We start from the raw sequence: 57,671 nt of genomic DNA on the forward strand, positions 1-57,671 counted from the left end.
CGGGGGTCGCCGCCGACCGGCGACGCTCTGCGCCGCTGCGGGCCGTCTCCGCACCTGCCCGCCGGATGCCCCGCGCGCCTTTCCTGCTCGTGCTGATCGGTGTGTTCGGCTTGGGCATGGCCGGACTCCTGATGCTCAACACGACCCTGCAGAACCAGGCCTTCGCCTCGCGCGCGCTGGACCGGCAGGCGACCGAGCTGGCCTACACCCAGGCCGACCTGCAGAACCAGATCGACGACGTCTCGGCGCCGCCCGAGCTGGCCCGCCGCGCGTCTGCGCTGGGAATGCGAGCCAACCCGTCCCCCGCGCTGCTGGTGCTGCCCAGCGGCAAGGTGGTCGGCCTCGCCACCCCCGTGACCGGGAACGAGCTGAAGAGCCTGATCGTCTACACCCCGGCCGAGGTCGCGGCCAACAAGGCGGCAGCCAAGGCTGAGGCGGCCGCCAAGCTCGCCCGGGAGAAGGCCGAGGCCAAAGCCGAGGCCGCAGCCGCCAAGGCGAAGGCCAAGGCGGACGCCGTGAAGGCCAAGGCAGACGCCGTGAAGGCGAAAGCCAAGGCGAAGGCGGACGCCGCCGCCGCCAAGAAGACGGCGGCGGCGAAGGCGGCGGCCAAGAAGAAGTCGACGAGTGACGCGGCAACGGGCGGGCGCGGCTGATGTCGGAACGGCGTCCCCACCCGAGCGGCTCCGGCAGCCGGACCGCCGCCCGGACCCCCGCCTCGGGCACCCGGTCGGGCGTCCGGACCGTCCGGGCTGACGCGCGCGGCGAGCGTCCGCTGCGCCGACCCCGGGCCGACGCCCGCCCCTCGTCGTCGGCGACCCGGCCCGCTGCGCGTACCTCCTCGGCCCGGACGGGTGGTCGGCCGCCGCGGCGTCGCCGCGACCAGCTGGCCGCGGTGCGGCTGCCGCTGGCCTCCTCGCCCCGCCGGCTGCACGCCATCCTCGTGGTGATCGCGGTCGGGTTGTCGCTGTGTGGCGGCCGGCTGCTGCAGCTGCAGGGCTTCGACGCCTCCGCGTACGCCGCCACCAGCGCCGACCAGTTCACCCGGACCCTGCCGCTGCTGCCGTCGCGCGGCAAGATCACCGACCGCAACGGCGAGGTGCTGGCCTCCACCCAGCCGGCCGTCGCGGTGACCGCGGACCCGACCCTGACGTACCCGGCTACGACGTCTGGGGGTACGCCCCTTGATCCGGCGGCCCGCTTCGCCTACGTCAGCAACATCGCCCTCATCCTGAGCGGCTACCTCCAGATGCCGACCACCGAGCTGATGCCGCTGCTGACCAAGCCCAACACCCACTTCGTCTACCTGAAGAAGAAGGTCCCGGCGCTCACCTACAGCAGACTCGCGGCTGACCTCGCCGATCGGGACATCTACGGCGTCTTCCGCGAGAGCGACCCGATCCGGACCTATCCGGCGGGCTCGGTCGGCTCGTCGGTGGTCGGCTTCGTCGGCGCGGACGGCAAGGGCCTCGCCGGCCTGGAGCTGCAGATGAACTCTGCCCTCGCCGGCGTCGAGGGCAAGGAGACGTACGAGAGCGCACCGAACGGCAGCAAGATCCCGCTCGGCTCGAGCTCGATGACCCCCGCCCAGAACGGCGTCAACGTCCAGCTCTCGCTGGACTCGGAGCTGCAGTACACCGCCGAGCGCCGGCTGGCCGCGCAGGTGCAGAAGACCGGGGCCGACTCCGCGTTCGCGATCACGATCGACGTGAAGACCGGCCAGGTCCTGGTGCTGGCGAACGCGCCGTCCTTCGACTCGGGAGACCCGCAGCAGTCCGACCCCGAGGACCGCGGCAACCGGGCCGCTCAGGCGCCGTACGAGCCGGGCAGCGTGGAGAAGGTCCTGACCTCGGCGGCCTTGATCGACTCCGGCACGGCGACCCCGAAGAGAGAGGTGGCGATCCCGCCCCGGCTCTTCTCCGGCGGCGCCTACATCTATGACCACTTCAGGCACGGGGAGCTGCACTACAACATGCGCGGCGTGGTGGCGAACTCCTCCAACATCGGCACGGCCCTGCTCACCCGACAGATGGACAAGCAGAAGCTGCACGACTACCTGACCTCTTTCGGCCTGGGGCGGCCGACCGGTATCGAGGTGCCGGGCGAGGCCTCCGGGATCCTGCCCGCCGGCGACATGACGGACTCCCAGCGCGACCAGATCGCCTTCGGCCAGGCCCTGTCGGTCTCCGGGGTCCAGGAGGCGGCCGCGATCGCCGGCATCATCAACGGCGGCGTCTACCACCCGCCGACGCTGATCAAGTCCCAGACCGACGCCAACGGGGTCGAGCTGCCCAATCCGCAGGACAACCCCCGCCGGGTCGTCTCGGCGGCGACCTCGGCTTCGGTACGCGACCTGATGGCCGCCGTCGTCGACAGCGCGAACGGCGTGAGCAACCTGGGTCTGGCCGCTTACAACAGCGGTGGCAAGACCGGGACCGCGCAGCGGGCCGACTCCAAGTGCGGCTGCTACAAGGGTTACGTCACCTCCTACGTGAGCTTCGCCCCGCTGAACGACCCCAAGCTGCTGACGTACGTGGTGGTCACCAACCCCCGCCACGGTGACACGGGCACCAGCACGGCCGCTCCGGTGGTCAAGGACCTGATGAACCTGGCGCTGCCGCGCTACTCGGTCACCCCGGACAAGAAGAAGCGCACGCCGCTGCCGACCACGTGGTGAGCCGGGGAGATGGCCGCTCCGGCGCTGGACCGACCCCGGGTGGGGCGGCGACCGGCCGCCCGCTCCGGTGGGGTCGGTAGCGTCGCTGCTGTGTCTCGTCCCACGTCCGCCGCCGGGTCGTCGACCCTGCGCCCGCGGACGGGCCGCCCGGTCCCGCTGAGCGTCCTCGCCACGGTGGCCGGCGCGTCGGGGGAGCGGTCCGGTCTGGACCCGCAGGTCACCGGCATCACCCTCGACTCGCGGCTGGTCGTGCCGGGCGACCTCTACGTGGCCCTCCCCGGTCAGCGGCACCACGGCGCCGCCTTCACCGCGGCGGCAGCCCACGCGGGGGCGGTCGCGGTGGTGACCGATGCCGAGGGGCTGACGGCGGCCGCGGCGGCCGGCGTGCCGGTGCTGGTCGCCGCGGACCTGCGGTCGGTGCTGGCCCGCGTGGCCGCTGAGATCTACGGCCGACCGGCCGACCGGCTCACCACGTACGGGATCACCGGCACCAACGGCAAGACCACGACCGGCTTCCTGCTCGACGCCGCGCTGCGGGCGACCGGCCGGCGGACCGGCATGGTCGGCACCATCGGCTTCCTGCTCGACGGCGAACCGCTGGACGCGACCCGGACGACGGTCACGACGCCGGAGTCGCCCGAGCTGCAGGCGCTGCTGGCCCACCTGGCCGAGGCCGGGGCCGACTCGGTGGTGCTGGAGGTGTCCTCGCACGCACTGGTCCTCGGCCGGGTCGACGCCATCGTCTTCGACGTCGCCGCCTTCACCCACTTCGGCCGGGACCACCTCGACTTCCACGGCGACGAGGAGTCCTACTTCGCCGCCAAGGCGCAGCTGTTCACCCCCGCTCGCGCCCGTCGGGTGGTGCTGAACGTCGACGACCCCCGCGGTCGCCAGCTGCTGGCGCAGGTGCGGACCACGCCCGAGCTCGAGGTGCGGACGGTGTCCCTGGGCGCCGCCGACGCCGACTACCTGCTGCTGGACGGCCACCTCAGCGCCAACGGTGGCACCGCGGTCACCGCCCGGGCGGCCGGGCGCGAGCTGTCGTTCACGGTGGGGCTGCCGGGAGACTTCAACGTCCGCAACGCCCTGACCGCGCTGGCCATGGTGGAGCTGGCCGGCGGCGACGTCGAGCTCGCCGCCACCGGGCTGGCGGATGCGACCGTGCCGGGGCGGATGGAGCGGGTCCCGCTGCCGGCCGGGGCACCCGCCGTGGTGGTCGACTTCGCGCACACCCCGCAGGCGGTGACGGCGTCGCTGCGGGCGTTGCACGGGCGCCGCTGCGTCGTCGTGCTGGGCTGCGGCGGCGACCGGGACCCGCACAAGCGCGGACCGATGGGTGCGGCCGCCGCCGCCGACGCGGCCGTGGTGGTGGTGACCGACGACAACCCGCGCTCAGAGGAACCAGCCGCGATCCGGGCGGCTGTGCTGAGCGGAGCCCGGAGCGTCGCGGTCACCAGCGGGGCGCAGGTGGTCGACGGCGGCGACCGGCGGCAGGCGATCCGGACGGCGCTGACCCTGGCCGGGCCGGGCGACGTGGTCGCCGTGCTCGGCAAGGGCCACGAGACGACCCAGCAGGTGGGGGACCGGCTGCTGCCCTTCGCCGACGCCGAGGTGGTCCGCGAGGAGTGGGCCGGGCTCACCGCTCTCGGGGGACCGACGTGATCGGGGTCGCGCTCGGCTCGCTGGCGGCGCTGCTCGGGGCGGTGCCGGCGGGCGACCGGTACGCCCTGGTCACCTCCGTGGTCGCGGACTCGCGCCAGGTGCAGCCCGGTGCCCTCTTCGTCGCGTTGGCCGGGGCCCGGGTGGACGGTCACGACCACGTCCTGGGCGCCGTCGACGACGGTGCGGTGGCCGCCCTCACGCAGCGGGACGTCCCGCCGGCTCCCTGCCTGGTGGTCGACGACCCGCTGGCCGCGCTCGGCCGGGTGGCCCGGCACGTCGTCGACCTCGGCGTCGCGGGCGGCCTGCAGGTGGTCGGCATCACCGGCTCCCAGGGCAAGACCTCGACCAAAGACCTGCTTGCGCAGGTGCTGGAGGCCGCCGGACCGACGGTCGCACCGGTGGGCAACCTCAACAACGAGCTCGGGGTGCCGCTGACCGCGTGCCGGATCGACACCGCGACCCGGTTCCTCGTCGCCGAGCTCGGCGCCCGCGGGATCGGCCACATCGCCTACCTCTGCGGGATCGTCGCCCCGCGGGTCGGCGTCGTGCTCAACGTCGGCCAGGCCCACGTCGGCGAGTTCGGCGGTCAGGACGCCATCGCCCGCGCCAAGGGCGAGCTGGTCGAGGCGCTGCCGGCGGACGGGCGTGCGGTGCTGAACGCCGACGACCCGCGGGTGTGGGCCATGCGGTCCCGGACGCCGGCCCCCGTCCTGGCCTTCTCGGTCCGCGGCGCGCCGGAGGGGCCCGGGCTGTGGGCGAGTGACCTTGCGGCGGACCGGCTGGGCCGGCACCGGTTCCGGCTGCACGCCCGGACGGCCGCCGGAGCCGAGGACACCGCGGACGTCCGGCTGCTGCTCACCGGGCGGCACCAGGTGGCCAACGCGGTCGCTGCTGCTGCCGCCGCGACCGCCGTGGGCCTCGATCTCGGCCCGATCGCCGCCGCGCTGGGCCACGCCCGACCCCGCTCCCGCTGGCGGATGGAGCTCACCGAGCGGCCCGACGGGGTCGTGGTCATCAACGACGCGTACAACGCCAACCCCGACTCGATGCGCGCGGCGGTCGCCACGCTGGCCGAGCTCGGCCGGGCCAACGGCAGCCGGACCTGGGCGGTCGTCGGGGACATGCTCGAGCTCGGCGGCACCGCCGAGGCCGAGCACGCCGACCTCGGCCGCTACCTCGTCGACCAGCAGGTGAGCGGGGTCTTCGCGGTCGGGGAGCACGCCGCCGGGCTGGTCGCCGCGGCCCTCGCGGCGGGCGGCGACCCTGCTCTCACCCGGGCCAGTCCGGACAAGCAGGACGCACTGGACGCCGTCCGCGCGGTGCTGGCGCCGGGCGACGTCGTGCTGGTCAAAGCGTCGCGTGGCTTAACCTTGGACACCGTGGCCGAAGCCCTGACGGTCCCCGCCGGGGTCGCCCAGCCGGGTGAGACGCCGCGTGACCAGCCGACCGACCGCAGTGAGGACCCCGCGTGAAGACCATCGTTTTCGCGGGTGCGCTGGCGCTGCTCGGCACTCTGCTCGGCACTCGAGCGGCCATCACCGTGCTCGTCAAGCGGGGCTACGGCCAGCTGATCCGTGACGACGGACCGACCTCCCACCACGTCAAGCGCGGCACCCCCACGATGGGCGGGCTGGTGATCATCGCGTCCGTGGTCGTGGCCTACTTCGCCGCCCACCTGATCACCCTGACCGCGCCATCGGCCTCGGCCCTGCTCGTGCTGTTCCTCTTCGCAGGGCTCGGCGTGGTCGGCTTCCTGGACGACTACATCAAGATCAGCAAGCAGCGTTCGCTCGGCCTGCGCAGCAAGGCCAAGATCGCCGGCCAGTCGATCGTCGCGATCATCTTCGCGCTGCTGGCGCTGCAGTTCCCCGACGAGCGCGGCATCACGCCCGCGTCCAACGCGATCTCTTTCCTGCGCGACATCCGCTGGGCCGACGACGTACCGGTCGTCCTGGTCGTGATCTGGGTGATGCTGCTGATCGCCGCCGCCAGCAACGGGGTCAACCTCACCGACGGGCTCGACGGCCTCGCCGCTGGGGCCTGCGTGATGATCTTCGGCGCGTACGCCTTGATCAACATCTGGCAGTACAACCAGTCCTGCGCCTACACCGCCTCGGCGGGGCCGAAGTGCTATGAGGTCCGCGACCCGTACGACCTGGCCGTGGTGGCCATCGCGCTCGCCGGCGCCTGCTTCGGGTTCCTGTGGTGGAACGCCGAACCCGCGAAGATCTTCATGGGCGACACCGGATCGCTGTCGCTGGGCGGAGCGCTCGCCGGGATGGCGATCTTCACCCGCACCGAGCTGTTGTTGATCATCCTCGGCGGGCTGCTGGTGATCGAGGTGATGTCGGTGATCCTGCAGACCAGCTACTTCAAGCTCACCCGGCGGCTGACCGGCACCCCGCGCCGGCTGTTCAAGATGACCCCGTTCCACCACCACTTCGAGCTGCTGAACTGGGCTCAGGTCACCATCGTGATGCGCTTCTGGATCATCGCCGGCCTCTTCGTCTCCGCCGGCCTCGGCATCTTCTACGCCGAATGGGTGGCCGGGACATGACATCGCTGCGCGAGGCCCACCGTCGCTGCGCGACTGACGCGCGGTCGCTGCGCGACCGGAAAGGCGTGGAGGGCTTCGCCCGCGACTCTTGGTTCCGTCGAACCAAGCCCCTCCTTCGTCGGGGACGGTTCGACGGCGGACTCCGTCCGAGGCCGTTCCCTGAGTACCCAGCAGCAGGGCGCCGACGGCGAGTGCTGGTCGAAGGGTGCCGGTCGTGAGTGTCAGCTGGCTGCCCGCCGCCGACGGGGCGTCGCCGTGGGAGCAGGCGCACGTGGTGGTGGCCGGGGTCGGGGTGTCCGGGTTCGCGGCGGCGGACGGGCTGTTGCAGTTCGGCGCGCGGGTCACCGTGCTGGACGACTCGGCGAGTGCCGCCAACGCCGACAAGGGCGCGTTGCTGGAGGTGCTGGGCGGGACGGTCCGGCTCGGTCCGGGCTCGACGGCAACCCTGCCGGCCGACGCCGACCTGGTGATCACCACCGGCTGGTCGCCGGCGAACCCGCTGCTGGCCGCCGCTGCTGCGCGCGGAATCCCGATCTGGAGCGAGGTCGAGCTCGCCTGGCGGCTCAGCCGGCCGGCGAAGGTGATCCCGTGGCTCGGCATCACCGGCACCAACGGCAAGACCACGACCACCCAGATGCTCGAGTCGATGCTGCAGGCCTCCGGGCTGCGCACGGCCGCGGTCGGCAACATCGGCCGGCCGGTGATGGAGATCGTGCTCGACCCCGAGCCGTACGACGTGCTGGCCGTGGAGCTGTCCAGCCACCAGCTGCACTGGTCGCACTCACTCGCCCTGCACTCGGCCGCCGTGCTCAACCTGCAGCCCGACCACCTGGAGTGGCACGGCTCGTACGAGGCCTACTCGGCGGCGAAGGCCACCATCTACGAACGGGTCTCGGTCAGCTGCGTCTACAACGTGGCCGATCCCGCCACCGAGCGGATGGTCGAGCAGGCCGAGGTGGTCGAGGGCGCGCGCGCCATCGGCTTCACCCTCGGCACCCCCGGGCCGTCGATGCTCGGCGTCGTCGAGGACCTGGTCGTCGACCGTGCCTTCATCGAGCAGCGCCGCGACTCCGCGCTCGAGCTGGCCAAGCTGAGCGACATCACCCCCTTCGCGCCACACAACGTGGCCAACGCCCTCGCCGCCGCCGCGCTGGCCCGCTCGTACGGCGTGCATCCGCTCGCGGTCCGCGACGGGCTGCGCAACGTCACCCTCGGCTCGCACAAGATCCAGACCGTCACCGAACGCGACGGCGTCCGCTGGGTCGACGACTCCAAGGCCACCAACCCGCACGCGGCGGACGCGGCCCTGCGGGCGTTCGGGTCGACCGAGCCAGGTGATCCGGCCGGCCAGGTCGTGTGGATCGCCGGCGGACAGGCCAAGGGCACCACCTTCGACGACCTGGTGGCGACCCACGCCGGCCGGCTCCGGGGGGCCGTGCTGCTCGGGGTGGACCGGGCGGTGATCGGGGAGGCACTCGCTCGACACGCGCCCGAGGTCCCCGTCCGGGTCATCGAGGCAACCGACACTAGAGCCATGGAGCAGGCCGTGGCGGCGGCTGCCTCGCTGGCTCGACCAGGCGATGTGGTGCTGCTCGCCCCGGGGTGCGCCAGCAAGGACATGTACACCGACTACGCCGCCCGCGGCCACGCCTTCGTGCAGGCGATCCGGGGGCTCAGCTCCGGACCGGGCCGGACGGGGTAGCCGAGCGACGAAGGAGCACCACGCTGTGGCGACACTGAACCCCCCGCGAGGCGGGGCCTCCACAGCCGGATCCCCTCCGGCCGACCCCGCGGCGCCACGTGGCTCGGGCAAGCGCGCGCGGCTGGCCGCCGGGCCACGGTCGAGCGTGGCGTCGGAGGTGCTCGGCTGGTTGCGGGCGGTCCTCGACCGGCCGATGACCAGCTATCACCTCGTGCTCGGCTCGGTCGCACTGCTGCTCATCCTCGGGCTGATGATGGTGCTCTCGGCCTCCAGCGTCAACGCCTACGTCAATTTCGGCGACTCGTACTACTACGTGAAGCGACAGGCGCTGTTCCTCGGCGCCGGCCTGGTCGGCGCGGTCGTGGTGATGCGGATGCCGACCAACGCGCTGCGCGCGCTCAGCTGGTTCGCCATCGGTCTGGCCGTGGTGCTACTGACGCTGACCTACACCAAGCTCGGGATCGAGAAGGGCGGCAACCGGAACTGGCTCTATCTCGGGTCGGAGGCCTTCTCGGTCCAGCCGGCCGAGTTCGCCAAGCTGGCGATGATCATCTGGGGCGCGGACGTACTGGCCCGCAAGCAGCGGCTGCTCGACCGGCCGCTGCACCTGCTGGTGCCCTACCTGCCGGTGAGCGGCCTGCTGATCCTGCTCGTGGTGTTCCAGGGGGACGCCGGGACCGCGGTCGTGATGGCCGCCATCGTCGCCGGGGTGCTCTGGATCGTCGGCGCCCCGCTGCGGCTGCTCGGCCTGCTGGGCGGCATCGGCGGGCTCGGCGTGGTCGGCCTCTTCGTCACCAGCGCCAACCGGATGCGCCGGCTGGCGGCCTTCCTCGACCCCACCGCCGACCTGAACGGGGCCAACGACCAGTCGTCCGCCGGTGTGGAGGCGATCGCCTCCGGCGGCTGGTGGGGCGTCAACATCGGCGGCAGCCGGCAGAAGTGGGGCAGCCTCCCCGAGGCGCACACCGACTACATCTTCGCTGTCCTCGGCGAAGAGCTGGGCTTTTTCGGCGCTCTGATGGTGCTGGCGTTGTTCCTGGTCCTCGGCTACGCCGGGATCCGGATCGCCACCCGAGTCGCGGACCCGTTCTCCCGTTACGCCGCGGGCGGGGTCACCATCTGGTTCATGGTCCAGGCGCTGGTCAACCTGGCGGTCGTGCTGCGGCTGCTGCCGGTCGCCGGCGTCCCGCTGCCGCTGGTCTCCTACGGCGGCTCGTCGCTGCTCGCCAACCTCCTCGCGATCGGTGTCCTGCTGGGCTGCGCCCGCCGCGAGCCGGCCGCCCACAAGGTGCTGGGCGCCAAGTCGACGCGCCGCAACCGGGCCCGGGTCAGCACCGTCGTCGGGTCGCGGACAGGCCGGAGCGGCGGGTGAACGGCGCCCCGGCTCCGCCGTCGGTCGTGCTGGCCGGTGGCGGCACCTCCGGCCACACCTCGCCGCTGATCGCCACCGCCGAGGAGCTGCGGCGCCAGCACCCCGAGGCGCGGCTGACCGCCGTCGGCACCGCCCGCGGGCTGGAGGTCACGGTGGTCCCGGCGGCCGGGCTGACGCTGGAGCTGATCCCGCCCGTCCCGCTGCCCCGGACGCCCGGCGTCGACCAGGCCCTCGTGGGCGTCCGGCTGTGGCGCGCGGTCGCCGCGTCGGTGGCGCTGCTGCGTCGGGTCGAGGCCGACGTGGTGCTGGGCTTCGGCGGCTACGTCTCCACCCCGGTCTACCTGGCCGCTCGCCGGCTGGGCCTACCGATCGTGCTGCACGAGCAGAACGCGCTGCCCGGCCTGGCCAACCGGCTCGCCGCTCGGCTCACCCGGCACGTCTACACCTCCTTCCCGGACACGCCGCTGCCGCACGCCAGCTACCTCGGGCTGCCGTTGCGCCGTTCGATCACCACTCTCGACACCGCGGCGGCCCGGCCGGCGGCGCGGGCGACGTTCGGGCTGCCCGGGACCGGTCCGGTGCTGCTGGTCAGCGGCGGCTCGCAGGGCGCGGCCAGCATCAACCGCGCCGTGCTCGGGGCCCGGACGGCACTGCTCGCCGCCGGGGTGTCGGTGCTGCACGTGCTCGGCCCCAAGAACCTGACCGCTGAAGCGGTGCCGGAGTCCGACGAGGCCAGCGGGGCGGCGTACCGACCCGTCGGGTACGTCGATGCGATGGAGGACGCGTACGCCGCCGCGGACCTGATGCTGGGCCGTTGCGGGGCGAGCACGGTGCTGGAGACCGCTGCGGTGACCCTGCCCGCGGTCTTCGTGCCGTACCCGCACGGCAACGGCGAGCAGGGCCGCAACGCCGAGCTCGTCGTCGGGGCCGGCGGCGGTCTGCTGCTGGACGACGCCGACTGCACCCCGGCCTGGGTCACCGACACCGTGCCCGCGCTGCTGGCCGACGACGTCCGGCTGGCCGGGATGACCGCGGCCCTCCGCGGCGTTGCCCGGCTGGACGCCGCGTCTCAGCTCGCGTCCCGGACGTGGGAGGTGTGTCACTGATGGGTTTGGTCGATCCGGTCGAGCTGGTTCCTGTCGCCGAGCTGGGGCCGGTGCACTTCATCGCTATCGGCGGTTCCGGGATGAACGGCATCGCCACCATGCTGACCCAGCTGGGGGTGTCGGTCAGCGGCAGCGACCGGTCCGACTCGGCGTACCTGCGCGCCCTCGAGACCTCCGGCGCCCGGGTGCACGTCGGGCACGCCGCCGACCAGCTGGGTGACGCGCAGACCGTGGTCGCCTCGTCGGCGATCCGGGAGGACAACCCCGAGCTGGCCGAGGCCCGCCGCCGCGGGCTGCGGGTGCTGCACCGCAGCGCCGCTCTGGGTTCGTTGATGCTCGACCGCCGCGGAGTGGCCGTCGCCGGCACCCACGGCAAGACCACCACCACCGCGATGCTGGCCCGGGTGCTGACCGGCTGCGGGCTCGACCCGTCGTTCGTCATCGGCGGCGCCCTCACCGGCACCAAGACCGGGGGCCACCTCGGCGGCGGCGACGTCTTCGTGGTCGAGGCCGACGAGAGCGACGGCTCGTTCCTGCAGTACCCGGCCGAGGTGGCGGTGGTCACCAACGTCGACCCCGACCACCTGAGCAACTGGGGGACCGCGGAGCACTACGCCGACGGGTTCCTCACCTTCGCCACGTCCGCCCGGGTGCGGCTGCTGGTGGTCAGCGCGGACGACCCGGGGGCGGTGACGCTCACTGCTCGCGTGCGGGCCACCCTCGGCGACCGGCCTGACCCGCTGACGGTCCTCACCTTCGGCGAACACCCGGACGCCGACGTCCGGATCAGCGACGCGCGTTTCGCCGGTACGGGCTCGGCGTTCACCCTCACCGCCGACGGCCACGGCGGACCAGTCACGCTGTCGGTCCCGGGTCACTACAACGTGCTCAACGCCGCCGCCACGTACGCCGTCGCCACCTGGCTGGGCGCGCCCGGGGCGGGGGTCCGCGGGCAGCTCGACGGCTACGCCGGCACCAACCGCCGCTTCCAGCTGGTGGGCACCGTCGACGGCATCCGCGTCTTCGACGACTACGCTCACCACCCGACCGAGGTGCGCAACACGCTGCTTGCCGCCCGGACCGGCGTCGGTGACGGCCGGGTCGTCGTCTGCTTCCAGCCCCACCTCTACACCCGTACCCGCGACTTCTCGCGCGAGCTGGCCGCCGCGCTCGAGCTGGCCGACGAGGCCGTCGTGATGGACGTCTGCGGAGACCGCGAAGACCCGATCCCGGGCGTCGACGGCGCCCTGGTCGCGCACGCGGTCGGCGGGGCGACCCACGTCACCTACGAGCCCGACTGGGACCTCGCTGCCCCGACGGTGGCGCGGATCGCCCGGCCGGGCGATCTCGTCATCACCGTCGGCTGCGGCGACGTCACCAAGGTCGCGCCCAAGATCGTGTCCGAGCTGACCCTGACCCGAGGAGCCGCATGATTCCCACCGCCGTCGACACCCGACGCGGGTCGAGCACTCAGCCGACCCGGGCGGGCGCGTCCGTGCCCGGCCCGTTGCGCGCCGAGCTGCAGCGTCGCCGGTCGCGTCGCCGCGCGCTCGTCCGGGCAGCGGTCGTCCTGCTGCTCGTGCTGCTGCTGGCCGTCGCCGGCTGGCTGGTCGCGTTCTCGTCGGTCTTCGCGGCCCGACACGTCACGGTGGCCGGTCAGCACCACCTCACGGCGGCACAGGTACGGACCGCGGCCGCGGTCCCGCTGGGTCGACCGCTGGCTCGGCAGGACCTCGACGCCATCGCCGCCCGTGCGGCGACGCTGCCGCAGGCGGACACGGTCCGGGTGGTGCGCGACTGGCCGAACACCGTGGCCGTCACCGTCGTCGAACGCGCACCCCTGCTCGCCGTGCTGCAGCCGAACGGCTACTCGCTCGTCGACGGCCACGGGATCGCGTACGAGACGAGCGACTCCATCCCCGACGGCGTGGTCCGCGCCGACGCCGACCCGACCAACTCTGCGCTGCTGGCCCAACTCGGCATCGTCGCAGCCGCCCTGCCCGAGGGCCTCCGTGGTCGGGTGACCCGGCTGCAGGCCACGTCGGCCGAGGACATCACCGTCGACCTCCGCGGCGGCCTGACCGTCCGCTGGGGCGACGCCTCGGAGTCCTCGCTCAAGGCCGAGATCGTGAACGCTCTGCGCAAGAAGGCCAAGACCGCCATCGACGTCTCGGCCCCGCACACCCCGGCCGTGCGCTGATCCCAGACGGAGCGCAACCCCTTCGGGGCCCTCGACAGGCTCGGGACGCGTAGCTGAGGTTGTCGAAGGCACAGAAACCACGCGCCCTGAGCTTGTCGAAGGCACAGAAACCACGCGCCCTGAGCTTGTCGAAGGCACCGAAACCACGCGCCCTGAGCTTGTCGAAGGCACAGAAACCACGCGCCCTGAGCTTGTCGAAGGCCTCGAAGAGGTTGCGCCTCCGGCACCACTGCGCGCTCGACCTCTAGTTCAGGGTGAGTATTCGGTGCCATTCGCTGATCGGTGGGCGTGTCACCGGCTCTGAGATGGACACTCGTCCGGTCCTTCTCATAGCCTCGTCGCAACGCCGGTCGTCCCCCTCCAGAGCCCTTCCCCCTCGACTGCAGGTCCAGACTTTCGCGCGCCACCCCAGTCGTCACCCAGCTTGGAAGAAGAGGCGGAACAACCCGTGGTCTCTGCATCACAGAACTACCTGGCCATCATCAAGGTGGTCGGCGTCGGCGGCGGCGGCGTCAACGCCGTCAACCGGATGATCGAAGCCGGCCTGCGGGGGGTCGAGTTCATCGCGGTGAACACCGACGCCCAGGCGTTGCTGATGAGCGACGCCGACGTCAAGCTCGACATCGGCCGGGAGCTCACCCGCGGTCTGGGGGCGGGCGCGGACCCGGACAAGGGCCGGCAGGCGGCCGAGGACCACGCCCAGGACATCGAGGACGCGCTCAAGGGCGCTGACATGGTGTTCGTCACCGCGGGCGAGGGCGGCGGTACCGGCACCGGTGGCGCGCCGGTCGTGGCCCGGATCGCCCGGGCGTTGGGTGCGCTGACCATCGGCGTCGTCACCCGCCCCTTCTCCTTCGAGGGCAAGCGTCGAGCGACCCAGGCCGAGGCAGGCATCGCCGGTCTGCGCGAAGAGGTCGACACGCTGATCGTCATCCCGAACGACAAGCTGCTGCAGATGGTCGACCACCAGATCGCCATCCTCGACGCGTTCAAGCAGGCTGACCAGGTGCTGATGCAGGGTGTCTCCGGCATCACCGACCTGATCACCACCCCCGGCCTGATCAACCTCGACTTCGCCGACGTGAAGGCGGTCATGTCCAACGCCGGGTCGGCGCTGATGGGCATCGGCTCCGCTCGCGGTGAGGACCGAGCTCGGGCCGCGGCCGAGATGGCGGTGTCCTCGCCCCTGCTGGAAGCCAGCATCGACGGCGCCCACGGGGTGCTGCTCTCGATCGCCGGCGGTTCCGACCTCGGCCTGTTCGAGGTCTCCGCGGCGGCGAACCTGATCCAGAGCGCTGCCCACGAGGACGCCAACATCATCTTCGGCACCGTGATCGACGACGCGCTCGGCGACGAGGTGCGGGTCACCGTGATCGCGGCCGGCTTCGAGGGCGGTCAGCCCCCGCGTCGCCAGCCCGGGATCAGCCGGGCGGCTGCGCTGCCGAACGGTGGCGGTCGGCCGAGCACCCCGGCCACCTCGACCCCGACCCAGTCGGCGCCCGCTCCGGCCGGCATCGGCAGCGCCCCTCGACCGGCGACGACGAGCCCTTCGGCCGCGCCGACGACCCCGGCACCCCGGCCGTCCCGGCCCGCCGACGACGACGACCTGGACATCCCGGACTTCATGAAGTGAGCCGGGCCCCAGGTGGCTGACGAGCGCCGCCGCGGTCCGCGTGTCGGTGGTGCACCTGACCGGCAACGGGACCGGCGGCCGGTAGCCTCAGCGGCAGTGCCGTCACGGCGCTGGGCAACTGGTTCGGCTAGGCGAGGATGGGGCAGATGGCGGAGAGACTGAAGCGGGCGGCGGCGTGGCTGGGTCTGGTCACCGACGACCGGTACGGCGACTACGACGATGCCGACGGCTCGGAGCGGACCGAGGGCATCAGCCGCGAGGAGCTGCTCGGTGAGCAGGACCGGCAGCCGGCCAGCGTCACGCCGCTCGAGGCTCGTCGTCCCGTCCCGGTCACCCACGGGTCGACCCCTGTTCCCACCTCGGGTGCGGTCCCCGCACCCGCCCCTCAACCCCGGACGGCTGACGTGACCCGCATCATCACCGTGCACCCCCGGACCTACAACGAGGCACGCACCATCGGTGAGCACTACCGTGACGGCGTCCCGGTGATCATGAACCTGACCGAGATGGAGGACGTGGACGCCAAGCGTCTCGTCGACTTCGCCGCCGGGCTGATCTTCGGCCTGCGCGGGACCATCGAGCGGGTGACGAGCAAGGTCTTCCTGCTGTCGCCGCAGAACGTGACGGTCACCGCGGAGGACAAGGAGCGGATCGCCGCGGGCGGCTTCTTCAACCAGAGCTGACGCTGGCCCTCGCGCAAGCCGCGGATCTCAGTCCGGTGCTCTCGTTGGCCGCAGGGCCTACGCTGGAGGGGTCCGCATCGCCGTCCGACGCGACTGCCGTAGCAGAACAGGTTGATCCAAAGTGTTGATCGTCGGTCTTCTCATCCGGTACGTGCTGAGCGCCTTCTTGCTGCTCCTGTTCGGCCGGATGATCCTGTCCTGGGTCCCGGTGCTGGTCCGCGACTGGCAGCCGAGGGGTCCGATGTTGGTGGTCGCCGAGATCATCTACTCGATCACCGACCCGCCGCTGCGGGCGCTCCGCAAGGTCTTGCGGCCGGTGCGGATCGGCAACGTGATGCTCGACCTTGCCTTCATCGGCCTCTTCATCCTGGTCAGCATCCTGCAGCAGGTGAACGCGTCGATCTTCTTCCGCTGATCGTCTGACACTTCCTTCATCAGCTCCCGCCACGCTTGCGGAGCAGTGTGTGTTCCCCTCGGGGATTAGGTACGGTGACGGGGCTGGGTGAATTTGCTCGGTGTTCCTGTGATGTGTCGAGGTGAAGATGTCGCTGTCGTTGGACGATGTGCGCAACAAGCGGTTCCGGATGGCCCGCAAGTCCGGGTACGAGGTGCTGGAGGTCGACGAGTTCGTCGACGAGGTCGAAGAGACCTTCGGCCAGCTGTTCGAGGAGAACCAGAACCTCAAGAAGCAGGTCGAGGCGCTGAAGGCCGCCCCCGCCCCCCAGGCTGCTGCTGCCGAGCCGGCCGCCCCCGCGAAGGTTGGCCCCGAGAAGGTTGGCCCTGAGAAGTCCGGCCCGAGCTCCACCACGGCTGAGTCCCCGACCGCTCCGGCGCCGGTCCAGCCCGCTGGCGAGCGGCTGGTGGTGACCACCTCCAAGGAGGCGAGCTCCGCCGTCGTGCGCCTGGTCGAGATGTCGACCGAGCAGTCCGAGCGGCTGGTCGCCGAGGCCACCGCCGAGGCCGACCAGCTCCGCAGCGCGGCCGCCGAGAAGGCCGAGCAGCTCACGACCGAGGCCAGGGCCCGGGTGCAGAAAGTCGAGAGCGACGCCCGTACCCATGCGGAGCGGCTGCAGGCCGACGCGCTCAAGCGGGCCGAGTCCCTGGACCGCGAGACCGAGACCCGGCGCCGCGAGATGTTCGGCGAGCTGGAGCGCCAGCGCGACCAGCTGACCTCCACGGTCAACGCGCTCCGCGGTTTCGAGTCGACCTACCGCGCCAACCTGACCCGGCACCTGCAGGGTCAGATCGAGGCGCTCCGCTCTGGTCGTGAGGAGCCGGCCGACCCGCCGGCCGCCCTCGCGTCGGCTCCGGCCGCACCGACCGACGGTGGGTCTGAGTCACCGGCGGTGTCGACTCCCGAGTCCAGCGCAGCCAGCACCGCCGAGGGCGACAAGCCCGCAACCGGTGACGGTACGGCGAGCGACACCCCGCGTCTGGACGCACTCCTGGGCGACCAGCGCTGAGGGACCTGTCCTTCGCCCCGTACGCCTCATCAGCCCCGCAGGGCCTGCTTCGGCGGGCCCTGCGGTGCGTCTGGTCACTCCACAGCCAATTCTTGGCGCGGAGCGTTGAGTAAACGTTCCGCACCGCCTACTGTCTCTGCGTCACTGCAACCCATAAAGGGGTCCTTCATGTCCACGGCACGACAGGCACCGGCGATTCACGCCCTGCCGGTGAAAGACACTTCACCCAGCAAGCACGTCGAGCCGACCAACGCGAGCCAGCTGCCCGTCCGGGCCGGTGAGGACCCGTGGACCGAGGCTGAGCTCGCCGAGGTGATCGAGATCCTCGAGGCCGACATCGTCCGGTTCCGCGACCAGCTGGCGACCTCGACCGCCGAGCTGGTCGGTCTGCTGCGTGACGGTACCGAGGGCGCTGGTCGCGACCCGGCCGACGTGGGTTCGGCCAACTTCGAGCGGGACGCCGAGATGTCGCTGGCCAACAACGCCCGCGAGATGCTCGACCAGTCCAAGCTCGCGCTGCGCCACATCGAGCTCGCGACGTACGGCAGCTGCGACAACTGTGGTCAGCCGATCGGCAAGGGCCGGCTGCAGGCTTTCCCGCGGGCCACCTTGTGCGTGAAGTGCAAGCAGCGCGAGGAACGCCGATAGCGCAGGCAGCGGCGGAGCGGGCGCCGGTCCTCACCAAGGGACGGCGTCATCGGCTGTGGGCGATGTTCGCAGCGGTCGCACTGGTCGGGCTGTCCCTCGACGTCTCGACCAAGGTGATCGTCGTCGACCGGCTGGAGCCTCTGGTGCCGGTCCGGCTGCTGGGCGGTCTGCTGCAGCTGCGGCTCATCCGCAACCCAGGGGCCGCCTTCTCCTCCGGGGAGCGGTTCACCGCCGTCTTCGCGTTGGCGGCCGTGCTGGTGCTGATCTTCGTCCTGGTCAGGCTGGTGCCCCGGCTGGGCCACCCCGCCTGGGCTGTCGCTCTCGGCCTGCTCTGCGCCGGGGTGAGCGGCAACCTGGTCGACCGCATCTTCCGCGCGCCCGGGGTGCTGCGGGGGCACGTGGTCGACTTCCTCGAGCTGCCGCACTGGCCGATCTTCAACGTCGCCGACATGTGCATCACCAGCGCCGCCGTGTTGATCATGGTGCTCGCGGTGATCAAGAACGTCGGTATCAGCGGCGAGCGGTACGTCCGCACCCCGCCTGAGCAACCTGAGCCTGTCGAAGGCCTCGAAGATGTTGCGCCCACCTCGGCCGCCGACGAAGCCCCCCGCGACGAGCGCGACCGTGGCTGAGCACCGCGTCGTCCTGGTGCCCGACGGGCTCGAGGGCGAACGCGCGGACGCGGCCATGGCCCGGATGCTTGGCCTGTCGCGTAGCCGGTCCGCGGAGCTGATCGGCCGAGGCCTGGTGCAGATGGACGGCGCCACCATCGCAAAGTCGGACCGGGTATCAGCCGGTGCCATGCTCGAGGTCGACCTGGACGAGGCGCCGCGCGAGGCCTCTGTCGTCCCCGAGACAGTGTCGGGGCTCCGGATCGTCTACGACGACGACGACATCGTGGTCGTCGACAAGCCGGTCTGGGTCGCCGCCCACCCGAGCCTCGGCTGGACGGGTCCGTCCGTGCTCGGCCACCTGGCCGGCGCAGGCTTCCGGATCTCCACCTCCGGGGTGCCGGAGCGCCAAGGCATCGTGCAGCGGCTCGACGTCGGCACGTCCGGGCTGATGGTGGTGGCCAAGAGCGAGCGCGCGTACACGGTGCTCAAGCGGGCGTTCAAGAGCCGTACGGTCGACAAGACCTACCACGCCCTCGTGCAGGGCCACCCCGACCCGTTCACCGGGACGATCGACGCGCCGATCGGCCGGCACCCCGGGCCGGAGTACAAGATGGCGATCACCGCGGACGGCCGACCGAGCGTCACCCACTACGACACCATCGACGCCCACATCGGGACCACGCTGCTGGAGATCAAGCTCGAGACCGGACGCACCCACCAGATCCGGGTGCACATGGCGGCGATCAAGCACCCGTGCGCCGGTGACCCGACCTACGGCGCTGACCCGGTGATGGCTGCCCGGCTGGGGCTGGAACGGCAGTGGCTGCACGCCGTCCGGCTCGGCTTCACCCACCCCACGACCGGGGATCAGATCGAGCTCACCTCGCCCTACCCCGCCGACCTCGAGCACGCCCTGGAGGTCGTGCGTCGCGGATAGGAGGGTGGTGTCCAAACGCCGGCCTACTGCGCGGCCGCCGTCTCACACCACCCCCCTAGCGGACCAGTGGGTCAGGCGGTCCGTACCCGCCCAGCCGCTCCCGCTAGTGTCGGAGTCGTGCGAAGAGCCAAAATTGTCTGCACGTTGGGGCCAGCGTCCTCTGCGCCCGAGCGTCTCATCGAGCTGGTCGCGGCCGGCATGGACGTCGCCCGGCTGAACATGAGCCACGGCGAGTACGCCGACCACCTCAGCAACCTGCAGAACGTGCGGGCGGCGGCGCAGTCCACCGGTCGTCCGGTCGGTGTGCTGGCCGACCTGCAGGGGCCGAAGATCCGGCTCGGCCGGTTCGCCTCGGGCAAGGAGGTGCTGGTCGACGGTGCCACTTTCGCCATCACCGTCGACGACATCGCCGGTGACGGCCACCGCTGCTCCACGACCTACAAGGGCCTGCCCGGTGACGTCCACCCCGGCGACCTGATCCTGATCGACGACGGCCGGCTGATGCTCAAGGCGTCCGAGGTCACCGCGACCGACGTCATCACCGAGGTCGTCGTCGGCGGTCCGGTCAGCAACAACAAGGGCATCAACCTGCCCGGCGTGGCCGTCAGCGTGCCCGCGATGAGCGACAAGGACTGCGACGACCTGCGCTGGGCGCTGCAGAACGGCGTCGACATGGTCGCGCTGTCCTTCGTCCGTAGCGCCAAGGACATCGAGATCGTGCACCAGATCATGGCCGAGGAGGGCCGCAAGGTCCCGGTCATCGCCAAGATCGAAAAGCCCCAGGCGGTCGAGAACCTCGACGAGATCATCGACGCCTTCGACGCGGTGATGGTCGCCCGCGGTGACCTGGGCGTCGAGCTGCCGCTCGAAGAGGTGCCGCTGGTCCAGAAGCGGATCGTCACCGCAGCCCGTCGCTGGGCCAAGCCCGTGATCGTGGCCACCCAGATGCTCGAGTCGATGATCTCCGCGCCGCGGCCCACCCGGGCCGAGGCCTCCGACGTCGCCAACGCCATCCTCGACGGTGCCGACGCGGTGATGCTGTCCGGTGAGACCAGCGTCGGGGAGTATCCGGTGGTCACCGTGCAGACGATGGCCCGGATCGTCGACAACACCGAGTCGCACGGCCTGGAGCGGATGCAGGACATCGACTGGGACCCGCACACCACCAGCGGCGTGATCACCAAGGCCGCCGCCGAGGTCGGAGAGCGGATCGGGGCCAAGTTCCTGGTCGCCTTCACCCACTCCGGTGACGCCGCCCGGCGGCTGTCCCGGCTGCGGTCGGAGATCCCGGTGCTGGCGTTCACCCCCGTCGAGCAGACGCGGGCCGCGCTCACCCTCAGCTGGGGCGTCGAGTCGTTCCTGGTCCCGATGGTCGGGCACACCGACGACATGATCCGTCAGGTCGACCAGGCCCTGATCGACACCGGCCGGATCGCCGAAGGCGAGCGCGTGGTCATCGTCGCCGGCTCCCCGCCGGGAGTCGCCGGCCACACCAACATGGTTCGAGTGCGTCGCATCGGCGCGCCCTTGTGAATGGCCTCGCTTCGCTCGGCTGCGTGGGTTCGTTGCGAGTCAGTCCATACAGTCTGTATGTGTTGAGAGCTAGTCTTGATGGATGTCGTCGTTGCTGCAGATTCGAGACGTGCCGGAAGACCAGAGACGGGCGCTGAAGGCGCGGGCAGCCGAGCGTGGGGAGTCTCTGAACTCCTACCTGCTCAGTGTGATCAGCCTTGAGGTAGCCAAACCCCTGGTGGCGGAGGTGCTCGACCGCGCGGCGGCTCGCGCTGAGCGAGCCCGGGCTTCGGCTTTGGACTCGGTCACTGCCGCCAGGTCGGGTCGTGAGGCTGATCTCGACGGACGCCCGACGACGTGATCGTCGTGGACAGCGTGGCTCTCGTTGACGCGTTGAGCGGAGTGGACGGGTCAGGAGCACTTCGGGCTCGCTTGGCTGATGGTGATCTGCACGCCCCGACCCTCGTTGACTTCGAGGTCGTGTCGGCTCTGCGAGGCCTCACTCTCGGTGGTCACCTGAGCCGCGAACGCGCGGAGGACCTCCTGACCGACTTCGACGATCTGCGGATCGAGCGATGGGCGGCCGAGCACGCTCTTCGGTGGCGTGCCTTCCAGCTGCGCCACAACCTTTCCGCCTACGACGCTGCGTACGTCGCGTTGGCGGAGGCATTGAGCTGCCCGTTGCTCACTCGCGACGCCCGGCTCGCCCGCTCCAGCGGACACGACGTTCGGATCGAAGTCCTCTAACAACAGGGGAGCCGTCGACGTCAGTCGGTGCCGAAGGGCTTGCCGGGTCCGGGCAGCCCGCCGCTGATCTGGGCGACAAGATCGGTGGCGACCTCGCGGAGCTTGCGGTTGCTGTTCTGCGAATACCGGCGGAGCAGGTCGAACGCCTGCGCGGCCGTGCAGCGCTGCTGCGTCATGATGATGCCGAGGGCCTGGTCGATCACCGTTCGTGAGTTGAGCGCCGCTTCGAGCTGGGCGAGCAGGATGCCGTCCTGCTGTTGCCGGGTCGCGAGCCGCAGCAGCACGGCGGCGTGCCTTGCGAAGGCCACGCACTGCCGGCGCTCGGTCGTGCCGAACGTCACGGCGGGGTCGAAGGAGTACACGTTCAGCGCCGCCAGGGTCACGCCGCCCGCGATCATCGGCAGGCTCAGCGACGCGCGCAGACCCTGGCCGCGCGCGACCACGCAGTAAGCGGGCCAGCGCGTCTCGGTCGCCACGTCCGCACTCTCCACGGCCAGTCCGGTGTTCAACGCCTGCAGACAGGGACCGCCGTCACGGTCGTACTGCGTCTCGTCCAGCAGCTCCGCCTGGTCGTCGCTGGACGCCACCGTCAACACCGAGCCCGCGTACCGCGCCGTGATCCCGACGGAGGCACCCGGGAACAGCTCTGCTGCCAGTCCCGCAACGCCCTCCAGGAAGGCGTCCACGTCGGCGAAGCTCAAGAGCAGCGACTGCAAGCTCTCAAAGATCGGGGCAGGAGCATCGAAGGTGTCGTCCACAGCCGGCCGTCCGGCCCGCGAGGGGCCTATCGGTCTAGAACCGAAGACGACCAGGCTCAGAAGGCCCGATCTGGTAAACCCACGGTGGGTCCAGCCTACGCTCAGAAGGCGGTCGACAGCCTGCGACGAGACGTCGGGCGACGGTTGCCCACCACGGCCGACAGCGGTTAGGCTTGCCGCGGTTGGGGAAGCAGCCGACGTGCTCGGGCGCGTCCTCAGCTCTCACGAACAGGCCTCCCCAGTGATCTTCCCCAGCGAGACCGCTACCGTCCAGTCTTCACCGGACCGGCCTCCCTTCACCCTGCCGGCCGAGCTGGTCTGGCAGATCGAGTCCCTTGTCGCCATACCCTGCGATCCTCGGGACCGGGCGGCGGCGATCGCCGCCGTCGTCGATGAGATCTGCCAGGCGGCAGCGTGGCTGCACGGAGCGGACGCGGATCACGAGGAACTCGCGAGCCTGGCGCCGCTGGTCGAGGCGGCCCTGGCCCACGAGGCACGGATGTCTGTGCTCGCGGCGGGCGGTCCTCGGTGATGGCGGGGGACTGGCACTCCCGGGCGGCCTGCCTGGGTGTGGATCCCGACCTCTTCTTCCCGGTCGGTAGCACGGGACCCGCCCTCGGCGCCCTGGCCGACGCCCAACGGGTCTGCGCACGCTGCCCGGTCCGTGAGGACTGCTTGCGGTGGGCCCTGGACAACGACATCGACCACGGCGTGTGGGGCGGCGTGGGCGAGGACCAGCGTCGGTCGTTGCGGCGACGGTCCGCCCGGAACCGGAACAGCAGGTCCCTCAGGGCCAGCGAGGTCCGTGGCGCCCGAGAGATCGAGTGGCAGGGTTCCGGCGACGGTGTCCCCAGGAGCCGCACGCGCTGAGCTCCCATGGTGGCCCCGTCGCGCCGGCCCCGAGAGGCGGCACCTGATCACGCCCGATCCGCAGCCGAAGCGAAGCGAGCCCGTCCAACAGGGTGCCGGGAAGGGGAGTCGAACCCCTATGTCCTTGCGGACAGACGGGTTTGAGCCGTCCGCGTATACCTTTCCGCCACCCCGGCGGGTGGTGCCGCGTAGGTCTCGCGGGCCCGCCAAGTCTGCCACAGCGGCGGCCGTGGCGGGATCGGCCCAGCCGGGTGCGGATCTGAGTGTCGTCGCGGACGCCGGCGGTGGTGCTTCCGAACGCGTCGACCGCCCGGGTCGAGTAGTCGGGCCGCTCGTCTCGACGGAGCGGCGGTCCCGACCCGTTCGAGGTCGAGGACCTCTTCTCCCACGCCGAGCGCCAACGGACGGGCGGTGTCGGCACGGGGTTGGTCACCGCGGACGAACGGCCAGTCCAGCACCGTGACCGGCCCGCTCAGCATGCCCTTCACGGGCTACTGGCCGTCGCTTCCCCGACCTCACCGGCCAGTGCCTGTTGACGGCGGCCGGTCCCAGAGACCGCGGCGGGGCAGTCCCGGATTCTCACCGGGTTCCCCTTCCCCCTGCCACCCGACACCTGAGGACGCAGAGCGACAGGACCCGTCGCATCGGGAGCAGTGATCGTCAACCGGGCCAAGGGCGGCGGTTTCTCATCGCCGGCTGGTCCGACGTAGCGTCGCAGGATGCGGATTGTCTCGTTGCTGCCCTCGACGACCGAGATCTTGTTCGCGGTCGGGGCCGGACCCGACGTGGTGGGGGTGACCTTCGAGTGCGACTACCCCGCCGCAGCCCGGAGTCGGACCATCGTGTCGACCTCGACGATGCCGCCCGGACTGACACCGTCGGAGATCGACGCCTTCGTGTCGGCCGCGCTTCGACGTGGCGACGACCTGTACCGCCTCGACCGCGGGGCGCTGGCCGACCTGGACGCCGACCTGGTGCTCACCCAGGACCTGTGCGCCGTGTGCGCGGTCGACGTGTCCACCGTCGACGACGCACTGTCCCATCTCGGCGGCCACGCCGAGGTCCTCACCGTTGACCCGCACACCCTCGACGACGTCTTCACCTCCATCCTCGTGATCGGAGAGATCACCGGACACGTGGCAGCGGCGGTCGAGCTGGTCGCTGAGCAACGGTCCCGGCTGGCCGCCGTCCGGGCCCGGGTCGCCGGTCGGGCACGCCCCCGGGTTCTGCTGCTGGAGTGGACCGACCCGCCCTTCACGCCCGGGCACTGGGTTCCCGACATGATCACCGCAGCCGGCGGCGAACCGCTGCTCGGCGACGCCGGGGCGCCGTCTCGTCGTACGACGTGGGCGGCGATCCACGCCAGCCAGCCGGAGCTGATCGTCGTCGCACCGTGCGGCTACGACCGGACCGAAGCCGAGGAGCTCGCCGAGGGCCTGGTCCGATCCGGGAACCTTCCGGTGGGCGTGCCCGTCGTCGCGGTCGACGCCAACGCCAGCTGGGCCAGGCCTGGCACCCGCCTCGTCGACGGCGTCGACGAGCTCGCCCGCCACCTCCACCCGTACCAGGGGCCGCACGATCCTCACTCGCTGGTGTCGACCTCGTCGGCTGCGGGTTCACCCCCGATGCGCAACCCTGCTGGGAAGGAGTGACGGTGAGTGACCAGGGATGGCAGCAGCTGGGTCGGTTCGGCCCCTTCTTCGCCGTCAGCGTCCTCGACGACCACGACGAGACCACCCGCGCCGCGGCGGGGTGGCTGTCGCTGACGGCGTTGGTGGAGGAGCCGGACCTGTTGACCGGACGGATCGCGGCGGTCCGCCGGGCCTTGGCCGGACCAGCGCCCGGCATGGCCCCAGGAGGCTTGCCGGCCCGGGTGGCGGTGTCGGTGACCCAGCTCGGTCTGACCGCCCGGCTGGTCGCCGTCGCGTTGGCGGCGGCCGTAGACCGGCTCGAGGTACCCGGCTCGGCAGGCCTGGTCTTCCAGGACCGGCTGGGCGGGCCATATCCGCTGGGCGTCCTCTCCCCGTGCGGAGCTCAGACCCTCACGCCTGCTGGGTGGCCGGATGCACTGCTCGCACTGGTCCGGCCGATCACCCAGGCCGCCATCGACGTCCACGGCTTGTCGGCCCAGGTCGGGCGGGGCAACGTGGCGTCGGCGCTGGCGAGCGCGGTCAGGATGATCACCGCCGTCGACCCTGGCGCTGGTACGCAGGCCCGGGCGTTGGCTGGGCTGGCGTTCGCCACGGCAGAGCTGCACGGGACCGGCAGCAGCGACGATGCCGGCGTCTTCCGGCGCCGCAGCTGTTGCCTGATCTATCGGTTGGCGACCGATCCGGTGTTCTGCGGCGACTGCGTGCTGGCCGGCCGCGACCGGTCGAGCCGCCCGTCGAGCAGTCGGCCGGCGAGTGGCCCGAGCACCAGGCCGAGCGTGCCCCACAGCAGCACCTGAGCGATCCCCGGGCCCAGCCGGACGGCGACAGCCCTGACGTGGTCGTGGTCCAGCCGACCCCGATGGCCCGGGCTGCCGGGTCGGCCGGTGTGGGCTCGGCAGGATCGACAACGACGAGCTCGACGCTGTGGTCGGTCGGGTCACCGACGGAGGTCCCGGTCAGGTCGCCGTCCCCGAGTGCTGACGGCGATCGGGGCGTTTCCCTCATGGCCGCCGGGCGACGACGTCACCGCCGGCCCCCACGAGATCAGCCCAACCGGACCGTCCGGGGTGCGTGCCCGACGAAGCGGGGGTCGTGCGAGGCGACGAGCAGGGCCCGGCCCACGGCCAGCTCGGCGAGCACGGCGTCCAGCACCGCGGCCGCGGAGGCGTCGTCCTGCTGAGAGGTGGGTTCGTCGAGCAGCAGCAGGGGTGCGTCCGACACCAGGCAGCGGGCGAGTGAGGTCCGTTGCCGTTCACCACCCGACAGCAGCCCCGCGCGGCGTTCGAGCAGCGGTGCCAGGCCGAGCGCGTCGGCGACCTCGCTCACCCGCCCGGGTGCGCCGAACTCGCCGCGGACGGCGGCGGCCACTTCCAGGTTCTCCCGGACGGTGAGCGCCTCGAGCAGGCTGGCCTGCTGCGGGGACAGGGCCACCCAGCGGCGACGGAAGTCCGCCCGGGCGGACCGGTCGAGGCCGGTCCAGGCACGGCCGGCCACCCGTACGGTGCCGGCGCTCGGGTCGGTCAGTCCGGCGAGCAGGGCCAGCAGGGTCGTCTTGCCCGAACCGGACGGGCCGCTGACCACGGCCCACTCACCGCCGCCGAGCGCCAGGTCGAGGCCGGTGAAGACTGTCCGCGGACCGAACCGGACGGCCACGCCCGACAGCAGCGCCAGGGCGGCGTCCGGGCTCGCCGCGACCGGGGTACGCGGCCGGCTCGCCGACTGTTCCGGGGCCTCGGCGGCAGGGGAGGGGTCCACCCGTACCGGATCCAGCCGCAGGTGGTCGCGGTGCAGGTGGGCCACGAGGCCGGTCGGCGGAGCGGGGGAGAACCGTTCCGTCGGCACCCGGATCCAGCCTCGGCTGTCGAGCACCTGCTCCTCGCGCTCGGTGTCGGGGTACCACTGCTCGGCGGTCCGGCCGTCGCGGATCCGGACGGCGCGGTCGGCGTAGGCGATGGTGCGCGGGTCGTGACTGACCACGATCACCCCGCTGCCCCGGGCCGCGACCGCGCTGAGCAGGTCGTACACCTCGGCGGCGGCCGAGGCGTCGAGCTCACCGGTGGGCTCGTCGGCCAGCACCAGGGACGGGTGGTGCGCGACTGCGGCACCGATCGCGACCCGGGCAGCCTCGCCGCCGGAGAGCCGCGGCACCGAGGACGAAGCCAACGACGCCAGCCCGAGCTGGTCGAGGGTCTCCGCCGCCCGCGTCCGCGCCTGCCGTCGGGACCGGCCCGTCGTCCAGAGCTGCAGGGCGACGTTGTCCAGCACACTGAGCTCTGGCAGCAGGCTGCGGCGTGCGTGCTGGTCCACGAACCCGACGGCGCGGGCCCGCCAGCGGCGACGTTCGGCGGCGCCCATCGTGTGCAGAGCGGCGTCCCCGACCGCCACGGTGCCGGCGGCCACTGGCTGTTCGCCGGTGATGACCCGCAGCAGGGTGGACTTGCCGGAGCCGTTCGGGCCCTGCACCAGCAGCCGCTCGCCCGCCCGCAGGCTGAGGTCGGCGCCCCGCAGCGCCATCACCGACCGGCCGGCCGTGGCGTAGGCGACGAAGACGTCGCGTACCTCGAGCAGCGAAGCGTCGGTCACCGCAGGTCCGTGTCCGGAGCGACGGGCCGGGGCTGCCGGTAGGCGGTCGCGGTCAGCGCGAGCACGGCGAGGACCGCGAGCAGCAGCGCCCCGACGACCCCGGCCACCCCGGCCAGGCTCGGCAGGGTGACCCGGAGCGGCGGTTCCACCGGCACCCCGCCCGGGCCCAGCGTGAGCAGCTGGACGGCCACCCACTCGACCACCAGGCCGCCGGCCATCCCGAGCGGGACCGCCACCAGCAGCAGGGAGGCGCGCAGCCGCAGCACCGTACGCAGCCGAGCGGGCCGCACCCCGTCGAGCTCGAGCGCGAGCTGGTCGGCGGCGACGCGTTCCTGGTCGGCGCGGACCGCGGTCAGCAGCGCGACCAGGGTCAGCAGCAGGGTGCCGACGCCGACGACGGTGAGGAAACCGGTCGTCCGGCTGCTCACCGGGTCGGCGGCGATGGCGGCGGCCAGGTCGGTCCGGTACGCCACGTCGACTCCGGCGGCGACGGCCGGTTCCAGGGCGTTCCGGACGGCCGGCAGCGACGTGGCGGGTACGGTCACCCACAGCTGGCTGACCACCGCGGTGCCGGGGGCCGAACGGTCGAGCAGCTGCGCGACCTGGTCGCGCGCCGCCAGCACGAACGGGCCGGAGACCCCGGGCAGCCGGGGCAACACGGCGACCACCTGGGCGGGGACGGGTTGGTCGCGGACGGACAGCGAGAGTCGCCCGGTCGGGCCAGCCGTCGCGGCGGTCACCGGGTCGACCGCCACCGGGACCGGCCTCAGCGCGGCCCGCGGCACGTACGCCGGGTCGAGCACCACCCGGGTGCCGTTCAGCCGGTAGTCGACGTCCAGCCGGTCGGCGGTCCGGTGCAGCGTCGCCGTGTCGCTGCCCCAGGCCGACCAGGACCAGTCGAGCGGGGTGCCGTCGACGGCGACCCGGGTGAACCGCAGCGTGCCGCCCGCGAGGGCGCGGTCGGTCGTCCCCTCACCGACCCCGTGCTGACGGCGCACCAGGTGCACGTCCGACTCGGCCACCTCGAGGGCCCGTACCTGCCGGTCGGAGCCCGCCGGCAGCACTCCGATGAGCTGCGACCCCGAGCGGCGCAGCACCACTCGTTCCTCGCGCCCGTCGGGCCGCGAGGTCCACAGCGCCACGGTGATGTCGGCGTTGACGCCGAGGACCGTGAACGTGACCCGCCGGCCATCGGAGGGCAGCACGGGCGGGGCCGCGGGCGCCGCTGCGGCCGGTGTCAGTCGGGCCGCGAGGTCGGTCGCGGACACCCCGGCCCCCGTGGTGGCGGCGAAGCGGTTCACCGCGGGCAGGGCGTCGAGGTCGATCCCGGTCAGCGGCAGGGTGACCGCGTGCTCGGTCCCGGCGAAGACGGTGACCGGCGCCGTGACGAGGGGGTGCACGGCGACCTGCGGGGAGAGCGCCAGCAGGGCGGGGACGTCGACCGCATCCTGCGGGGCGGGGACGGCCCCGGTGCCTCGGACGCTGACGTCGAGCGGTACGGCCGCGGCGGCCTGGTCGCCGGCGGAGGTGTGCAGGCTCTGGCGGTAGCCGGCGGTGAACACCCCGAAGCAGCTCGTGGCGGCCAGCAGCCCCGCCGCCGTCAGCGGTAGCAGCGGCCGACGGCGAGCGCCCAAGACGGCGACCCGGCGGACGGCCGCGGCCTGCCCGTCCGCTCCGGGGTCGACCGGAGTGCGCCTGCGCTGGACCCGAGGGCGGGTCAGGCCGGCCAACGGCCGCCAGACCAGCGCGGTGAGCAGCCCGGTGGCGAGCACGAGGGACAGCACCAGCTGGGCCGGCAGGCCGCCGTCGGTGGCGGAGGTGCCGCTGGTCAGGACCAGGACCGGCAGGCCGACGGCGACCGCCAGCGCTCCGCCGAGGAACCAGGTGGCCAGGGGCGCGGCGTCGCTGGGCCACCGGGTGACGAGCACGGTCAGCAGCACCGCAGCCACGGCCAACGCCAGCAGGGTGGGGACGCTGGCCGTCGCAGCCTTCAGCGCGGCTTCCCACGGCGTCTCGCCCTCGGGTCGGGCGCCCCACCAGAGCACGGTCGCTCCGGCTCCGACGACCAGGCCGGTGACCACGACCGTCGCCGCCTGGAGCACCAGCACGAGCAGTACCTGACTGGTCCGGGCGCCCCGTCGGGTCAGCAGCCGGGCCAGGTGCTGGGTACGGGGCCGCAGCGCCGCCGCCGCGACCACGCAGAAGATCAGCGTCAGCAGTCCCGCTCCGCGACCGAGAGCCCGCAGCCGCGTCGACGCCTGGTCCGCCCGGGCCGCCGCAGCCCGGACCTCGGCTTCGGGCCAGCTGACCGACAGCGGTCCGGCGTCCCCGACCGCCTCGGGCAGGCCGTCGAGCACCCGCCCGACCTGGCTCGGTCCGAGCGCGGCGGTCCGCGCGCCGTCCAGCTGGGCGAACCAGGCGGTGTTACGGCCGAACAGCTCGAGCGAGGTCAGACCGGCCAGCTGACCGGGATCGGCGCCGAGCAGCAGCGGCAGCCCCGGTTCGGCCAGTCCGAGGCCGGTCAGCCGGGAGTCGGTCAGCACGGCGGTGCCCGTGACGACCACCCCGAGCTGTCGGGCGGCGGCCGGGTCCACCGTGGCCGCGGCAGCCGTACCGGCCGTACCAGGGGTGATCGCGAGCACCTCGCAGGAGGTGGCCGGGCATCGCGCGGGCAGCCGACCGGAGGTCAGCCGGACGCTCGTGGCCAGCGGGCTCAGTGCTGCGAGCGCCACGTCCTGTCCCGCCAGGGAGAGCGGCCGGAAGGTCAGCGAACGGGCGGGCTGCGTCACCCCGATGGCGGCGTACGACGCCTGCACCTGACGGTCGGCTGCCTCCAGCTCTGGCCCTGCGACCACCCGGGTCGTGATGGCCAGCACCGCCCGCTGCGGGACCGGCAGGGAGTCGACGGCCGCCGTGGTCGCGGCCCGGGAGGCGTCGCCGGCCAGGCCCGCCGCATAGACCGGCAGCAGTCCGGCCAGGCAGGTGCCCAGCGCCAGCAGCAGCCACACCGCCGGCCGGTGCCGCAGCTCCGCCGCGGCCAGCGCGATCTCGACCCGCACCCTGGCCCACCTCCTGATGCCGCCCTGGCAGCGCGGGAACCAGTATCGCGGCTGCCGGCCACCGCCGTCGCGCCGATCTGTCCTGGGCCCGGGCGTGGCCGTGACCGGTGGGCGTAACACAAGGCTGGTTACAGTGATCCTCGTGACCAGCATCGACACTTCAGGGAAGAACGGCGCATCGACGCGTGTGGTCGTGGCAGAGGACGAGGTCCTGATCCGCCTGGACCTGGTGGAGATGCTGACCGAAGAGGGCTACGACGTCGTCGGTCAGGCCGGCGACGGCGAGACGGCGGTGGCGCTGACCACCGAGCTGCGTCCGGACCTCGTCGTGATGGACGTCAAGATGCCCAAGCTGGACGGGATCAGTGCCGCCGAGCAGATCGCCACCGCCCGGATCGCTCCCGTGGTGATGCTCACCGCATTCAGCCAGCGCGAGCTGGTCGACCGGGCACGGCAGGCTGGCGCAATGGCGTACGTGGTGAAGCCGTTCGGCAAGGCCGACCTCGTCCCGGCGATCGAGATGGCCGTCGCCCGCTTCGCCGAGATCAAGGCCGTCGAGGCCGAGGTGAGCGACCTGACCGAACGGCTCGAGTCGCGCAAGGCCGTCGACCGCGCCAAGGGCCTGCTGCAGGCCGGCCTCGGGCTGACCGAGCCGGAAGCCTTCCGCTGGATCCAAAAGACGGCGATGGACCTGCGCAAGTCGATGCGCGAGGTCGCCGAAGGCGTCATCGAGCACGGCGGCGCCGCCAAGAAGCGCTAGCTGGTCTCGGACTCCCCCGTCGTCCACAGGCTGGAGGCGCGGTCGTCGCTGTCCACAGATGTGGCCGGGGCCGGCACATCGAGGCCTGGGATCCGCATCCTCCAGATGTGCACTCGCGACTTGCCGTTCCTGAAGGGCTGCTTCGGCTCGCGTCGCAGCAGGCCGGCGTCCTCACCACGGAGCAGGCGCTGGGCTTCGGGCTCAGCGAACCGATCCTGGCTCGGCTCTGCCGAGATGGGCTGTGGACCAGGCTCGGCCGCGGGGTCTACCGGACGGGTGAGGGTGACCCGGACTGGTCGACGCTCGCCTGGGCTGGCGTCCTGCTCGGCGGCGACGAGGCCCGGCTCGGGCCGCACGCCTCTGCTTACCTGTGGAGCATCGGCGAGCCGCCCGACCCGGTCGACGTCCTGGTGCCGGTCGCCACGTCCCGGGTCTCGCGCGGTCACTGGGCGTTCGTCCGCGAGCGGCCCGGGGTCCGGTCAGCCCGTACGGTGGGCTCGCCACCTCGGCTCACGGCGGCCGACACCGTGCTGGACCTCGTAGCAGGCGCTGATCAGTCGGCTGCAGTCGACCTCGTCATCCGAGCAACAGCCCAGCGCGTGGTGTCGCCCGCCGCGCTGCGCAGGTCGCTGGGCGACCGCGCCCAGCACCGGTACCGGGCGCTGCTGCAGGAACTGCTCGGCGACGTGGCCGACGGGGTGGAGTCACGGCTGGAACTGCGATACCTCCGTGACGTCGAGCGGGCCCACGGCCTGCCCGAAGGCAACCGCCAGCGCTACCGCGGCGGGCTGCGGCACCGGACCGACGTCGGCTACGACGACTTCGCCCTGCTGGTGGAGCTCGACGGCCGCCTCGGCCATGAAGGGGCGGGGCGGTTCCGCGACTACCGCCGCGACAACGACTTCGCGCTGCGTCAGCTCCTGACCCTGCGCTACGGCTGGTTCGACGTGGTGGACCGGCCCTGCCGGGTGGCCTTCCAGGTGGGTTCGGTGATGGTCTCGCGCGGCTGGTTGGGGCTACCGCAGCGCTGTTCCCGGTGTGTCCAGGTGCCCGTCGCGGACTTGTGTTGAGAAACCTCTCGTAGTCGAGGGGTTTCTCAACACAAGGTCGGCAGGCCGAGCTGGCGACGCGCGACCACCAGGCTCTCGCGGTGCTGGGCCGCGTAGATGTCGAACGGGTCGTGCAGCGGCCGGTCCAGGACGCCTTCGAGCCAGTCGGCGTCGAGGGCGGCGCCGGTCTCCTCGGTGTCCTTGCTGCCCGCGTCGCTGAGGTTGGACTGGAAGATCCCGGCGGCCGACCGGGGGAGGAAGTCCTCGTAGACCACCGGGTCGGCGCGCAGCCAGCCGTCGCGGAGCAGGTCCGCCGTGGAGCCGTGCGGCTCCGCACCACCGGCCCGGTCCGTGACGGCCGTGACCGTGTAGATCCCCAGCTCGTCGGCCCAGAGCTCGGCCTCGGTGGCGGGGAAGTGCTGCGCCCAGACCGCAGCGGCGTCCGAGGCTCCGTCGAGCCCCTCGATCGCTGACATCGCCGCGTCGTACCGGGCGCGGCCGGCCCGGGTGAGGGCGATGCCTCGCGCTTCGACCTCACCGAAGCGGACCCGCAGCGAGCCCTCGACCACCGAGCCGTCGGCGTCGACGAACCGCCGGGGTTCGGCCAGCGCCCGGAACGAGGTCTGGCGCAGCAGGACGTCAGGGCCAGCCCAGCGGGGCGGCCCCTGGATCGCGTCGATCATCGCGATCCCGCGGGCCGACATGGCGGCGTACAGCGCGTCGATGTCGAGCACCCGCGGGGTGAGGTGGTTGACGTGGGTCGACGTCACGCCGCCGATGTCGGCTGCAACCGCGGAGACCTGCTCGAGCTCGCGGTACCACGCTCGGTCGATCGGCTCGGACGACAGGGCGAACGAGGCCGCGGCGAGGCGAAGGAAGGTTGCCGCGTCCGGATCGGCGAGGCCACCGTCGGCCACCGCCCGGTCGGCCAGCGCCAGCAGCCCGCCCGGGAACAGCCGGCGGCGGGCGAGAAAGGTCTGCAGCCGCGCCGAGAGGTCGGCGGAGAAGAAGCGTCGGTCGGTGGCGGCCAGCACCGAGGTGAACACCCGGAAGGGGTTCGCGGCCAGCTCATCGGCGTCGAGCGGACGGAAGGCGGTCGAGACCACCGGCACCGAGCTGGCGGCCGCGTCGCGCAGGTCGTAGTAGCCGGTCGGGTGCATCCCCATCGCGGCGAAGACCCGGGCCACCTGGGCCAGCTCCGCGGGCGTGCCGACGCGGATCGCCCCGTGTCGTTCGGCGGTGACCCGGTCGAGGCTGCCGAGGCGCTCGGCGTCGGCTCCCGCGCGGGCGGCAACGTCGGCGTTGACCTGGTGCGCCACCTCGACCAGCGTGCGGTACGCCGGGACCTCGCGGCCGTAGAGCTCGGACAGGGTGGTGGCGAAACGAGCTCGCAGTGCGGTCGGGCCGACCGTGGCCATCGTGCTCCCCCCTCCGGCTCGCGGTCGCGACCGCCGGATGTCCTGGGGGACAATACTGGGCTCGTGACTCTGACGAGCGCCAGGAGGGCCATGGTGGGGAGCCTGACCGAGCACGACCGGGACGTGGTGGTCGTCGGCGGCGGCATCATGGGCACCAGCACCGCCTACCACCTGGCTCGGGCGGGGGTCACGGACGTGACGCTGCTGGAGGCTGGTCAGCTGGGCGGCGGGTCGTCGGCCAAACCGCTGGGCGGCGTGCGGGCCGTCTTCTCCGACGCTGCGAACATCGCCCTCGGCTCCCGCAGCCTGGCGGCCTTCGAACGGTTCGGGGACGAGCTGGGCGTCGACATCGGGCTGCAGCAGGTCGGCTACCTCTTCGTGGTCCGAGACGCCGCTGACGTCGCGGCGTTCGAGCAGAGCGTCGCCCTGCAGAACACGATGGGCGTGGCCAGTCGTATCGTCACCGCGGCCGAGGCCGTCCGGCACTGCCCCTACCTCGCCGGATCCGACCTCGCCGCAGCCGTCTGGTCGCCCCGCGACGGGTTTGCCCGGCCGGCCGACGTGGTCGCCGGCTACGCGGCCGCCGCGACGGCGTCCGGGGTCGAGATCGCGACCCAGACCGCGGTCACCGCGATCGAGACCGCTCCGGACGGGCGGGCCCGGGTGCACACCGCCGACGCGGTCTACGTCACCCCGGCCGTGATCTGCACCGCTGGGGCGTGGTCTCCGCAGGTCGCGGCGATGGTCGGCGTGGACCTGCCGATCCAGCCGCTGCGCCGCCAGATCGCCTTCACCCCGCCACTGGCCGCGCGTCCGCGGCGGGTGCCGTTCACCATCGACTACTCCACCACCGCCTACTTCCACGGCGCCGAGGACGGCGGCCTGCTGCTCGGCTGGGCCGACCCGCTCCAGGCGCCCGGGTTCGGCCGCGACGTCAGCACCGACTGGCACCCCTTCCTCCGCGAGGCTCTTCGCCACATCGCCCCGGAGGTGGCCGACGCACCCCTGGTCAGCGGCTGGGCCGGTCTGTACGAGGTGACGCCGGACTGCAACGCCATCATCGGCGAGAGCGATCCCGGCTTCCGCTTCCTCTACGCGGCCGGCTTCTCCGGCCACGGCTTCCTGCAGGGCCCGGCGGTCGGGGAGTGCGTCACCGACCTCTACCTCGGCCGACCGGCTGCGGTCGACCTGTCGTCCTTCGCCCTTGGACGTTTCCGCCAGCCGGCCGTGCGGACCGAGCTCGCGATCGTCTAACGTCGACAGGCCCTGATCGACGACCACCGCTCGCACCACCTCATCCCGACCCGAAGGAACCTCATGACCTCCACCGTCGCCCGCACCAGCTCGAGCCCCGCCGGCTGGACATCAGAGCAGCTCAGGGAGCGCGCCGCCGCCGCGCTCGCGGCCTGCGGGGCCGACCCCACGACGCTGGCGGGCGCCGGCCGGCGGAGCGTCCGCTCACCCATCACCGGCGGCGTGGTCGCCGAGATCCCGTGGGCCGATGCCGCCGACGTCGAGCGGGCGATCGCCGCCGCGCACGAGGCGTTCCTCGCCTGGCGTGCCGTCCCCGCCCCCGTCCGTGGGTTCCTGGTCAAGCGGCTCGGCCAGCTGCTGACCGAGCACAAGAGCGACCTCGCCGACCTGGTCGGTATCGAGGCCGGCAAGATCCGCTCCGAAGCCCTCGGTGAGGTGCAGGAGATGATCGACATCTGCGACTTCGCCGTCGGCGTCTCTCGCCAGCTCGAGGGCCGGACGATGCCCTCCGAGCGTCCCGGACACCGGTTGATGGAGACCTGGCACCCGCTCGGCGTGGTCGCGGTCATCTCCGCGTTCAACTTTCCCGCCGCGGTCTGGGCCTGGAACACCGCACTCGCGCTGGTCTGTGGCAACACCGTGGTCTGGAAGCCGTCCGAAGCCACCCCGCTGGTCGCCGTCGCCGCGTCCGCGCTGCTCGACCGGGCCGCCGCCGAGCTCGACGCACCGCCGCACCTGAACACCGTGGTGGTGACCGACGCCGAGGGCGCCGCCCCCCTGGTGGACAGCCCGCTGGTGCCGGTGGTCAGCGCCACCGGTTCCGAGCGGATGGGTGCGGTGATCGCGCCCCGGATCGCCGCCCGCTTCGGCCGAGCCATCCTCGAGCTCGGCGGCAACAGCGCGGCCGTCGTCACGCCGTCGGCCGACCTCGACCTCGCCGTCCGGGGCATCGTCTTCAGCGCCGCGGGGACCGCCGGCCAGCGCTGCACCAGCCTGCGTCGGCTGATCGTCCACGAGTCCGTCTTGGACGCCGTGGTCGAGCGGGTCGGCAACGCCTACCGCGGGCTCCGCGTCGGCGACCCGTTCGCCGACGGGACGCTGGTCGGCCCGCTGGTGAACGGCGCCAGCTATGCGGCGATGACCGCCTCGCTGGAGCAGGCGGTCGCCGCCGGCGGCGAGGTCGTGGCCGGCGGCGAGCGGGTCGACACGGGACAGCCGGAGGGTTACTACGTCCGGCCGGCGCTGGTCACCATGCCCGAGCAGGCCGAGGTCGTGCACCGCGAGACCTTCGCCCCGATCCTGTACGTCCTGTCCTACCGCACCTTCGAGGAGGCCGTCGCGCTGCACAACGCCGTGCCGCAGGGGTTGTCGTCGAGCATCTTCACCGGCGACCAGCGCGAGGCCGAGCGGTTCCTCGCCGCCGAGGGTTCCGACTGCGGGATCGTGAACGTCAACATCGGTACCTCGGGGGCCGAGATCGGCGGCGCCTTCGGCGGCGAGAAGTCCACCGGCGGCGGCCGCGAGTCCGGCTCGGACGCCTGGCGCGGCTACATGCGCCGGGCGACCAACACGATCAACTACTCCACCGAGCTGCCGCTCGCCCAGGGCGTCGACTTCGGCTGATCCTTGCTCAGCTAGTCCTGGGCTGCCGCCTCGGCGCCCATCTCGCGGGTGCGGACGATGGCGGCGGCCATGGCTTCGGCCAGCAACAGGTCGACCCGACCGGCGTCGAGGACGGCGATGGCCCGTTCCGTCGAGCCGCCGCGGCTGGTGACCTGGCGGCGCAGGTCGCCGGGTTCGGCGCCGCTGACGCGCAGCAGCTCCGCCGCGCCGAGGAAGGTCGCCCGGGCGAGCCGGTCGGCTTCGTCGGCGCCGAGGCCCTGAGCCGCCGCGGCCCGGGCGAACTGTTCCAGCACGAAGTACAGGTACGCCGGGCCCGAGCCTGAGGTGGCCGCGACGATGTGCAGGTCGTCCTCGGCGACCCAGAGCACCTCCCCGAGCGCGGTGAACAGCTGCTCCACCCGCGCGCGTACGGTCTCATCCGTCCCGGCGGTCGCCGCGAGCCCGGTCACCCCCGCTCCGACCAGGCTGGGGGTGTTGGCCGCCGTCCGGACGATCGCCACCCCAGCGGGCAGCTCCGCCGCCAGGACCGACAGACCGACGCCGGCGGCCAGGCTGACCACGGTGGCGTCCGGTGCGACCGCGGAGCTGACTTCCCGGAGCAGCGCCACCACCCCGTGCGGCTCGACGCCGAGCAGCACCAGGTCGGCCCCGGCGACCGCCGTGCGGTTGGCGTCCGGGTCGTCCTCGACCGCCGTGGCCACGACGCCCGCCTGCCCGGCCCAGCGGGCCGCGCCGGCCCGGGAGTGGTTCGTCGTCCGCACCTCACCAATGGTGCCGCCGGCCCGTTCGAGCAGACCGAGCACGACCGCTCGCGCCATCGTCCCGGCGCCGAGCACGGCCGTCGTCGGCAGGTCGTCGGTCACTGGTCACTCCTCCGCTTGGTTGTCGGACAATCATCGGGGCCGACCACCTGCAGCCCCGAGAAGGAGATCACGCCATGAGCCAGTTCATCGACGGCCGCCGCGAGGAGTCGCGCAGCGGGCGGACCGATACCGTCCGCGACCCCAGTAACGGCCAGGTGGTCGCCGAGATCACGCTGGCCGGCGCCGAGGACGTGGACCGCGCCGTCCACGCGGCCCGGACGGCCTTTCCCGCCTGGTCGCGCGCGGCCCCGGCCGAGCGGTCGGCCGTGCTGACCACGTTCGCCCGGCTGCTCGAGGAGCGGGCCGAGGAGATCGCCCAGCTCGAGAGCCGCCAGGCCGGCAAGCCCATCCGGCTCGCCCGTGAGTTCGACGTCCCGGGCACGGTCGACAACGTCGCCTTCTTCGCCGGCGCGGCCCGCCACCTCGAGGGCCAGGCCACCGCGGAGTACTCCCCGGACCACACCTCCTCGATCCGGCGCGAGGCCGTGGGCGTGGTCGGGTCGATCTCACCGTGGAACTACCCGTTGCAGATGGCCGCGTGGAAGGTGTTGCCGGCGATCGCGGCCGGCAACACCATCGTGCTGAAGCCGTCCGAGCTGACCCCGCTGACCAGCCTGCTGTTCGCCGAGATCGCCACCCAGGCAGGGGTTCCGGCCGGTGTCGTCAACGTGCTGACCGGCACCGGGGTCGACTGCGGCTCGCCCCTGATGCGGCACGGCGATGTCGACATGGTCTCCTTCACCGGCTCCACCGCCGTGGGCCGGACGGTGCTCGAGGCGGCCGCGACCAACGCCAAGCGGGTGCATCTCGAGCTCGGCGGCAAGGCGCCGTTCGTGGTCTTCGACGACGCCGACCTGAGCGCCGCGATCCACGGCGCGGTGGCCGGCAGCCTGATCAACGCCGGCCAGGACTGCACGGCCGCCACTCGGGCGATCGTGCACCGGTCCCGCTACGCCGAGTTCGTCGAGGGCGTCGCCGACCTGTACGCCCATGTCGTCCTCGGCCCGACTGCCGACCCAGCCACCGACCTGGGGCCGCTCATCTCGACCACCCACCGGGCACGGGTCGCCGGGATGGTCGACCGAGCCCGTGAGCACGCCCGCGTCGTCACCGGTGGCCGGATCCCGGGCGGTCCGCTCGCCGCCGGGTCGTACTACGAGCCGACGCTGATCGCCGACGCCGCCCCGACGAGCGAGGTGGTGCGGGACGAGATCTTCGGACCGGTGCTGTGCGTGCTGCCCTTCGACACCGACGACGAGGCGATCGCGCTGGCCAACGACACCCCGTACGGGCTCGCGGCCTCGGCCTGGACCCGAGACGTCTACCGCGCCCTGCGCGCCACCCGCGAGATCCGGGCCGGCTGTGTCTGGGTCAACGACCACGTCCCGATCGTCAGCGAGATGCCGCACGGCGGGATGAAGCAGTCCGGCTTCGGCAAGGACATGTCCCGCTATTCCTTCGAGGAGTACACCGTGGTCAAGCACGTGATGTACGACCTGACCGGCGAGGCGGCGAAGGGGTGGCACCGGACCGTCTTCGCCGACCCCGGAACGCTCAAGTCCTGACGGTCGCCGCTGACAGATGCTCCGCAGATCCTGGATCGGGCCCTCCTGACCACCTGAGGGCCGACCAGGGAGCATTTCTCAGCGGTGGGTGAAGCGAGGGCGGCCAGCGAAGAGGGCGACGACCAGCTGGAGGAGGGCGACCGCGCCGACGGCGACCAGGGTGGCGGCCCAGCCGCCGGTGGCCCGGAACAGCAGCCCGGCGCCGATCGGGCCCGCGATCGCCAGCAGGTAGCCGATGCTCTGCACCATGCCTGACAGCTGGGCCGCCCCGGCCGAGGTGCGGACGCGTTCGCCCACCAGGGCGAGGGCGACCACGAGCGAGCTGCCGCCGCCCAGGCCGGCCAGGACCACCCAGGCCACCAGCCACGACGGCACCAGCAGCAGTCCGGCCGCGGCGACCAGCACGACAGTGCTCACGGCCACCCCGACCAGCCGGTGGTCGGCGCGACGCCGCATGAAGAGGGTCACCAGGAGTCCCGCGGGGATGCCGACCAGCTGGTAGAGGAACAGGTGCCAGCCGGCGGTCGCCGGGCTGACCCCACGGCTCACCTCGATGCTCGGCAGCCAGGTGACGAGCAGGTAGAAGGTCGTGGCCTGGGTGGCCATGAACGCCGTCACCTGCCACGCGACCGCAGACGACCACATCGACGGTCCCCGCGGCTGGGCTCCCGCCGTCGTGAGCCGGTCCGGTGCCGGCGGTCCAGGGATTCGACGCCTCAGCCGGGGCAGCCAGACCAGGGCGGCGACGACGCTCAGCACACCCCAGACCGCCAGAGCGACCCGCCAGCCGTACGGTGCGGCGATCGGTACGGCCAGCCCGGACGCGACCGCCGCGCTGCCGGTGAGCACGGCGGAGTAGACGCCGGTGACCAGCGGCACCTCGGCGGCGAACTCCCGCTTGAGGATCGCGGGCACGGCGACGTTGACCACCCCGATCGAGGCGCCCAGCAGGGCGGTCCCGACCCAGAGGGTGAGCTGGCCGCCGGGCAGCGACCGCAGCACGACGCCGAGGAGGAGGCTGAGTGTCGCCACGAACACCACCCGGTCGGCGCCCCACCGGCTGACGGGCAGGTGGACCAGCGGCGACACCACCGCGAAAGCCACCAGCGGAGCGGCGCCGAGCAGGCCGAGCGTCCCCGGCCCGAGGGCGAGGTCGGTCCCGATGAGGCCGATCAGCGGTCCGACGACCGTGATCGACGGTCGCAGGTTGGCCGCCACGGCCACGACGGCGAGGAGGCTGCTCGGGGCGCGCACTGGGCTCCTCGTTCGTCGTCCGTGGGAGACCGGTCCAGCCGCTCGTAGGGCCCGACCGGCCCGCGAGATTAGCAGGCTCGACTGGCCCCGCGTACGCTGGGGCACCGCAGGGTCGACGCAGACATCTCTCGCCTGAGGTGCCAATCGGTGAGAATGTTGCGTGTCGCCACCTTAACGACGCATTAACGTTGTGGTTACATGCCTAAGCGAGGCTGCACCAGTCTCGCTCGGCACTCGAGGGCTTGCACCATCCGCAGACATCGCTGGCGGTTGCGGGCATGGGCGGGTCAGCTGGTCCTCGAGGCATCTCGTCCGGTCCGCGCACAGTGCGCACGACCGTGTTCTATGAGGAGGAGCTTTGCCCGCACGAACTTTGACTCGCATCGTCGCCCTGGGGGCGGTGGCGGCACTGTCGTTCACCGCCTGCGCCAAGGCCGACGACAGCGGCACCGGCACCGGGACCGGGGGGAGCAAGGACCTCGTCATCTCCACCGACCTTCCGCTGCAGGGCTCGAGCGCGACGCAGTCTGACGACACCAACAAGCTGATCCAGCTCTACCTGGACCAGGTCGGGAACAAGGCCGGCGACTACAACATCACCCTCAAGGCCTACGACGACTCGACCGCCGCCAAGGGCGCCTGGGACGACGCGGCCTGCGCCAAGAACGCCACCGACCACGTCGCCAACACCGCCGAGGTCGCGGTGATGGGCACCTTCAACTCGGGTTGCGCCAAGATCGAGGTGCCGACGCTCAACAACGACAGCAGCGGCCCGATGCTGATGGTCAGCCACGCCAACACCAACGTCGGTCTGACCAAGACGTGGGACACCGGCGAGCCCGAGAAGTACTACCCCACCGGGGTCCGCAACTACGCCCGCGTCGTCACCACCGACGACTACCAGGGCCAGGCGGCCGCCACCTTCGCCTCGCAGGACCTGAAGGTCAAGAAGGCCTTCGTGCTCAACGACAACCAGACCTACGGCCTGGGTGTGGCCCGGTCGTTCGCCGACTCGGCGAAGATGCAAGGCATCGAGATCGTCGGTGAGCAGTCGTGGGACGCCAAGCAGCCGAACTACACCGCGCTCTTCCAGGCGGTCAAGGCCTCCAACGCCGACCTCGTCTACCTCGGCGGGATCTACGACAACAACGGCGGCCAGCTGATCAAGGACAAGGTCGCCGTGCTGGGTGACAACAGCAAGGTCAAGCTGTTCGCGCCCGACGGTTTCACCGGGTACGACGACCTGCTCAAGCTGCCGCAGGCCGAAGGCATGAACCTGACCTTCGCCGGTCTGACCCAGGACCAGCTGACCAAGTCCGGCGGGGCCAGCGTCAAGCTGCTGGACGCCTTCAAGACCAAGTACGGCAAGGCTCCCCAGGGCAGCTACCCGCTCTACGGCGTTGCCGCCACCCAGGTCATCCTGGCGGCCATCGCCAAGTCCGACGGCACTCGTAAGAGCGTCACCGAGGCTGTGCTGAGCGGCGAGGGCATCACGATCCCGCAGGCCGAGTCGGTCACCGGCAAGGAGATCAAGATCGACCCCACCACCGGGGACACGACGGCCAAGGACATCACCGTCGAGGTCGTCAAGGACAAGGAAGAGACCTTCGTCAAGGCTGAGACGGTCCAGTAAGTGACAGCCGCCGGGTCCGGAGCAATCCGGGCCCGGCGGTTCTCGTCGGCCCCTGCCACTCCATGCTCCCGCGTCGTCCGACCATCTCCAGTCCGGAAGGTGAACATTCGCCATGGCCACAGCATCGCTGGTGGTAGGAGGAACGCAACGCAAGGCCAAGGTCAGACTTGGTCCCCTGGTCGAGCGGATCCTCAGCTACGTCGTGCTCGCCCTGATCGCGGTCTGGCTGGTGGCCAACATCGTGTCCGACCCCGACCGCTTCATCGGCTCGGCGCTGGTCGGTCTGCAGAACGGTCTGCTCTACGCCCTGGTCGCGCTGGGGTACACGATGGTCTACGGCATCATCGAGCTGATCAACTTCGCCCACGGTGACCTGTTCATGCTCTCCACCATCGTGGCCGCGGGCCTGATGGTGAGCGTGCTGGGCGTCGGTCAGCTCACCGCCGCCAGCATCCTGCCGCTGATCATCGCCCTGATCGTGTGCATGGCCTTCGGCGGTCTGATCAACGTGTCCGCAGAGTTCCTGGCCTACCGCCGGCTCCGCTCGGCGCCCAAGCTCGCGCCGCTGATGACCGCGGTCGGCTTGAGCTTCATCTTCCGGGGCATCGCCCAGCAGGACTACGTCAACGGTTCGGCCCAGAAGAACTGGCCGGTCACCTGGGGCGGCCCGGTGATCGAGGGCGTGTTCTTGTACAAGCTCGTGATGGTGCTGGCCGTGACCGTCCCGCTGCTGCTCGCGATGACCTACATCGTGTCCAAGACCAAGATGGGCAAGGCCATGCGCGCGGTCGCGCAGGACCAGGACGGCGCCCGGCTGATGGGCATCAACGTCAACGGCACCATCTCGTTCGTCTTCATGCTCGGCGGCGCGCTCGCCGGTGCGGCTGGGGTGCTCTACTTCCTCTGCCAGACCCAGACCTACTACGACACCGGCACCCAGCTGGGCCTGATCGCGTTCACCGCGGCGGTGCTCGGCGGCATCGGCAACCTGACCGGTGCGGTGGTCGGCGGGATCGCCATCGGCCTCGTGCAGGCCATCAACGAGGGCGGCGCCTACGGGCTGGGCTCGAACTGGTCCCAGACCGTCGTCTTCCTCATCCTGATCGTGCTGATGGTGTTCAAGCCCGAAGGCATCTTCGGTCGGCCCACGACAGAGAAGGTCTAGAGCCATGGCGGTCGCAACAGCCGTGACGCCGGCACCCCAGCGTTCCCTCCGGCGTTACGCGTGGCCGATCGGCTACGTCGCCGTGATCGTGTTCCTCTTCCTGCTCTACCAGACGATCCTGCCCAGCCTGGTGAAGTCGGTGTCCGCACCCGTCGTGGCCTGGCTGCCCGTCGCCACCATCAACGAGTGCCTGATGTGGGCGATCATGGCCCTCGGCCTGAACGTCGTCGTCGGCTACGCCGGACTGCTCGACCTCGGCTACGTGGCCTTCTGGGCCCTCGGCGGCTACACCGCCGGCTGGCTGATGGCCTACCCCTTCAACTGGACCTTCGACTTTCACCTCTTCTCCCCGGTGAAGTCCACCGCTCCCGGGACCCACATCAACTTCTGGATCGTGATCCTGGTCGCCGGCGTGCTCTGCGCGATCCTCGGCCTGATCATCGGTGCTCCGACGCTGCGGCTGCGCGGGGACTACCTGGCCCTGGTCACGCTCGGCTTCGGTGAGGTGATCACCCAGTTCTTCCGCAACTCCAACAACATCGGCGGCTTCAACATCGCCAACGGTGACCCGGGCATCTCCTCGATCGACCCGATCGGTACGGGTCCGCTCGGCGCTCTCGGCATCGCGCCCAAGCTGTTGACCAACTCCGCCGCCGGCAACATCTGGAAGATCCTGGTCCTTGGCCTCCTGGTCGGGATCTGCATCTTCATCTCGCTCCGGATCCGCGAGGGCCGGCTCGGCCGGGCCTGGCTGGCCATCCGCGAGGACGAGCTGGCCGCCAGCATGATGGGGGTGCCGCTCGTCCGCACCAAGCTGCTCGCGTACGCCGTCGGCGCCTTCTTCGGTGGCATCGGTGGCGTGGCGAACGCCTCCGGCATCACGACCGCCGTCTCGCCGTCCGGCTTCGACTTCGGCAAGTCGGTGCTGGTGCTGCTGATGGTCGTGCTGGGGGGGATGGGCAACGTCTGGGGCGTCACCATCGGCGCCTTCCTGCTGTCCTGGCTGAACGGCAACGGGCTCAAGCAGATCGGAGTCCAGGCGGACGCTTTCTTCGGCACCAGCCTCGAGGCGACCCTGCCGCGCTACAACTACATCATCCTGGGCCTGCTGCTCGTGTTGATGATGCTGTTCCGTCGCGAGGGTCTGATTCCGGAGGGCCGGACGAAGGCGCTGATGAAAACACCCTCCCGGACAGAAGCCGAGTCGCTCGGCGCCGAGAGTCTCGAGGCGGAAGCCGAGACCGAGGCGATCGAGCAGTCCGACCCTGAGTCCGACGCCAAGATCGCCGCCTCGGCCGCCGCGGTCAGCTCCGTCCAGGGCCACTCCGACCCCGGTCCCAGTAAGAGGGAGGGCCACCGATGAGTGAGTCGCTCGCCGACGCCACCCAGCTCGGGGGCACGCCCAACAGCCCGGACGCCCCGTCCGGCGGGCCCAGCGACCGCGGGCCGGTGACGCACGACGCTCCGGCGGCCGGTCTGGACCCGGTGGCGGCGAACGTTCTCTACGCCGACCACATCACCATCCGCTTCGGCGGCCTGGTGGCCGTGAACGACGTGTCGTTCGCGATCCCGCCCAAGTCGGTGATCAGCCTGATCGGGCCGAACGGCGCCGGGAAGACGACGTTCTTCAACGTCCTCACGGGCCTCTACGAAGCCTCCGAGGGCACCGTCTACCTGGACGGCAAGGACGTCACGGCGGTCAAGCCGCACAAGCGGGCGGCCATGGGGATGGCGCGGACCTTCCAGAACATCCGCCTCTTCGGCCTGATGACGGCCGAGGAAAACGTGATGGTTGCGATGCACCCGCACCTCAAGGCCGGGGTCTTCTCCACCATCCTCCGGCTGCCGAAGCAGCGGCGGGAGGAGCGGGAGGCCCGCGACACCGCGCGCGAGCTGCTCGAGTACGTCGGCATCGGCAAGTCCGAGGGCGAGCTGGCCCGCAACCTCTCCTATGGCGACCAGCGCCGGCTCGAGATCGCCCGGGCGATGGCGCTGCGGCCCAAGATCCTGCTGTTGGACGAGCCGACGGCCGGCATGAACCCGCAGGAGTCGTCGAACTTCAACGACTTCGTCTACCGGGTCCGCGACGAGCGCGACATGTCGGTCCTGCTGATCGAGCACGACATGAGCGTGATCATGAAGATCAGCGAGCGGATCACCGTCCTCGACCGCGGTTCCATGATCGCCGAGGGCACGCCGGACGACATCCGCAACAACCAGACCGTGATCGAGGCCTACCTCGGCAAGACCGGCACCCGCGAGGGAAAGAGGCGCCCGACATGAGCACCGACACACAAGCCAGCGCCGGCACCGTTCGCGGCGAGGGCCAGGAGGCGCTGCTGCAGCTGAAGAGCATCAACGTCAGCTACGGCAACATCGCCGCGGTGAAGGAGCTCTCGCTGACGGTCTACCCCGGCGAGATCGTCTGCCTGATCGGCTCGAACGGCGCCGGCAAGTCCACCACGCTGCGGACCATCTCCGGCCTGCTGCGGCCCCGGTCCGGTGACGTGGTGTTCGAGGGCAAGCGGATCAACGGCGTCCCCGGCCACGACGTGGTCAAGCTCGGCATCTGCCAGTCGCCCGAGGGACGCAAGATCTTCCAGCGGATGACGGTGTCGGAAAACCTCGACCTCGGCGCCTTCACCCGCAAGGACACCGCCAAGATCGCCGAGGACCGCGAGAACGTGCTCGAGCTGTTCCCGCGGCTGCGGGAGCGGGTCGACCAGAAGGCCGGCACCATGTCCGGCGGTGAGCAGCAGATGCTCGCGGTCGCCCGGGCCCTGCTCGGTAACCCGCGGCTGCTGCTGCTCGACGAGCCCTCGATGGGCCTCGCGCCCGTGCTGGTGGACGTCATCTTCGAGACCATCGAACGGATCCGGGCCCAGGGCACGACCGTGCTCCTGGTCGAGCAGAACGCCCTCGCCGCGCTGGAGATCGCCGACTACGCCTACGTCCTCGAGTCCGGCCGGCTCAACCTCGAAGGCCCGGCCGCCGATCTCCTCGACGACCCGTCCGTGACGGCCGCCTACCTCGGCGGCCACTGACCGCACCGCGTCCCGAGCTTGTCGAGGGCCTCGAAGAGGTTGCGCCAAACCCTCGTCACAGAACGACCGGATCAGCGGGCCACCGCGCCTCATCCTTCTCGCGATGTGCCTCAGCGCGGAGTCGCCGAGCTCCAGAGCACCTCGCCGTAGGCGACGGTGACCGTGACGTCGCCGCGTGAGGTCGGCACCACGACGTCACGCGCGACCACCCAGCTCGGCACGTTCACGAAGTCGACGGCGACCACCCGGCCGTCCTCGCGGTGCACGCGGGCGGTGACCCGGCCCGACGGGACGTCGACGACGACCTCCGCGCTGCCGTCGGCCGGCGCGACGACGAGGCCGCCCGCGCCGTCCGGCGGCACCACCAGCCCGCCGTACATGTCGGCGTGGCCGCGTGGCTCGGAGCAGAGGACCGCCCGCAGCGCCTGGATGTCCGGGTCGTCGATCGCCCGGGCGCGGCGTTCGGCGACCGTGGTGCCGGGGATCGGTACGGGCGGCTCGGCGACGATCCGGAACGGCTCCCCGCCGGTGTGGTAGTCGGTGGTGGCGATGGTCGTCGGCAGCACGGCGGTCCTCAGCCGCGCGCCGGGGTCGTACCGGGCCGGTCCGCCGGCACCACCTGACAGGTCAGGCGGCCGGTGCAGACCCGGGCGCCGCCGTCGTCGACGAGCACCACCTCATAGCTCGCCACCGAACGGCCGAGCCGGATCGCGGTCGCGGTCCCGGTGATCCAGCCGGAGCGTCCCGGCCGGTGGTGGGTGGCGTTCAGGTCGACCCCGACGGCGACCCGGCCCGGACCGGCGTGCAGGTTGGCGCCGATCGAGCCGAGCGTCTCGATCAGCACGCAGGACGCGCCCCCGTGCCACAGCCCGTACGGCTGGGTGTTGCCCGCCACGGGCATCCGGCCCACCACCCGTTCGGCGCTGAGCTCCAGCGGCTCGAACCCGAGCGTGAGGTCCAGCGCGCTGGGCAGTTGTGCGTACCAGTCGGGAAGCTCGGGAGTCGTCACGCCGTCAGCCTAGGGATCGCGCCGATCCTGTGTTCACTTCTGGGGCGTAGTCGCCGCAGAAGTGCACACACTGTGGGCTGAGACCTGTCAGTGGCCGCGGATAGAGTCGTCGCGTGCCTGTGAAGACCGCTGCCCCGGGATCCCGTGCCGCCAAGAACGCGGCGGCGGCTGCCGCCGCCCCCCCGTCGCGGCCCAAGCTGCTGCTGATCGACGGCCACTCGGTGGCGTACCGGGCCTACTTCGCCCTGCCGGTCGAGAACTTCTCCACCGCGACCGGCCAGCACACCAACGGGGTGTTCGGGTTCACCTCGATGTTGATCAACGTGCTGCGCGACGAGGCGCCGACCCACGTCGGGGTGGCGTTCGACGTCTCGCGCCAGACGTTCCGCTCCGAGATGTACACCGAGTACAAGGCGACCCGCAGTGCTACTCCGGACGAGTTCCGCGGCCAGGTCGACCTGGTCAAGGAAGTGCTGAAGGCGCTCAACATCCCGTACGTGGACAAGCCCGGCTTCGAGGCCGACGACGTGATCGGCACGCTGGCCACCCAGGCTGAGGCGCAGGGCTTTGACGTGCTGATCTGCACCGGCGACCGGGACGCCTTCCAGCTGGTGAGCGAGAACGTGACCGTGCTCTACCCGCGCAAGGGCGTCTCCGACCTCGCCCGGATGACCCCGGCGGCGGTGGAGGACAAGTACTTCGCCACGCCGGCCCGCTATCCCGACCTGGCGGCGCTGGTGGGCGAGACGAGCGACAACCTGCCCGGCATCCCGGGCGTCGGGCCCAAGACGGCGGCCAAGTGGCTGGAGACGTACGGCAGCCTCGAGGAGCTGGTGGCCCACGCCGGCGAGCTCAAGGGCAAGGCGGCCGCGGAGTTCCAGCTGCGGACCGAGGCCGTGCTGCTGAACCGGCAGATCAACGCGCTGGTCCGCGACCTCGAGCTGCCGCTGAGCGTCGACGACCTGGTCCGTCAGCCCTGGAACCGCGAGGCGACCCACCAGCTCTTCGACGGGCTTGAGTTCCGGGTGCTGCGCGACCGGCTGCTCGAGGCGCTGCCGAACGAGGAAGAGATCGTCCCCGAGGGCGGGTTCGAGCTGACCGGTGAGGTGCTCGGCCAGGACCAGCTCGACGCGTGGCTGCGTGAGCACGCTGTCGGTGCACGGACCGGGCTCGACGTCATCGGCCACTGGGGATCGGGGACGGGTGACATCACGGCCCTTGCCCTCGCGGCCGCCGACGGCGCGGCCGCCTACGTCGACGTGCTGAGCCTGACCCCGGCCGACGACCAGGCGCTGGCGGGCTGGCTGACCGACCCGAGCCACAGCAAGGCGATGCACGACGCGAAGGGCGCACTGCTCGGGCTCTGGGCACGCGGCTGGGACCTCGACGGGCTGACGTCGGACACCCAGCTCGCGGCCTACCTGACCCGGCCTGACCAGCGGACCTTCGACCTGGCCGACCTCACCGTCCGCTACCTCAAGCGTGAGCTCAAGGTGGAGGGCGCCGCCGACGCCCTCGAGACCCTTGACACCGACCAGCAGGCGCTCGACTTCGGCGACGACGACTCCGGAACCCGGCTGGCCGCCGACGCGGCGATGGTCCGGGCTCGTGCGGTGATCGACCTGGCCGACGCCCTCGACGCCGAGATCGAGCAGCGCAACGGCAGCAGCCTGCTGAACGGCGTCGAGCTGCCACTGCTGCGGACGCTGGCCCGGATGGAGCAGACCGGCGTCGCCGTCGACCTCGACCACCTCCAAGCGCTCGAGTCCGACTTCGGCGCCACCGTGACCCAGGCGGCCAACGACGCCTACGCGGTGCTGGGCAAGCAGATCAACCTCGGCTCGCCCAAGCAGCTGCAGGTGGTGCTGTTCGACGAGCTGGGGATGCCGAAGACCCGCCGGACGCGGACCGGCTACACCACCGACGCCGACGCGCTGCAGGCGCTGTACGCCAAGACCGAGCACCCGTTCCTGGCGCACCTGCTGGTGCACCGGGACGCGATCCGGCTCAAGCAGACGGTCGAGGGGCTGCTCAAGTCGGTGGCCGACGACGGCCGTATCCACACCACGTACGTCCAGACCATCGCGGCGACCGGCCGGCTGTCCAGCACCGACCCCAACCTGCAGAACATCCCGATCCGCACCGAGGAAGGCCGCCGGATCCGGGAGGCGTTCGTGGTCGGCGAGGGGTACGAGGCCCTGATGTCGGCCGACTACTCCCAGATCGAGATGCGCATCATGGCGCACGCCAGCGAGGACGACAGCCTGATCGCGGCGTTCAAGTCGGGGATGGACTTCCACACCGTCACCGCCTCCCGAGTCTTCGGGGTCGAGCCGACCGCGGTCACGCCGGCCGAGCGGGCCAAGATCAAGGCGATGAACTACGGCCTGGCCTACGGCCTGAGCGCCTTCGGCCTGAGCCAGCAGCTGAGCATCGAGACCGCCGAGGCCAAGGGTCTGATGGAGGAGTACTTCGAGCGCTTCGGCGGGGTCCGGGACTACCTGCACGGCTTGGTCGCCGACGCGCGCAAGACCGAGTACACCGAGACGGTCCTGGGCCGCCGCCGCTATCTGCCCGACCTGATGAGCGACAACCGGCAGCGCCGCGAGATGGCGGAGCGGATGGCGCTGAACGCGCCCATCCAGGGCTCTGCCGCCGACATCATCAAGGTCGCCATGCTGGACGTCGAACGAGCGCTGGTCGACGCCGGGATGCGCAGCCGGATGCTGCTGCAGGTGCACGACGAGCTGGTCTTCGAGATCGGTCTGGGCGAACGGGCGGCTCTGGAAGAGATCGTCCGCGACAAGATGGGCCACGCGGTCGCCATGACCGTGCCGTTGGACGTGTCGGTCGGCGTCGGCCGGTCGTGGCACGACGCGGCCCACTGACCCTGCCTCCAGAGCCTGGTCAGCGGCGGCGGCGAATCCCCAAATTGACCCTGCTTTGGCTGCCCCAGTAGTCTGAGATGTCGCTGTGGCCTGCAGGACTTCGGACGGAGTAGGTCACGCAATCTCGCGTCGTCCGTTGTCAGCAGCAGGCTTGGCCTTGAGCACCGAGGTGTGTGGGGATCGCAAGTTGTGGGCAGCAGGGCGTTCGCGGGAAACGGCCGCAGCACACCGGAAAACCCATTTCATCCCTATCGGAGCCCTACTACATGACGTCCTCCCTAGAGGCACCTCCCCAGGTCGCGATCGACGATTTCGATTCGCCTGAGGCTTTTCTCGCGGCCATCGACGCGACCATCAAGTACTTCAACGATGGTGACATCGTCACCGGAACCGTCGTCAAGGTCGACCGTGACGAGGTCCTGCTGGACATCGGCTACAAGACTGAAGGGGTCATCCCCTCCAAAGAGCTCTCCATCAAGCACGACGTCGACCCGTTCGACGTGGTCAGCGTCGGGGATGTGATCGAAGCTCTCGTCCAGCAGAAGGAGGACAAGGAGGGTCGGCTGATCCTGTCCAAGAAGCGGGCTCAGTACGAGCGCGCCTGGGGCACGATCGAGAAGATCAAGGAAGAGGACGGTGTCGTCACCGGCCACGTCATCGAGGTCGTCAAGGGCGGCCTGATCATCGACATCGGCCTGCGGGGCTTCCTGCCCGCGTCGCTGGTGGAGATGCGCAGGGTCCGCGACCTGCAGCCGTACGTCGGCATGGAGCTCGAGGCCAAGATCATCGAGCTGGACAAGAACCGCAACAACGTGGTCCTGTCCCGCCGTGCCTGGCTCGAGCAGACGCAGTCGGAGGTTCGGCAGAACTTCCTCACCCAGCTGCAGAAGGGCCAGATCCGCAAGGGTGTCGTGTCCTCGATCGTCAACTTCGGTGCCTTTGTGGACCTCGGTGGCGTGGACGGCCTCGTGCACGTCTCCGAGCTGTCCTGGAAGCACATCGACCACCCGTCCGAGGTCGTCGAGGTCGGCCAGGAGGTCACCGTCGAGGTCCTCGACGTGGACATGGACCGCGAGCGTGTCTCGCTGTCGCTCAAGGCCACCCAGGAAGACCCGTGGCAGGCCTTCGCCCGGACGCACCAGATCGGGCAGATCGTGCCCGGCAAGGTCACCAAGCTGGTGCCGTTCGGAGCGTTCGTCCGCGTGGAGGAGGGCATCGAGGGTCTGGTGCACGTGTCCGAGCTCGCCGAGCGTCACGTCGAGATCCCCGAGCAGGTCGTCACGGTCAACGACGACGTGCTGGTCAAGATCATTGACATCGACCTCGAGCGTCGCCGGATCTCGCTGTCGCTGAAGCAGGCCAACGAGGGTGTCGACGTCAACTCCGAGGACTTCGACCCCACGCTGTACGGCATGGCGGCGTCCTACGACGACCAGGGCAACTACCTCTACCCGGACGGCTTCGACCCCGAGACGGGCGAGTGGCTCGAGGGCTACGAGGAGCAGCGCGCGGCCTGGGAGTCCCAGTACGCCGAGGCTCACGCCCGTTGGGAAGCCCACAAGAAGCAGGTCGAGGACGCCGAGAACTCCGAGGTCGCTGCGGCGGCTCCGGCCAGCTACTCCTCGTCCTCCAACGCGGGCGGCCAGGCTTCGGCCACGCCGGCCGAGACCGGAACGGCGACGGCCAGCCCGTCGGCGGCTCCCGAGGGTTCGCTCGCCTCGGACGAGGCGCTGCAGGCGCTGCGTGAGAAGCTCACCGGCGGCGGCCAGTAGGCCTGGCGCTCGACCGTACGAGCCCCGTCACCTTCCCGGTGGCGGGGCTCGTCCGCGTCCTGAGCCCGACGCGTCCTGAGCCTGTCGAAGGGCTCGACCCATCCGTGCCTGAGCGTGTCGAAGGTCTCGATGGGTCTGCGCCTCCTCCCTGTGGCCTCCCGTGGAGGTGGCGGCCCTAGCCAGCCGCCGGGCTCAGAGCTCGGCGATCCACGGGTGGCCCGGGTGCGCCAGCTCAAGGCAGCCGCGTAGCCAGGTCCGGCTTGCTCCGTCGAGCAGGGGCGCCGCAGCCGCGAAGTCGGCCTGGTCCTTCTGGCGGGGGCGTTTCGCTTTCAGCAGCAGCTGCACCTCGGGGCGTAGGTAGGGCGCGCCGTCATGAAGCCAGAGGACGTCGGCCAGCGGAAGCCGAATCCGGTCGTCCCGCTTGAACTCCCAGGTGTCGCGGCCGCCGGGCATGAACAAGATGTCGTACTCCCACGGCTCGGCCCCACTCGGTCGTACCCAGACCTGGCCGCAGCCTGTGGGCAGCACGGCGTCGGCGAGGCCGTCCGGGTCGTCCTCCGGCAGCAGAGGGAGTAACGCGCCGACGGTGGCCGTCCACATGTCGAGGCGACCGGCCAGATGGCGTCGTAGCAGCGCCAGCTCCGACCTCGGGATCTCGAGATCGAGATCGTCGTGGTGCCGCTCGACGCCGGTGAACGCCTCGATCGCCCAGCCTCCGGCGAGCCACCAGCGGCCTGGGTAGCCCTCGAAGAAGGCTGCTGCCTCGGCTGGCGTCCGTCCCGCCCATGGCCCGTACAGGCGGGCCAGTTCGGCTTCGCTCAGCTGGTGAATGGGCATGCGCGAGCGTATCGGGGCCAGAGCTCGTGAACGAAGGAGGCGACTACGCCCCCTTCGTTCACGGCTTGTCCCCGACGCGGCCTCTAGGCTGGTCCCATGCTCAGGGTGGGACTGACCGGCGGCATCGCGTCCGGCAAGAGCGCGGTCGCCGCCGGGCTCGGTGCCCGGGGTGCGGTGGTGATCGACTCCGACGTGTTGGCCCGTGCGGTGGTGGAGCCCGGCACACCTGGGCTCGAGGCGGTGGTGCAGCGGTTCGGGCCCGAGGTGCTCGACGCGAACGGCCGGCTGGACCGGCCTCGGCTCGGGTCCGTGGTGTTCGCCGACCCCGGCGCCCGACGTGACCTCGAGCGGATCATCCACCCGCTGGTCCGGGCCCGGGCGGCCGCCATCGAGCAGCAGGCGGACCCGGACGCGGTCGTGCTGCACGTCATCCCGCTCCTGGTCGAGACCGGTCAGCAGCGCGACTTCGACGTGGTCGTCGTGGTCGACCTCGACCCTGCGACGCAGCAGCAGCGGCTGATGGCCCGCAACGGTTTGACGGCTGAGGAGGCGCGGTCGCGGATGTCGGCCCAGGCCAGCCGCAACGACCGGCTTGCGGCGGCCGACCTGGTGGTGGACAACAACGGCAGCCCCGACCAGCTCACCGATTCGGTCGCTCGGCTGTGGTCGGATCTCCTCCAGCGCAGCCCGGCGGCCTGACCCTCGACCTCGCGCGACAAGAACTGTCAGTGGCCGCACGTACGCTTCGAGCATGCGTCCGATCGAAGACCTGCAGCGCGTCGTCGCCCCTTTTCACGTGGAGAGCGACTTCTCCCCGTCCGGTGACCAGCCGACGGCGATCGCCGACCTCGAACGACGGATCGCCAACGGCGAGCAGGACGTCGTGCTGCTGGGCGCCACCGGTACGGGCAAGACCGCGACCATGGCCTGGCTCGCGGAGAAGGTGCAACGACCGATCCTGGTCATGCAGCCCAACAAGACCCTGGCCGCCCAGTTCGCCAACGAGCTGCGGCACTTCTTCCCCAAGAACGCCGTGGAGTACTTCGTCTCCTACTACGACTACTACCAGCCCGAGGCGTACGTCCCGCAGTCCGACACCTACATCGAGAAGGACTCCTCGCTGAACGAGGAGGTCGAACGGCTCCGGCACTCGGCCACCAATTCCCTGCTGACCCGGCGGGACGTCATCGTGGTCGCCACGGTGTCGGCCATCTACGGTCTGGGCACACCGCAGGAGTACGTCGACCGCATGGTCGCGCTCAAGGTGGGTCAGGAGATCGAGCGCGACGCGCTGCTGCGTCAGCTCGTCGGCATCCAGTACGCGCGCAACGACCTCGCCGGCACCCGCGGCACCTTCCGCGTCCGGGGCGACACCCTTGAGGTGTTCCCGATGTATGAGGAGCTCGCGGTCCGGATCGAGTTCTTCGGCGACGAGATCGAAAAGCTCAGCACGCTGCACCCGCTCACCGGCGAGGTCGTCACCAACGACGAGCACATCTACCTGTTCCCGGCCAGCCACTACGTGGCCGGGCCGGAGCGGATGGAACGGGCCATCGGGCGCATCGAGGCCGAGCTGGGGGAGCGACTGGCCGAGCTGGAGGCGCAGCACAAGCTCCTCGAGGCTCAGCGGCTGCGGATGCGGACCAGCTACGACATCGAGATGATGCGCCAGATCGGTACCTGCTCGGGCATCGAGAACTACTCGAGCCACATCGACGGGCGAGGAAAGGGCACGGCTCCGTACTGCCTGCTGGACTACTTCCCCGAGGACTTCCTGCTGGTCGTGGACGAGTCGCACGTCACCATCCCGCAGATCGGCGGCATGTACGAGGGCGACATGTCGCGCAAGCGGACGCTGGTCGACCACGGCTTCCGGCTCCCGAGCGCGATGGACAACCGGCCGTTGCGGTTCGAGGAGTTCGTGGAGCGGATCGGCCAGACGGTCTACCTGTCGGCGACACCGGGCAACTACGAGATGGCCAAGTCCGACGGCTACGTGGAGCAGATCATCCGGCCTACCGGGCTGATCGACCCCGAAGTCATCGTCAAACCGACCCAGGGCCAGATCGACGACCTGATGGGTGAGATCCGGCTGCGGACCGAGCGCAACGAGCGGGTGCTCGTGACCACGTTGACGAAGAAGATGTCGGAGGACCTGACCGACTACCTGCTCGAGAACGGGATCCGGACGCGGTACCTGCACTCCGAGGTCGACACCCTGCAGCGGATCACGCTGCTGCGCGAGCTGCGGATGGGGGAGTACGACGTCCTGGTCGGCATCAACCTGCTGCGCGAAGGTCTCGACCTGCCCGAGGTGTCCCTGGTGGCCATCCTGGACGCCGACAAGGAAGGCTTCCTGCGCAGCGCGAAAAGCCTGATCCAGACCATCGGCCGCGCCGCCCGTAACGTGTCCGGCCAGGTCCACATGTACGCCGACAAGATCACTGACTCGATGGCCGCCGCCATCGATGAGACCAACCGGCGCCGGGACAAGCAGATCGCGTACAACGTCGCGAACGGGGTCGACCCGCAGCCGCTGCGGAAGAAGATCGCCGACATCACCGACATGCTCGCCCGCGAGGACGCCGACACCGAAGAGCTGCTGAACGGCCGGCCCCGGGGTCGGGCCAAGCAGCCGGTGCCCGCCCTCGGCCTCAAGGGCGACCACGGGCGCCGCCTCGGCGGCATGCCCGCCGGCGAGCTCGCCGACCTGGTGCAAGAGCTCACCACCCAGATGCACGGGGCCGCCGCTGACCTCCAGTTCGAGGTGGCGGCCCGGCTCCGCGACGAGATCTCCGACCTCAAGAAGGAGCTGCGGCAGATGGTGGAGGCGAGCCGCTGACCGGCTGACCCCGGCGCACGAATCAGGCTTTTCGGCCTCTGGCTGTCATACTGAGCCGCGGAGGGGAGTATTCCCTCGCGGCGGCATCGTCATCACGGCTGGCCGCTGGTAGGAGTCGTCTCACTCCTCCCGGCGCCGCCCGGTGCCTCGGTCAGGCGACTGGCGGAAGAGACCTCCGAGACCTCGACATCCCCCGACTCGTCTCGGAAGGCTCCATCTCATGAACGTTCACCCGTACGCCTGGGCCATCACCGTGGTCGTGATGGTGGCCATCCTCGCGTTCGACGTCTTCATCATCGGCCGGCGGCCGCACGAGCCGTCCACCAAGGAAGCCTCGATCGCCATCGCCGTCTTCGTCGGTCTGGCGGTGCTCTTCGGGCTCGGCGTGCTCGTCGTCGCCGGCCCCCAGTACGGCGGGGAGTTCTTCGCCGGCTGGATCACCGAGTACAGCCTCTCGGTCGACAACCTCTTCATCTTCTTGATCATCATGGCCAAGCTGAAGGTGCCCCGCGAGCTGCAGCAGTTCGCTCTGCTCGTCGGCATCATCCTGGCGCTGATCTTCCGCGGGATCTTCATCGCGGTCGGCGCCGCTGCGATCGACCGTTTCGCCTGGGTGTTCTTCATCTTCGGGGCGTTCCTGGTCTACACCGCGGTCAAGCTCTTCCTCGACTACCGCTCCTCCGACGACGACGAGCACGACGGGGAGGCGCCCAACAACGCCATCATGCGGATGGTCCGGCGCCGGTTCCCCGCCACCGATGACTTCCGCGGCACCAAGCTCACGGTGAAGGAACAGGGCAAGCGGATGATCACGCCGATGTTCTTCGTGATCGTGGCGCTCGGCAGCACCGATCTGCTCTTCGCGCTCGACTCGATCCCGGCAATCTACGGCCTCACCCAGGAGCCGTACCTGGTCTTCACCGCCAACGTGTTCGCGCTGATGGGTCTGCGCCAGCTCTACTTCCTGATCGGCGGCCTGCTGAAGAAGCTGGTCTACCTGTCGCTCGGACTGTCGATCATCCTCGCCTTCATCGGCATCAAGCTCGTGCTGCACGCCCTGCACGAGTACCACTGGGCCGACTGGGCGCCCTACGGCGGCGAGATCCCCATCTGGCTGTCGCTGACGGTGATCGTGGGCACCCTCGCGGTCACAACCGTGGCGAGCCTGGCCAAGTCCAAGCGCGACCCCGCGGCGACCGCCGACACCCTCGGTACCAGCTGACGACAGAACGCCGGGCACCCCGCAGGGGGTGACCGGCGATCGTTGTCGGAGGTCAGGCGGCCTGGGTGGCCACCTCGCCGGCGGGCTCGATGGCCTCGGCCACCAGCTCGGCCACGTCACTCATCAGCCGGACGTCGACCGCGGCCAGCACGTCGGCCGGTACGTCATCGAGGTCGGGCTCGTTGCGCAGCGGCAGGAAGACCGTGGTCAGCCCGGCCCGCTGAGCGGCCAGCAGCTTCTGCTTCGCGCCGCCGATCGGCATCACTCGACCGTTCAGGCTCACCTCACCGGTCATGGCGACGTCGGAGCGGACCGGACGACCCAACGCCATCGAGGTCAGCGCCGTCACCATGGTGACGCCCGCGGACGGCCCGTCCTTCGGTACCGCACCCGCCGGCACGTGGACATGGATCGGCCGGTAGAGCACCGAGGGATCAGTGATGCCGAGCTGGGCTGCGTGGGCCCGGACGTAGGACAGCGCGATCTGCGCCGACTCCTTCATCACGTCCCCCAGCTGCCCGGTCAGCGTCAGCCCCCCGTTCCCTGAGCCGCCCACGTTCTCTGAGCCTGTCGAAGGGCCGCTGACCGCCGCCGCCTCGATGAACAGCACGTCCCCACCGAGGCCGGTGACGGCGAGGCCGGTCGCGACGCCGGGCACGGAGGTGCGCTCGTGCGCTTCGGGGGTGAAGCGGGGACGGCCGAGGAAGTCGCGCAGGTTGGCGACGTCGATCGCCAGCCGCTCGTCCTCGCCGCGGGCCAGCCGGGTCGCCGCCTTGCGTAGAGTCTTGGCCAGCAGCCGTTCGAGCTGCCGGACGCCCGGCTCGCGGGTGTAGTTGACGGCCACCTCGCGCAACGCCTCCTCGGAGATGCTGACCTCCTCCACGGTCAGCGCGGCGAGGCCGAGCTGGCGGGGGAGCAGGTACTGACGCGCGATCGCGACCTTGTCGTCCTCGGTGTAGCCGTCGAGCTGGACGAGCTCCATCCGGTCCAGCAGCGCCTGCGGAATGGTCTCGATGACGTTCGCGGTGGCGAGGAAGACCA

48 protein-coding genes, 1 tRNA gene, 2 pseudogenes and 1 riboswitch (2 of these 52 cut by a window edge) are annotated in these 57,671 nt (G+C 71.2%); of the genes and pseudogenes, 39 read left to right on the forward strand and 12 right to left on the reverse strand.

The features are described 5' to 3' along the window. The 20 genes from ACFE76_RS10300 to ACFE76_RS10395 all read left to right on the forward strand — a co-directional run. Positions 1-653 carry the 3' portion of a hypothetical protein gene (locus tag ACFE76_RS10300; protein ID WP_375431657.1) on the forward strand. Its footprint begins 40 nt before the window's first position, so 653 of the gene's 693 nt are visible here — the last part of the coding sequence; its start codon lies off the left edge, out of view; the stop codon is at positions 651-653. Beyond that, positions 653-2,674 carry a peptidoglycan D,D-transpeptidase FtsI family protein gene (locus ACFE76_RS10305; RefSeq protein ID WP_375431658.1) on the forward strand — a complete coding sequence of 674 codons (2,022 nt, stop codon included), beginning with the start codon at positions 653-655 and terminating at the stop codon, positions 2,672-2,674. The genes ACFE76_RS10300 and ACFE76_RS10305 overlap by 1 nt, the downstream gene beginning before the upstream one ends. A gap of 156 nt (positions 2,675-2,830) precedes the next feature. Next, entirely contained in the window at positions 2,831-4,336 is a 1,506-nt protein-coding gene (locus ACFE76_RS10310; RefSeq protein WP_375431707.1) for a UDP-N-acetylmuramoyl-L-alanyl-D-glutamate--2,6-diaminopimelate ligase, read from the forward strand. After that, on the forward strand, positions 4,333-5,808 hold the full coding sequence (murF, locus tag ACFE76_RS10315; protein WP_375431659.1) for a UDP-N-acetylmuramoyl-tripeptide--D-alanyl-D-alanine ligase: 1,476 nt from the start codon (positions 4,333-4,335) through the stop codon (positions 5,806-5,808). Before ACFE76_RS10310 ends, murF begins: the two co-directional genes overlap by 4 nt. Then, on the forward strand, positions 5,805-6,893 hold the full coding sequence (mraY, locus tag ACFE76_RS10320; protein WP_375431660.1) for a phospho-N-acetylmuramoyl-pentapeptide-transferase: 1,089 nt from the start codon (positions 5,805-5,807) through the stop codon (positions 6,891-6,893). Before murF ends, mraY begins: the two co-directional genes overlap by 4 nt. Positions 6,894-7,098: 205 nt before the next feature. Further along, a complete protein-coding gene (gene murD / locus ACFE76_RS10325; RefSeq protein ID WP_375431661.1) occupies positions 7,099-8,595 on the forward strand; it encodes a UDP-N-acetylmuramoyl-L-alanine--D-glutamate ligase in 1,497 nt (498 codons plus the stop codon). Between the two features lie 145 nt (positions 8,596-8,740). Beyond that, positions 8,741-9,967, forward strand: coding sequence for a putative lipid II flippase FtsW (gene ftsW, locus ACFE76_RS10330; RefSeq protein ID WP_375431662.1), 1,227 nt, complete (start codon positions 8,741-8,743; stop codon positions 9,965-9,967). After that, positions 9,964-11,073, forward strand: a complete 1,110-nt coding sequence (locus ACFE76_RS10335; RefSeq protein WP_375431663.1) for a glycosyltransferase — start codon at positions 9,964-9,966, stop codon at positions 11,071-11,073. Before ftsW ends, ACFE76_RS10335 begins: the two co-directional genes overlap by 4 nt. Further along, positions 11,073-12,506, forward strand: coding sequence for a UDP-N-acetylmuramate--L-alanine ligase (gene murC / locus ACFE76_RS10340; RefSeq protein ID WP_375431664.1), 1,434 nt, complete (start codon positions 11,073-11,075; stop codon positions 12,504-12,506). The genes ACFE76_RS10335 and murC overlap by 1 nt, the downstream gene beginning before the upstream one ends. Next, positions 12,503-13,273, forward strand: a complete 771-nt coding sequence (locus ACFE76_RS10345; RefSeq protein WP_375431665.1) for a cell division protein FtsQ/DivIB — start codon at positions 12,503-12,505, stop codon at positions 13,271-13,273. The genes murC and ACFE76_RS10345 overlap by 4 nt, the downstream gene beginning before the upstream one ends. Before the next feature lie 448 nt (positions 13,274-13,721). Beyond that, on the forward strand, positions 13,722-14,906 hold the full coding sequence (ftsZ, locus tag ACFE76_RS10350) for a cell division protein FtsZ (RefSeq protein ID WP_375431666.1): 1,185 nt from the start codon (positions 13,722-13,724) through the stop codon (positions 14,904-14,906). A gap of 146 nt (positions 14,907-15,052) precedes the next feature. Continuing rightward, complete coding sequence (locus ACFE76_RS10355; protein WP_375431667.1) at positions 15,053-15,589, forward strand: cell division protein SepF; 537 nt, start codon at positions 15,053-15,055, stop codon at positions 15,587-15,589. 121 nt (positions 15,590-15,710) lie between these two features. Then, positions 15,711-16,004, forward strand: coding sequence for a YggT family protein (locus ACFE76_RS10360; protein ID WP_375431668.1), 294 nt, complete (start codon positions 15,711-15,713; stop codon positions 16,002-16,004). Positions 16,005-16,131: 127 nt separating this feature from the next. Beyond that, positions 16,132-17,052: a DivIVA domain-containing protein gene (locus ACFE76_RS10365; protein WP_375431708.1), complete on the forward strand. Its 921-nt coding sequence runs from the start codon at positions 16,132-16,134 to the stop codon at positions 17,050-17,052. Between the two features lie 168 nt (positions 17,053-17,220). Continuing rightward, positions 17,221-17,700, forward strand: coding sequence for a TraR/DksA family transcriptional regulator (locus ACFE76_RS10370; protein ID WP_375431669.1), 480 nt, complete (start codon positions 17,221-17,223; stop codon positions 17,698-17,700). Positions 17,701-17,762: 62 nt separating this feature from the next. Continuing rightward, positions 17,763-18,332, forward strand: coding sequence for a signal peptidase II (locus ACFE76_RS10375; RefSeq protein WP_375431670.1), 570 nt, complete (start codon positions 17,763-17,765; stop codon positions 18,330-18,332). Next, complete coding sequence (locus ACFE76_RS10380) at positions 18,325-19,251, forward strand: RluA family pseudouridine synthase (protein ID WP_375431671.1); 927 nt, start codon at positions 18,325-18,327, stop codon at positions 19,249-19,251. Before ACFE76_RS10375 ends, ACFE76_RS10380 begins: the two co-directional genes overlap by 8 nt. A gap of 117 nt (positions 19,252-19,368) precedes the next feature. Beyond that, complete coding sequence (gene pyk, locus ACFE76_RS10385) at positions 19,369-20,784, forward strand: pyruvate kinase (RefSeq protein WP_375431672.1); 1,416 nt, start codon at positions 19,369-19,371, stop codon at positions 20,782-20,784. An 82-nt stretch (positions 20,785-20,866) separates the two neighbouring features. Beyond that, a complete protein-coding gene (locus ACFE76_RS10390) occupies positions 20,867-21,124 on the forward strand; it encodes a hypothetical protein (protein WP_375431673.1) in 258 nt (85 codons plus the stop codon). Between the two features lie 41 nt (positions 21,125-21,165). Further along, positions 21,166-21,510 (forward strand): type II toxin-antitoxin system VapC family toxin, encoded by a 345-nt coding sequence (locus ACFE76_RS10395; RefSeq protein WP_375431709.1) that lies wholly within the window; start codon positions 21,166-21,168, stop codon positions 21,508-21,510. A gap of 20 nt (positions 21,511-21,530) precedes the next feature. Here ACFE76_RS10395 and ACFE76_RS10400 read toward each other — a convergent pair whose 3' ends face one another. Further along, on the reverse strand, positions 21,531-22,226 hold the full coding sequence (locus ACFE76_RS10400) for a GAF and ANTAR domain-containing protein (protein ID WP_375431674.1): 696 nt from the start codon (positions 22,224-22,226) through the stop codon (positions 21,531-21,533). 283 nt (positions 22,227-22,509) lie between these two features. Here ACFE76_RS10400 and ACFE76_RS10405 point away from each other — a divergent pair, with 283 nt between their 5' ends. Next, positions 22,510-22,800 (forward strand): hypothetical protein, encoded by a 291-nt coding sequence (locus ACFE76_RS10405; RefSeq protein WP_375431675.1) that lies wholly within the window; start codon positions 22,510-22,512, stop codon positions 22,798-22,800. After that, positions 22,800-23,054, forward strand: a pseudogene (locus ACFE76_RS10410) (WhiB family transcriptional regulator); the annotation flags it as partial. The gene ACFE76_RS10405 and the pseudogene ACFE76_RS10410, both read left to right, overlap by 1 nt. Positions 23,055-23,231: 177 nt before the next feature. On the opposite strand, the gene ACFE76_RS10415 reads toward ACFE76_RS10410, so the two are convergent. Together ACFE76_RS10415 and ACFE76_RS10420 are read right to left on the reverse strand one after the other, a co-directional pair. Then, positions 23,232-23,314: transfer RNA gene (locus ACFE76_RS10415), tRNA-Leu, on the reverse strand. Between the two features lie 186 nt (positions 23,315-23,500). Beyond that, positions 23,501-23,617: pseudogene (locus ACFE76_RS10420) on the reverse strand (hypothetical protein); the annotation flags it as partial. Positions 23,618-23,621: 4 nt separating this feature from the next. Beyond that, positions 23,622-23,728: riboswitch (cobalamin riboswitch) on the reverse strand. Between the two features lie 129 nt (positions 23,729-23,857). On the opposite strand from ACFE76_RS10420, the gene ACFE76_RS10425 reads away from it, so the two are divergent. Both ACFE76_RS10425 and ACFE76_RS10430 read left to right on the forward strand, forming a co-directional pair. Next, positions 23,858-24,790 carry a cobalamin-binding protein gene (locus ACFE76_RS10425; protein WP_375431676.1) on the forward strand — a complete coding sequence of 311 codons (933 nt, stop codon included), beginning with the start codon at positions 23,858-23,860 and terminating at the stop codon, positions 24,788-24,790. Positions 24,791-24,792: 2 nt separating this feature from the next. Next, positions 24,793-25,587 carry a (2Fe-2S)-binding protein gene (locus ACFE76_RS10430; protein WP_375431677.1) on the forward strand — a complete coding sequence of 265 codons (795 nt, stop codon included), beginning with the start codon at positions 24,793-24,795 and terminating at the stop codon, positions 25,585-25,587. 247 nt (positions 25,588-25,834) lie between these two features. Here ACFE76_RS10430 and ACFE76_RS10435 read toward each other — a convergent pair whose 3' ends face one another. Together ACFE76_RS10435 and ACFE76_RS10440 are read right to left on the reverse strand one after the other, a co-directional pair. Further along, positions 25,835-27,373 carry an ATP-binding cassette domain-containing protein gene (locus ACFE76_RS10435; RefSeq protein ID WP_375431678.1) on the reverse strand — a complete coding sequence of 513 codons (1,539 nt, stop codon included), beginning with the start codon at positions 27,371-27,373 and terminating at the stop codon, positions 25,835-25,837. Beyond that, positions 27,370-30,432, reverse strand: coding sequence for a hypothetical protein (locus ACFE76_RS10440; protein WP_375431679.1), 3,063 nt, complete (start codon positions 30,430-30,432; stop codon positions 27,370-27,372). Before ACFE76_RS10440 ends, ACFE76_RS10435 begins: the two co-directional genes overlap by 4 nt. Before the next feature lie 136 nt (positions 30,433-30,568). Here ACFE76_RS10440 and ACFE76_RS10445 point away from each other — a divergent pair, with 136 nt between their 5' ends. Both ACFE76_RS10445 and ACFE76_RS10450 read left to right on the forward strand, forming a co-directional pair. Next, positions 30,569-31,192: an ANTAR domain-containing response regulator gene (locus ACFE76_RS10445; protein WP_375431710.1), complete on the forward strand. Its 624-nt coding sequence runs from the start codon at positions 30,569-30,571 to the stop codon at positions 31,190-31,192. Between the two features lie 107 nt (positions 31,193-31,299). Continuing rightward, positions 31,300-32,262, forward strand: coding sequence for a type IV toxin-antitoxin system AbiEi family antitoxin domain-containing protein (locus ACFE76_RS10450; RefSeq protein WP_375431680.1), 963 nt, complete (start codon positions 31,300-31,302; stop codon positions 32,260-32,262). Positions 32,263-32,288: 26 nt separating this feature from the next. Here ACFE76_RS10450 and ACFE76_RS10455 read toward each other — a convergent pair whose 3' ends face one another. After that, a complete protein-coding gene (locus ACFE76_RS10455; protein ID WP_375431681.1) occupies positions 32,289-33,659 on the reverse strand; it encodes a 2-oxoadipate dioxygenase/decarboxylase family protein in 1,371 nt (456 codons plus the stop codon). Here ACFE76_RS10455 and ACFE76_RS10460 point away from each other — a divergent pair. Then, a complete protein-coding gene (locus ACFE76_RS10460; RefSeq protein ID WP_375431682.1) occupies positions 33,552-34,913 on the forward strand; it encodes an NAD(P)/FAD-dependent oxidoreductase in 1,362 nt (453 codons plus the stop codon). The two genes, ACFE76_RS10455 and ACFE76_RS10460, sit on opposite strands and share 108 nt — an antisense overlap. Positions 34,914-34,976: 63 nt before the next feature. Then, a complete protein-coding gene (locus tag ACFE76_RS10465) occupies positions 34,977-36,536 on the forward strand; it encodes an aldehyde dehydrogenase family protein (RefSeq protein ID WP_375431683.1) in 1,560 nt (519 codons plus the stop codon). An 11-nt stretch (positions 36,537-36,547) separates the two neighbouring features. On the opposite strand, the gene proC is transcribed toward ACFE76_RS10465, so the two are convergent. After that, positions 36,548-37,399: a pyrroline-5-carboxylate reductase gene (gene proC / locus ACFE76_RS10470; RefSeq protein ID WP_375431684.1), complete on the reverse strand. Its 852-nt coding sequence runs from the start codon at positions 37,397-37,399 to the stop codon at positions 36,548-36,550. Between the two features lie 74 nt (positions 37,400-37,473). Here proC and ACFE76_RS10475 point away from each other — a divergent pair, with 74 nt between their 5' ends. Next, the gene (locus tag ACFE76_RS10475) at positions 37,474-38,964 is read left to right on the forward strand and encodes a gamma-aminobutyraldehyde dehydrogenase (RefSeq protein ID WP_375431685.1); all 1,491 of its coding nucleotides are present in this window, start codon (positions 37,474-37,476) and stop codon (positions 38,962-38,964) included. Between the two features lie 78 nt (positions 38,965-39,042). On the opposite strand, the gene ACFE76_RS10480 is transcribed toward ACFE76_RS10475, so the two are convergent. Continuing rightward, positions 39,043-40,218: an MFS transporter gene (locus ACFE76_RS10480; protein WP_375431686.1), complete on the reverse strand. Its 1,176-nt coding sequence runs from the start codon at positions 40,216-40,218 to the stop codon at positions 39,043-39,045. Between the two features lie 358 nt (positions 40,219-40,576). Between ACFE76_RS10480 and ACFE76_RS10485 the strand changes: the two genes are divergently transcribed. The 5 genes from ACFE76_RS10485 to ACFE76_RS10505 all read left to right on the forward strand — a co-directional run bounded on the left by ACFE76_RS10485 (position 40,577) and on the right by ACFE76_RS10505 (position 46,060). After that, positions 40,577-41,851, forward strand: coding sequence for a branched-chain amino acid ABC transporter substrate-binding protein (locus tag ACFE76_RS10485; RefSeq protein WP_375431687.1), 1,275 nt, complete (start codon positions 40,577-40,579; stop codon positions 41,849-41,851). Positions 41,852-41,963: 112 nt separating this feature from the next. Further along, positions 41,964-43,016 carry a branched-chain amino acid ABC transporter permease gene (locus tag ACFE76_RS10490; RefSeq protein WP_375431688.1) on the forward strand — a complete coding sequence of 351 codons (1,053 nt, stop codon included), beginning with the start codon at positions 41,964-41,966 and terminating at the stop codon, positions 43,014-43,016. A 4-nt stretch (positions 43,017-43,020) separates the two neighbouring features. Next, positions 43,021-44,379, forward strand: coding sequence for a branched-chain amino acid ABC transporter permease (locus ACFE76_RS10495; protein ID WP_375431689.1), 1,359 nt, complete (start codon positions 43,021-43,023; stop codon positions 44,377-44,379). Next, positions 44,376-45,299 (forward strand): ABC transporter ATP-binding protein, encoded by a 924-nt coding sequence (locus ACFE76_RS10500; RefSeq protein WP_375431690.1) that lies wholly within the window; start codon positions 44,376-44,378, stop codon positions 45,297-45,299. The genes ACFE76_RS10495 and ACFE76_RS10500 overlap by 4 nt, the downstream gene beginning before the upstream one ends. Next, entirely contained in the window at positions 45,296-46,060 is a 765-nt protein-coding gene (locus ACFE76_RS10505; RefSeq protein ID WP_375431691.1) for an ABC transporter ATP-binding protein, read from the forward strand. The genes ACFE76_RS10500 and ACFE76_RS10505 overlap by 4 nt, the downstream gene beginning before the upstream one ends. Before the next feature lie 110 nt (positions 46,061-46,170). Here the strand turns inward: ACFE76_RS10505 and ACFE76_RS10510 are convergent, their stop codons facing one another. Both ACFE76_RS10510 and ACFE76_RS10515 read right to left on the reverse strand, forming a co-directional pair. Beyond that, a complete protein-coding gene (locus tag ACFE76_RS10510; protein WP_375431692.1) occupies positions 46,171-46,626 on the reverse strand; it encodes a proline racemase family protein in 456 nt (151 codons plus the stop codon). Between the two features lie 8 nt (positions 46,627-46,634). Next, positions 46,635-47,069: a PaaI family thioesterase gene (locus ACFE76_RS10515; protein ID WP_375431693.1), complete on the reverse strand. Its 435-nt coding sequence runs from the start codon at positions 47,067-47,069 to the stop codon at positions 46,635-46,637. 119 nt (positions 47,070-47,188) lie between these two features. On the opposite strand from ACFE76_RS10515, the gene polA reads away from it, so the two are divergent. Together polA and rpsA are read left to right on the forward strand one after the other, a co-directional pair. Further along, a complete protein-coding gene (polA, locus tag ACFE76_RS10520; protein WP_375431711.1) occupies positions 47,189-49,957 on the forward strand; it encodes a DNA polymerase I in 2,769 nt (922 codons plus the stop codon). A gap of 266 nt (positions 49,958-50,223) precedes the next feature. Continuing rightward, positions 50,224-51,729 (forward strand): 30S ribosomal protein S1, encoded by a 1,506-nt coding sequence (gene rpsA, locus ACFE76_RS10525; RefSeq protein WP_375431694.1) that lies wholly within the window; start codon positions 50,224-50,226, stop codon positions 51,727-51,729. 192 nt (positions 51,730-51,921) lie between these two features. Here the strand turns inward: rpsA and ACFE76_RS10530 are convergent, their stop codons facing one another. Continuing rightward, entirely contained in the window at positions 51,922-52,566 is a 645-nt protein-coding gene (locus ACFE76_RS10530) for a nucleotidyltransferase domain-containing protein (RefSeq protein ID WP_375431695.1), read from the reverse strand. A gap of 96 nt (positions 52,567-52,662) precedes the next feature. On the opposite strand from ACFE76_RS10530, the gene coaE reads away from it, so the two are divergent. The 3 genes from coaE (at position 52,663) to ACFE76_RS10545 (ending at position 56,630) form a co-directional block, all read left to right on the forward strand. Continuing rightward, a complete protein-coding gene (gene coaE, locus ACFE76_RS10535; RefSeq protein ID WP_375431696.1) occupies positions 52,663-53,265 on the forward strand; it encodes a dephospho-CoA kinase in 603 nt (200 codons plus the stop codon). A 52-nt stretch (positions 53,266-53,317) separates the two neighbouring features. Next, positions 53,318-55,408, forward strand: a complete 2,091-nt coding sequence (gene uvrB, locus ACFE76_RS10540; protein ID WP_375431697.1) for an excinuclease ABC subunit UvrB — start codon at positions 53,318-53,320, stop codon at positions 55,406-55,408. Positions 55,409-55,628: 220 nt separating this feature from the next. Then, complete coding sequence (locus tag ACFE76_RS10545) at positions 55,629-56,630, forward strand: TerC family protein (RefSeq protein WP_375431698.1); 1,002 nt, start codon at positions 55,629-55,631, stop codon at positions 56,628-56,630. A gap of 52 nt (positions 56,631-56,682) precedes the next feature. Here the strand turns inward: ACFE76_RS10545 and lon are convergent, their stop codons facing one another. Next, positions 56,683-57,671 carry the 3' portion of an endopeptidase La gene (lon, locus tag ACFE76_RS10550; protein WP_375431699.1) on the reverse strand. 1,372 nt of this gene lie beyond the right edge of the window, so the window shows 989 of its 2,361 coding nt (coding positions 1,373-2,361); its start codon lies off the right edge, out of view — the gene reads right to left on this strand; the stop codon is at positions 56,683-56,685.

This window comes from uncultured Friedmanniella sp. (assembly GCF_964244005.1).
Taxonomy (GTDB): Bacteria; Actinomycetota; Actinomycetes; order Propionibacteriales; family Propionibacteriaceae; genus Microlunatus.

What these genes read in the sequence shown, in the direction of transcription:
- ACFE76_RS10305 (WP_375431658.1), top strand. Translation starts at nt 653, where the DNA reads ATGTCGGAACGGCGTCCCCACCCGAGCGGCTCCGGCAGCCGGACCGCC.
- murC (WP_375431664.1), top strand. Translation starts at nt 11,073, where the DNA reads ATGGGTTTGGTCGATCCGGTCGAGCTGGTTCCTGTCGCCGAGCTGGGG.
- ACFE76_RS10345 (WP_375431665.1), top strand. Translation starts at nt 12,503, where the DNA reads ATGATTCCCACCGCCGTCGACACCCGACGCGGGTCGAGCACTCAGCCG.
- ACFE76_RS10355 (WP_375431667.1), top strand. Translation starts at nt 15,053, where the DNA reads ATGGCGGAGAGACTGAAGCGGGCGGCGGCGTGGCTGGGTCTGGTCACC.
- ACFE76_RS10365 (WP_375431708.1), top strand. Translation starts at nt 16,132, where the DNA reads ATGTCGCTGTCGTTGGACGATGTGCGCAACAAGCGGTTCCGGATGGCC.
- ACFE76_RS10370 (WP_375431669.1), top strand. Translation starts at nt 17,221, where the DNA reads ATGTCCACGGCACGACAGGCACCGGCGATTCACGCCCTGCCGGTGAAA.
- ACFE76_RS10375 (WP_375431670.1), top strand. Translation starts at nt 17,763, where the DNA reads ATGTTCGCAGCGGTCGCACTGGTCGGGCTGTCCCTCGACGTCTCGACC.
- ACFE76_RS10390 (WP_375431673.1), top strand. Translation starts at nt 20,867, where the DNA reads ATGTCGTCGTTGCTGCAGATTCGAGACGTGCCGGAAGACCAGAGACGG.
- ACFE76_RS10425 (WP_375431676.1), top strand. Translation starts at nt 23,858, where the DNA reads ATGCGGATTGTCTCGTTGCTGCCCTCGACGACCGAGATCTTGTTCGCG.
- ACFE76_RS10455 (WP_375431681.1), bottom strand. Translation starts at nt 33,659, where the DNA reads ATGGCCACGGTCGGCCCGACCGCACTGCGAGCTCGTTTCGCCACCACC.
- ACFE76_RS10465 (WP_375431683.1), top strand. Translation starts at nt 34,977, where the DNA reads ATGACCTCCACCGTCGCCCGCACCAGCTCGAGCCCCGCCGGCTGGACA.
- ACFE76_RS10475 (WP_375431685.1), top strand. Translation starts at nt 37,474, where the DNA reads ATGAGCCAGTTCATCGACGGCCGCCGCGAGGAGTCGCGCAGCGGGCGG.
- ACFE76_RS10490 (WP_375431688.1), top strand. Translation starts at nt 41,964, where the DNA reads ATGGCCACAGCATCGCTGGTGGTAGGAGGAACGCAACGCAAGGCCAAG.
- ACFE76_RS10495 (WP_375431689.1), top strand. Translation starts at nt 43,021, where the DNA reads ATGGCGGTCGCAACAGCCGTGACGCCGGCACCCCAGCGTTCCCTCCGG.
- ACFE76_RS10500 (WP_375431690.1), top strand. Translation starts at nt 44,376, where the DNA reads ATGAGTGAGTCGCTCGCCGACGCCACCCAGCTCGGGGGCACGCCCAAC.
- ACFE76_RS10505 (WP_375431691.1), top strand. Translation starts at nt 45,296, where the DNA reads ATGAGCACCGACACACAAGCCAGCGCCGGCACCGTTCGCGGCGAGGGC.
- rpsA (WP_375431694.1), top strand. Translation starts at nt 50,224, where the DNA reads ATGACGTCCTCCCTAGAGGCACCTCCCCAGGTCGCGATCGACGATTTC.
- ACFE76_RS10530 (WP_375431695.1), bottom strand. Translation starts at nt 52,566, where the DNA reads ATGCCCATTCACCAGCTGAGCGAAGCCGAACTGGCCCGCCTGTACGGG.
- coaE (WP_375431696.1), top strand. Translation starts at nt 52,663, where the DNA reads ATGCTCAGGGTGGGACTGACCGGCGGCATCGCGTCCGGCAAGAGCGCG.
- uvrB (WP_375431697.1), top strand. Translation starts at nt 53,318, where the DNA reads ATGCGTCCGATCGAAGACCTGCAGCGCGTCGTCGCCCCTTTTCACGTG.
- ACFE76_RS10545 (WP_375431698.1), top strand. Translation starts at nt 55,629, where the DNA reads ATGAACGTTCACCCGTACGCCTGGGCCATCACCGTGGTCGTGATGGTG.